Raw genomic sequence first — 49057 nt, forward strand, 5'->3', positions numbered from 1 at the left:
GATCAGTCCGATCAGTTTGTCCCCAGTTGCACGACCAAGGGCGCGGCGGGTTAAAAGGTGTTCGGCTCCATAGATTTCGGGCGTTTCCGCAAGGACACCTGTGCCGCCTTGGGCAATCAACAGGTCGCAGGCATGTCCGAGCGCAGGGTTCGCGGTCACACCTGACCAAGCGTCCGATCCACCGCATTGCAGCGCAACCATCAGTTCGGACGCCGGGGCTTCGCTGCGCCGCGCCTCATTGGCAAGGGGCAGCATCTGGTTGATCTTGCTGATGCCCATTTCCACGGTCCGGCGCAATCCGGCGACGTTCTGGATGTTCATCGTATGGAAGGTGGGGCTCTGCTTCAGCCCATACGCGTCCAACAGCCAGTCGATCTGGTTCATCTCGCAGCCCAGACCGACCATCAGAACAGCAGCGTGGTTGGGATGTTTCGCAAACCCCCACATGACCCGTTGAAGAGCTTCGAAACCGTCGCCAGAGTCGGCCATTCCGCAGCCCGTTCCGTGGACAAAGGCAACCACGCCGTCGACGTTCGGAAACTCTGCCAGCTTGTCCGGTGTGAAGTGGTTGGCAATCATGCGGGCCGCAGTCGCCGAACAGTTCACGGTGGTCAGAACCGCGATGTAATTGCGCGTACCGAACCGACCGTTGTCCCGGTGGTAGCCCATGAACGTATCGACCGAGGTGGCGGGTTTCATGGGCCGGTGGTCCGTCGCAAACTCGTAGTCCACGCTGGTATTACGGAACTCGATATTGTGGGTGTGCACATGGTCGCCAGGTTCGATCCGTTGGGTGGCGTAACCGATAATCTGGGCGTATTTTCTGACCGGATCACCGGGTGCAAGCATACGCGTGGCGACCTTGTGTCCCGAAGGGATGCGCGCATTGGTCGAGACATCTTCGACCATACTACCGGCCTCCAGCGGCCGAGTTGCAACCACCACGCTATCCGTTCGATCTAAACGTACAAAAGTCATAATCAGCTTTCTTGGCAGCAGCAGCTAGGCGCAGAACGGCGAGTCTGATGTCCACCGGTGAATATCTATATGCGGCTGTCCGGACAGCCTTGCTCGTGCCGCTTCCCAATTGGACTTACAGACGCGCCAATCTCGCAGCTCGGTTTCGGGGTGCGATCTGGACCTCGCGATGAAGCTGGGGAAATGATCTCGACCGGTGGGTTGGCCTGTCGCACTGAAGCGGATGTCGAACGACCAGCGGAACCGGTCCGTTTCATTGACCAGCGAAGCATGTGGCGTCAGAGGGTGAAACAGGATGATCCCGCCTGCCTTGACAGGAAGGGGCACGGCTCGGTCTTCGTCAATGAACCCGTCGGCAATGCCTGTCTGTGTCCGCGCGCAATGCGGCAGGATGGATTGGTCTTGTGCCTTTGGCAGCACTTGCAAGCAGCCGTTTTCAACCGTTGCATCGTTGACGGCAATCCAAACCGTGACCATGTCGGTCTGGTCCGCATCCTCCAACGCAACCGCCCGGTCCTGATGCCAGTCCGTTGCGGTGATATGCGCGCGCACCTCGTCCTTGCACAGCTTAAGGGCAGGGGGCTTCAGCCGAACGTGCTGGATCGGATTGCTGACCAACTCTGGCCCGATCAACTGCTCGACAACGTCAAGCATGGGCTGGGCCGTCAGCAAGTCGAACACTGCGGGCCCAATATGTAACGGTGTGTCCGCCATGATCCGATCACCGGGCAGCGAGATGTCCAGCGGCTGGAAATAGTCGCAACCGGCCTGATAGGCGGACAGAAGTTTGTCCCAGAAGGTCATTCTCGACGGCTCGTTCTTGACCAGCCCTTTGTTGTACCAACCGTCATAGAGCCGGTTCAGGACATCCGAGTATTCGGCCTGTACCCGATCCAGGACATCGCCGGGAATTACATCCTCGACCACGAGGTATCCGTCCGTCCGGAACTTGCCAATCTGATCTTGTGTCAGCATGGGTGCAACCTCACAACAGCAGCGCGATGATGCCCGGCCAGATCAGAAGAACGGAAAGCGCCAGCAACTGGATCCCGATGAATGGCAGGAAGCCGCGGAAGATATCCGTCAGGCTGATATGCGGCGGGGCTACCGACTTCAGGTAGAACGCGGCCGGTCCGAAAGGTGGCGAGAGGAAGCTGACCTGCATGTTCATACAGAACACGACGCCGAACCAGATGGCGACATGACTCGGCTCTAGCTGGCCAAAGACCCCGATTTCCTCAATGGGAAGGCGCAGGACGATCGGTAAAAAGACCGGAATGATCAACAGAACGATGCCGACCCAATCCATGAATGCGCCCATGAACAGCAAGATCAGCATCATCACCAGAATGACCAGCATGGTCGGCAGCTCCTGGCCGACGATCAGGTCGGCCACGTATTGGGGCCCGCCAGCAATGGTGTAGGCACCCGCCAGCGCGGCGGCCCCGATCGTAACCCAGATAATGGTACCTGTGGATTTTAACGTCCGCATCAAGCTGTCCCAAACCAGCTCAAACGATCCCTCGCCCCGCAGGATAGCGATGATCAGGACGGCGAAGGCGCCCATGCCTGCTGCCTCGGTGATGCCTGTGATCCCGCCATAGATCGAGCCGAGAACGACGCCGATGACGACCAGCGGTGCAACGAGGCCTTTGCCCATTTCCCACCCTATTTTGGCGCGCTCTCTGCCAAAGACGAAGAAGATCAGCAGTAGGGCGACGATCGTGATGCCGGCAAACCAGGGCAGGTAGTCAGCTGTCCCCAGCCGCGCTGGTTCACCCTGGCTGGCAGCGTTTGATCCGGAAAGCTCGAAGAACGCAGCCCGGATAAACAGAACGGTGGAAAATCCGGCGACGACGATGCTCATGAAAGCCCCAAACAGTTTGCGTTTTTCAGCCGGTTCGGGGTCGTTCGGGTCCGGCTCCGGCAGCGGAGCGTGATGAGGATTCAACTGCGTGCGGATGATGATGTACAGGATGATCATTGAGGCCAACATGAAGCCGGGAATGAAAGACGCGGTGAACAGCGACTTGATCGAGGTTTCGGTGATCAGCCCATAGATGATCAGAACGATCGAGGGAGGGATCATAGTGCCAAGCGACCCCGAGGCGCAGATGACGCCGATCGCGAGATTCTGATCGTAGCCGAGGCGCAGCATCTGGGGCAGGGCGATAAGGCCCAGCAGGACAACCTCACCGCCGATGATGCCGGACATGGCCGCCATGATCACCGCCATGATCGAGGTCACGATTGCGATGCCGCCGCGTGTTCTGGACAGCCAGACATTCAACGACGAATACATGTCCCGCGCGATCCCGGACCGCTCTAGCAGCGACGCCATGAAGATAAACAATGGAACTGATATGAGCACGTAGTCCGTTAAGAGCCCGTATATCTTCTGCGCCAGGATATAGAGCGGCCCAGTGCCTGGCCGACCGGTGAGAACCCCGTCGCCGAACGAAAACGGGTTCAAAAGCAGTGTCGGTTCAAACTTCAGGACCAGAACCAGAACAGCAAGAGAAGCCGAGGCCAGACCCAAGGGCATTCCGATCGCCAGAAGCACGATCAGGGCGACCATCAGGATGAGTGAGATTGTTCCAATATCCATCAGTCTTGTCCCACCGCTCGTTTGATCATTTCAATTTCGTCTTCGTCCGGTTCATCTGTGTGGATTTCCGGTTCTTTGTTCCAATCCGCGATCAAGTTCAAAATTGCTTGCATTGCGACGAGCGTAATCACGATCAGCACCATCGGCTGCAACGTCGCCGGGATCGGAGGATTGAAGGCGGAGCCATAAAGCTCCCATTTATAGAGCTTGTTGACGAACACCTGTTTGTAGCTGCCGTAGACCAGAAAGAAGGCAAACAGTACGATCAGGATTGTCGAAACCGTATCAAAAACACGCTGAAGCCAACGTGGAACTGCGTCGTACAGCAGGAATATTCGAATGTGACTGCGTTGTTGCATGGCGTAGTAGCCAGACATCAAAAACACAAAGCTGGCGAACCAGAGTGTCATTTCGTTGGCCCACTCGGTCGGCTTTTCCAGGATATAACGCATGAAGACTTCGTAGAGCATGACGACAGTCATGATTGCGATCATCATCATGGTAACTCGGCCTATGAACAGGGCGAAACGATCCATAACCGTCGAGCCTTCGAACTCCATTGTCGCTGGGCGCACGGTCTTGGTGCCAAACACTGCAAGAAACGGTAGAAGGACGAGCGCGGCCACGTCGATGATGTCGACATACCCCCCGAACACGCCAGGTAATTCGGGCGTGACGTCGCTGCGCAGATATATTTCCGTTACCTGGCTTTTGAGGGATTCAGAGGTGTAAGGCAGCCAATCCAATAGGAATGCCGGGAGATGCCAAACAAGCCAACTGGCAGTCGCGACGAAGGCCAACGGTATGAGCCATTCAATTGGTCCGCCTGAATTCTTGTGCATCGCGTAACCCTCGTCCCTATCCTTCGATCCTGTAGTGATCGATAAAGTCTCGATCCGGCTCGACCCCCAGTCCGGGGCCAGTCGGGATCATGACACGGCCGTTGTTGGCCTTGACCTGATTTTGAATTTCCAGTGGTACGGTCAGCAGATCGTCCCGAAACTTGTTGTCCGTCGTGTCGAACTCCAGCATAGGCTCCCAAGGATGCAAGCCGCCTGGAATTGGGGGCATGGCCGCCAGTAAATGCAGATTAGTTGCGACAGCGATGGCGCTACCCCAGACGTGATTTACGACCGGAGTGAAATGTGCGTGGCATAGTGCTAGAATCCGGAGATACTCTGAAACACCGCCCAAAGCGCATACTTCTGGCTGCGCTATATCGATGCCGCGATTTTCAAGAAGATTGCGCCAAGCCCAGCGATTGAAAACTGCCTCCCCGCCCGAGATGTTGACTTTCAGCGAAGTGCGCAATTCGCGGTACCCGTCAATGTCTTCTGGCGCGACAGGTTCTTCGAACCAATATACGTCCAGTTCTTCCAACGCCCGACCGACAAAAAATGCGTCCGAAGTCGTATAAGCATGGTTTGCATCGACCATATAAGGAAAGTCGTCACCAACTCCGCGTCGAACTGCTTCGCACAGCTTCACATCAGGCTTCGGGCCAAAGCCCGTTTTCATTTTGGTGGCGGTAAATCCCATTTCTTTGATCTTTGCGGCTTCCTCCTCAAAACGGCTGGCCAGACTAGAAATCGGTTCATCCCGAAGCATCATGCCGTAGCCGTAGCAAGGAACGCTTGTGCGATGCGCGCCGCCGACAAGCTTATGGAGGGGGAGGCCAGAGATTTTTCCGGTGATATCCCAAAGTGCGATGTCCACCCCGGACAAAGCCTGTATTGGCATTCCGCTTTGGCCATGGTCTCGCAGAAGGTTGTACACCTTGTGCCAGATCACGTCTTTGTCCAAAGGGTCCATGCCAAGGACCAATGGTTGGATTACCTTTTCTACGATAGACTTGTTGGCAATGGCTACGTTTCCGGGACCAAAACACTCCCCCCAACCGGTTACCCCTTCATCTGTCTGAATCTCGACCAGATGGGTTGTACGCTTGTCATAATACTGTTGCGAGTAGCCCAGAACTTCCGGCATGTCGTACTGCAGTATGTGACTTATTATTCTGTTGATTTTCATGAAGTTCTGGATCCCGGCGCCAATCCGGAGGGGCCGCTAGTGCGGCCCCTCCGTGCGTCGTAATTCGGTCGAAGCCTGACTACTGCATTGCTCCCAGGTCACGCAGGAAGTTGATGTGGCTTTCCAAAAGCGCCTGTGCCTCAGGGGTCGTCGCAAATTCAGTCCAACCGACCTGAACGGCCGCGCGATACGCTGCCAGGTCTTCAGGCGACCATTCGTACAACTGAACACCTTTTGCTTTCAGGTCTTTTGCAGTCTGAGCGTTCTGCACTTCATTGATTGTGGCATTGTGCAATGCCAAGCTATCCATTGCGACTTCCATGATCTTCTTGTGGTGCGCAGGCATAGCTTCCCAAACTTCTTTGCGACAGGCTAGGTGATCTGCCGGCATCGAGTGAAAACCGGGATAGTTTGTGTGACCTGCGATCTCGTACAGACCCAGTCCCACGTTGTTAGTCAGGTTCGCGGCATCCGCGCCATCAATGATACCGGTTTCCAAAGCCGTAAAGATTTCGTTGAAGTCCATAACGATCGGAGAAGCACCAAGTTCCGCGAACACTTTGGTCGCAAGGCCTGGAGGGGAGCGGAATTTCCAATCTTTGAAGTCGTCCACTTTTGCAATCGGCTTGGTCGAAGAAAGCGACTCCGGCCCGGGAATCCACCATCCGATGAACTCCATGTCGTAGCCGTTGTATAGATCATTCACAGCTTCTCTTCCGCCGCCATGAAGAAGCCAAGCCATTTGCTGATATGGGTTCTGATACCCGCCGAGCAGGTCGCCCGCAAACTGGAAGGCCGGATTTTTACCGGTCTGATAGCCGCCGCCCGTCATGTCGCAGTCCAAAATTCCCGTAGCAGCGGCATCGAAGGTTTCAACTGATTTGACCACCGAAGAGGAATAGAACATTTCAACTTCGATTTCGCCGTTCGACATCTCCTGAATGTCTTCAACAAATTTTGCAGCCATCTGACCAGAAAGAGTTTCGGGCGAAAAATGGGTTTGAATTCTAAGTTTCGTTGTTTCAGCCATCGCGAAACCGGCTGCCATTGTCGTGGCTACGGCCGCCACGGCCGCTGTCTTGACTATTTTCATGGTGTCCTCCCAGACGTTGAGCATTGCGCTTAGTGGGAGATCTTGTCGCCTCCGCTGCTGTCACGCAGATAGACGTTAAGCCGACGAATCGAATGCAACAAGAAAAATTTGAAATTTCTAAAAATTTCGAGATTATTGCATAAATTCGAAAAATTGCTTACGACGCTACTTGGACAAAAATTGAAGGCGCATACCTGGATGAAAGAAGAAATCGATATTTATCAAGACCTTAAAATGCGCCTAATCTCTAATGGATTTGAGCATGGAGCCAAGGTGAGAGCCGAAGAACTTCGTAATGAGTATGGCTGTTCTGCGAGTGCGGTTCGGGAAGTCCTTTTTCGTTTGGCCGCTGTTGGATTGGTGGACTTTCAGGAACAAAAAGGTTTCCGCGTGCCGATGCGTTCGCCGCAGAAGCTTATCGAATTGACACACGTCCGTGTTTTGTTGGAGGCCGAAGGCACTGCGATGTCGATCCGCAATGGCGGAGTGGATTGGGAAGCAAGATTGACGGCCGCTCATCACAAACTTAGCCATATCGAAAAACGCATACACTCCACAGACGACCCGAGCGGCCTTATCGAGATATGGTTTGCCTCGGAGAAGGAGTTTCACCAAACGCTTATTTCTGCCTGTGGCTCGGAAACCTTAAAACAAATGCATAGCCGAGTTTACGCGCAATTCAGACAGCAATTGATGGTGGCAGATCGGAACTTTGAGTTCATTTCTCAAAACATAAGACACCATGCCGATATACTTGAAGCAGCATTGTCAGGGGATGAGCAGTTAACACGAGAAAAGATTCACGATCATCTGAAACGCCACCTAACTGGAAAGACGATGGGCGACTAAAGCCGAAAATCGTCTTCCAAATACACCTGAATGATTTCGTCGAAGCTTGATTCCGCCTTGAACCCCAACTCCCGAGCGCGATCTGTTTGAAAGTCGCGCGGCCAATTCTTGACTATTCGTTCGATTGCCTCGTCGGGTTCTCGCCTGATGAGGCCAACTGCATCTTGACCGGCCACATCGCGCAGCGCTTCGATTTGTTCGGCGACGGTGCAACTTACGCCCGGCATGTTTAATGCGCGTCTGTCATTCAAAAGCTGCGTGTCCAGTGTTGCTGCATGGGTCAAAAAAGTCGCAGCGGCGCGGGGGCTGGCGTGCCAGTGGCGAACAGTTACGGCAACTGGTAAGACAGCCTCATCCCCATTCAGTGGCTCTCGGATTATACCTGAAAAGAAGGAAGAAGCGGCAGCGTTGGCCTTGCCCGGGCGTACACACAAAGTGGGCAAGCGCAAGGAAATACCGTCGATGTATCCTTTCCTGCTGAAATCCGTGATCATCAACTCAGACGCTGCTTTCTGCGCTCCGTAACTGGTCAAAGGTGCCGAGAGGAACTCATCGCCAATCTTTTCAGGGAACGGTGCTCCGAAAACTGCTATGGACGAGGCAAAAACCAGACGAGGCGTGTACTCGCCTCCTGATGCCGCGTGTTCATCTCTGAGTGCATTCAGCAGTGCCCAGGTCGCCATAAGGTTGACATCCCAGCCCAACGCAAAGTCTTTCTCAGCTTGGCCTGAAACGATAGCTGCAAGGTGGAATATGACGACCGGGCGCTGAGCTGCAACAGACTTGGCGATGCCTGGCGCAGTCAAGTTCCCCACAATTTGCTTACCTGGCGCACTGTCGAGCGGGAACGAGAGATCGAACAGTGAGATTTGGGCTTCTGGTCCAAAAGTTTCTTGGGTCGAAATTCTATGAGCCAGTTTCTGGCCCAGCATTCCTCCACCGCCTAACACAAGGATCCTCGTCACAGCATCCCGTTCCGTTTTTTAAGTTCCAAATACAAGGCCGAATGATCCAGCTCAGCCCCATCCATTTCGTCTATCAAATATTCGAAACGGTCGCGCACAGATTGGGTGCTGGGTAGCTCAACGCGAAGGCTGCGCGCTTCCTCTAGTATGTTGTCCAAATCCTTTATTTGAAACTTAGACAAACCTCCGGGTACAAAATTTCCGTCAGACATGCGTTCGCCATGTTGTTGCAAAATAATGCTATCCGCAAAGCCCCCCTTCAGCGCGGCCCTCAACGCGGTTGGGTCTGCACCGCCTTGCTGAGCCAGTAGTGTCGCTTCGGCGACAGCAGATATTGTCACAGCGACAATTGTTTGATTGGCCAATTTGCACAATTGACCGGAACCACTTGGGCCAACATGCACAGGCCGGCCTATTGCTGTCAGAACCGGTCGCACGCGCTCCATAACGTCCTTATCACCACCGACCATGATCGCAAGGGTGCCAGCTTCGGCACCTTTGGTGCCACCGGAAACCGGGGCGTCCAGATGCTGCACCCCCATCGAGGATAATTGCGCGGATTGCTCTCTGGCGTGTTCGGGTTTAGCGCTGGACATATCAATCCAGATCATCCCCGGTTTGAGTTGTTCGCGGAAAGCCTCGTCAGAAAGTAGCGCGCCGGTCGCGTACCCATCCGACAGCATGGTTACTATTACGTCTGCACCCGAAACCGCCAGCGGGGCAGTTTCCGCCAATGTCGCGCCTTCTGCCGTCAACGGTTTTGCCTTTTTCAAGCTGCGGTTCCATACGGTTAGCGGAAATTCGGCGCGCAAAATATTCCTCGCCATAGGAGCGCCCATCAGGCCGGTTCCCAATAGAGCTACTTTGAACTGCTTGCTCATAATCCTCTGTCCTTCCGAAGGTGCGCCACGCATGGTTATGGCCAAACCAAAATCTCTGTCATACGCTAACGGCTCTGGGCCCACATGCCAGAAGTCGTTGCAAATCCGCCAAGGTTTCTCTGCTTCTCGGTTGATCTGTGGGACGAAGTAACACTTGTCCAGTCGCCACTTTTAGGGTCGGAAAATATATATGTCAGAGAGACTTAAGGGAAAAAACGTCCTGGTCACAGCCGCCGCGCAAGGGATCGGACTTGCAAGCGTAATTGCGATGGCAAGAGAGGGTGCGAAAGTCTATGCGACGGATATTAACCCTGGAAATTTAAATTTGATTCGCGATCAGAATCACGAAAATCTCGAAATTTTCGAGATGGATGTGACGAATAATGACAGTATTCATCATGGGGTCGCGCGAGCGACGCCGGACGTTTTGTTCAACTGCGCCGGGTTCGTGCATCACGGAACGATTCTGGATGCGACCGATGAAGAATGGGACTTCGCCATGGACCTTAATGTGCGCTCAATGGTGCGCACGACAAAGGCTGTATTGCCGGGGATGCTAGAGCGCGGAGGAGGCTCGATAATCAATATGTCTTCCGCACTGGGTTCCATAATCGGTGCGCCAAATCGTTGTGTATATGGAACGACAAAGGCTGCTGTTGTTGGGCTGACTAAATCAGTAGCCGTGGACTTCATAACACAAGGAATTCGGTGCAATTGCATTTGTCCGGGAACAGTCGACAGTCCCAGCTGGCGTGACCGCGTAGATGCGTTGGGAGAGCAACTGGGCAGCAGAGAAGAAGCCCTTGCACAATTTGTGGCGCGTCAGCCTATGGGGCGTGTGGCGAAGGCAGAAGAGATTGCCGCATTGGTCGTCTATCTGGCAAGCGATGAAAGTGCATTCACCACGGGGCACACACACATAATTGACGGGGGATGGTCAGGCCAATGACTAAAATATCAAAAAATGATCTGCGATCTCGCAAGTGGTTCATGAACTCTGAGAACCTTGAGATGACGGCATTGTATTTAGAGAGATACCTGAACTACGGGTTGACCCGCGCAGAACTGCAATCAGGCAAGCCGATCATTGGGATTGCTCAGACCGGGAGTGATTTGAGCCCCTGCAACCGGCATCATATCGAGTTGTCCAAACGCGTTCGCGACGGAATCATCGCCGCCGGGGGAACGTGCATCGAAATACCAGTCCACCCGATACAAGAGACCGGTAAACGGCCAACGGCCTCTCTCGACCGCAATCTAGCTTATCTGTCCCTCGTTGAGAGTCTATTCGGGTACCCGATTGATGGCGTTGTTCTGAACATTGGTTGCGACAAGACAACGCCCGCTCTTCTTATGGCCGCTGCGACCGTCAACATCCCAGCGATTGCGCTGTCGGTCGGCCCAATGCTCAACGGCTGGTGGAAAGGTGAGCGCGCCGGATCAGGAACGGTTATTTGGAAAGCGCGCGAAGACCTTGCGGCTGATGAAATCGACACCGATGAGTTCATGGAGATCGCAGCCGCCGCGGCACCTTCGGTGGGTTATTGCAATACGATGGGAACAGCAACGACCATGAATTCGCTTGCTGAAGCCTTGGGAATGCAATTGCCGGGATCAGCAGCCATACCTGCCCCGTATCGAGAGCGCGGTCAAATCAGTTATGAAACGGGTAAACGCATTGTGGACATGGTCTGGGAGGATTTACGCCCCAGCGATGTGATGACACGTCAGGCTTTTGAGAATGCGATTGTCATAAACTCGGCGATTGGCGGATCGACGAACGCGCCGATTCACCTGAATGCAATCGCCCGGCATCTTGGTATTCCATTGAACAACGATGACTGGCAGAAACTTGGCCACGAAGTTCCTCTGTTGGTTAACATGCAGCCTGCGGGCAAATATCTGGGCGAAGATTACCAGCAGGCCGGGGGTGTTCCCGCCGTTGTCGGAGAGCTTCTTGATGCTGGATTGCTGCCGCATCCCGATGCGATAACGGTGAACGGTATGACGATGGGCAATAACTGCTCGACGCGCCGGTCTCAGAATAGCGACGTAATCAAGCCTGTCAGTAGCCCGGTTAAGCAACAGGCGGGGTTCATCAATCTCTCGGGCAACTTGTTCGAGAGTGCGATTATGAAGACATCTGTGATCTCACAGGCATTTCGAGAGACCTACCTGTCGAACCCGGATGATCCTAATGCATTCGAGGGCAGGGCGGTTGTGTTTGATGGGCCCGAGGATTTTCACCATCGGATCGATGATCCCGCAGAAAAAATAGACGCAAACTGTATTCTGATTATGCGCGGAACAGGACCAAGAGGGTACCCAGGTGCCGCAGAGGTCGTGAACATGCGACCACCTGCATATTTGTTGAAACAAGGCATCGAAGCCCTTCCTTGCATCGGTGATGGCCGGCAATCCGGCACATCAGGAAGCCCGTCTATCCTGAATGCTTCACCCGAAGCAGCAGAGGGCGGTGGGTTGGCCTTGGTGCGAACTGGCGACCGACTGCGCATCGATCTAGGTAAAGGCACAGCAGATATGCTGGTTTCGCTTGAAGAACTGCATGAACGCGCCCGCGATCTGGAGGCAAAAGGTGGGTATTCAATGCCGCCCAACCAATCCCCGTGGCAGGAAATATTTCGCGAAAAAGTAGATCGGTTGGATCGCGGTATGACGCTCAAAGGTGCAGAAAACTACCGCGATATTGCGCGAGGCTTCATGCCACGCGACAATCACTAAAAGGAAAAGAAATGAAACTAGTTCGTTACGGAGCCGAGGGCTCGGAAAAGCCTGCCCTGGTCGACTCTGAGGGGCATTTGCGGGATCTGTCCGCTCACATCAATGATATCACCGGCGAGATTTTAGATGACGGAACTCTTGATAGTCTGCGCTCATTAGATCCGAGTAACCTGCCAATTGTGGAGGGTGATCCTCGTATCGCACCGTGTGTCGGCGACATCGGTAAATTTCTTTGCATCGGTTTGAACTACTCGGACCATGCTGCAGAAACCGGCGCAGATATTCCCGAGCATCCGATCCTTTTTTTCAAGGCTAACTCAGCGGTCATTGGGGCATATGACGAGGTTGTCATGCCGCGGGGATCTACACACACCGACTGGGAATGCGAACTGGGCGTCGTCATAGGCAAAACAGCCAAATACGTTTCCAAGGCCGACGCACTCGAATATGTTGCGGGCTATTGCATCGTAAATGACGTGTCGGAAAGGCATTTTCAAACTCAACTGACCGGTCAATGGACCAAAGGAAAATCCTGCGACACATTTGGCCCTACCGGCCCGTGGCTAGTGACCCGGGATGAGGTGCCTGATCCTCAAAGCCTTGGAATGTCACTGGATGTAAACGGTCAGCGCATGCAAACCGGGAATACTGCTACGATGATCTTTTCCGTTACCGAGATCATAGAGCATCTTAGCCAACTATTCACACTGCACCCCGGTGACGTAATTTCAACTGGAACACCGCCCGGTGTTGGAATGGGGATCAAACCGGAGCCAATTTATCTGAAAAAAGGCGACGTCATGGAGCTTCGCATCGATGGGCTTGGTGTTCAGCGGCAAAAGGTTGGTCAAGATGACTGACTTGTTGCAAATCGGAGGGATCACTGAACGGATGCGAGAGCGCCTGTCCGCAGCGTTCGACATTCATCAATTGGACAATTTCAACGCGGAAAGTGTTACGCATATTGTAACGAACGGACATGATGGTGTTCCCCATGACCTGATGACATCACTCAGTAACCTGAAGATGATCAGTGTCTATGGGGTCGGTTACGACGCTGTCGACGCAAATGCTGCGGTTGAGCGTGGGATTGTTGTTACGCACACACCCAATGTTTTGAACAAAGAAGTCGCAACCACCGCCGTTCTGCTGTTTCTGTCATGTTATCGAGAGCTCATACGTGACGATGATTACGTTCGGTCCGGACGGTGGGAAGTTGAAGGTAATGCCCCTTTGACGCGATCAGCGGACAATCAAAAGATAGGCATTCTTGGTCTTGGTCGCATTGGTCAGGCGATCGTTGATAAGTTGGAGCCGTGGGCCCCTGAAATTTCTTATCACACCCGCAATCAAAAGGATGTCCCGTACCCGTATTTCGACAATTTGGTTGAAATGGCAGAACATGTGGACGTCCTCATATGCATCACGCCCGGCGGTCCTTCGACCAACAAGTTGGTCAACGCTGAGGTGCTGCACGCGTTGGGGGCAGGCGGCACTCTGATAAACGTTAGTCGAGGTTCGATCGTCGACGAAACTGCCCTCATTAATGCATTGCAAAACGGTGAGCTCGGGTGGGCAGGGCTTGATGTTTTCGAGGACGAACCGCGTGTTCCAAAAGCATTGCGCGAGCTGTCCAATGTCGTTCTGCTCCCTCACGCTGGTAGCGCGACTATTGAGACGCGTGCAGCTATGGGTGACCTAACTGTCGACAATCTCCTGCAACACCTTAAGGACGGATCGGTGATCACAGCTGTGCCGGAATGCAGAGATCTGTAAAAGGTCAATCTGAAAAGTGTTTGAGTTTGCTGTTGCGGTTTTCTTTCTGCTGATTACGCCGGGCCCAGGTGTCTTAACAACTGCGGGCATTGGATCAGCATTTGGTTTTCGAGCTGGACTCGCTTTTGTGGCTGGTTTGATGCTGGGCGGGTTCATCAACATGATGTTGGTTGTTTCTGGAGTCGCTGCAGTAGCTTTGGCTATACCGGTACTTAGAACTTTGCTGCTATTTGCCTCTGTCGGGTATTTGGGATTTCTCGCCTGGCGTATTGCAAGCGCTGGCTCAAAGGTCGGGTTTTCCCCCGCGGTCTCGCCACTTGGTTTTGCGAACGGGCTGACACTTCAGTTCATTAATCCCAAGGCTTACGTGGTCGGCACTGCATTGTTTTCAGGGTTTGCCTTTATGCCCGATGCGCCCGTTTGGGAGGTCGTCATAAAAATCGTAGTATTCAATATGATTTGGGTGCCAGTTCACATGATCTGGCTGGGTGCTGGCGCAAAGCTGGGCAGCCTTGATTTAAGTGAGAGTTCACATCAAAGGATCAACTTTGCGATGGCGGCTTCATTGATGGTTGTTGTGGTGATTGCTTTGGCGTCGGCGCTTTAAACGAAACCTGCGTCAGTCGTACCTAGCAGACGGTTGAAAGACACAAATCAAAGTGACGCCGTTATTCCGCCATCGACATAGAGCGTATGTCCATTGACGAAACTGGATGCAGGGGAGGCAAGGAATATGGCGGCGCCGACAAGTTCTTCTACATTGCCCCAGCGACCGGCTGGGGTGCGTTTCTCAAGCCATGCACTGAACTCTGGGTCAGCAACCAATGCGGCGTTCAAAGGTGTATCGAAATATCCAGGCGCAATGGCATTGCAGTTTAGACCATATTTAGCCCAATCAGTTGCCATTCCCTTTGTAAGGTTGGTCACGGCGCCTTTTGTCGCCGTGTAAGGCGCAATACCCGGTCTTGCTAATGCGGATTGAACCGAAGCAATGTTAATGATCTTGCCTGACTTTCTTTCAATCATGTGCCGTGCCACAGCCTGACCGACGTGAAAGACGGACGCAACATTTGTCTGTAGTAGGCGCTCGAACGCTTCAGCGGGGAAATCCTGTAACTCCGTCCTGTGTTGCAGTCCGGCGTTGTTTATCAGGATGTCTATGGGGCCGGCGTACTCTTCAAAGTTGTCCACGGCAGATCGGACACCTTCATGATCGGTTACATCGAACGAAAGTTCACGTACCGAGGCGCCTGTTTCCCTCAACTCGGATGCTGCTGCCGCTAGCTTCGCGGTGTCGCGCCCGTTCAAAACGACCTGAGCACCGGCGGCAGCCAAGCCACGGGCCAACGCAAATCCAATGCCTTGGCTAGAGCCTGTTACTAGTGCGCGTGTTCCCTTTAGGTTGAACATTTCAAGCGTCATGCAAAAACCCCTTGGTTGTCTGCACCGACTATCCGTATCTTTTGGCAATCTGTATAGGGAGTCTGTGCAATGTCTTCGGCCAGTGTTGCTGTTGTTATCCATGCCGCAAAAGATCTGAGGTTGGAAAACCGAGACGTACACGATGTGGGGCCAGACGAAGTCTTGATTGCCATGCGCGCGGGTGGGATTTGCGGATCTGACCTGCATTACTACAACCACGGTGGTTTCGGTGCGATAAAGTTGCGTCAACCGATGGTACTTGGACACGAAGTCGCCGGGGAAATCGTGAAAGTTGGGTCAAGTGTGCAGGGGGTGCACTCAGGTCAACTCGTTGCAGTTTCTCCATCCCGCCCTTGCCAAGCCTGCATTTATTGTCTGAACAGGCAGCAAAACCACTGTCTTGATATGAAGTTCTATGGCAGCGCGATGCCGTTCCCGCATATCCAAGGCGCTTTTCAAAGCAAACTCGTGGCAAAAGCAGGTCAATGTGTTCCGGCAGATGGGTTGAGCCCCGCGCAGGCCGCTATGGCCGAACCTCTGGCGGTCTGTTTGCACGCGATTAAACAAGCTGGGAGCCTCTTAGGTAAAACTGTACTTATCACGGGATGCGGTCCGATCGGCTGCCTCACGATCTTGGCAGCACGTCGTTCAGGGGCGGCCAGAATAGTGGCGACCGATATCTCGGACCAGACCCTCGCTTTGGCGCGTGAATGCGGGGCAGACGATGCCATCAACACTTACGCCGATCCGCAAAAACTGGAGACGTTTGAAAAGGACAAGGGCCAGATTGATGTCCAACTGGAGTGTTCCGGGGCTCAATCTGCTCTGGCTTCTGGAGTCGCATGCTTGCGACCGGGTGGAACATTGGTTCAGCTTGGTCTGGGCGGAGATATGACAGTGCCGATGCAAGCGTTGACTTCAAAAGAGATAGTGCTTCGCGGGTCTTTCCGTTTCCATTCCGAGTTCTCAGTCGCGGTCGAGATGATGAGAAGCGGACTAATAAACGTCGACCAGTTGGTGACGCATTCCTTCGAAGTTGGCGAGGTTGTCACTGCCTTTGAGGTCGCGTCTGATCGAAGCCAATCAATGAAGGTACAGTTAACGTTTCCGGAAAATGACGATGGATAGACGAATGCGTGATACTGCAAAGGCTTATGAAAGAGACGGTTTCGTAGCGCCGCTGGATATCCTGACAGCTTCCGAGGTCCAAACGCTGCGCGATGGTTTTGAGAAAGCAGGGCGCATTCTCAGAGACGACCCGGAGAAACTCAAGCTTCTATATTCTTATCCGGACAGGCTAATACCATCATTCGATGCACTTCTTCGCCATCCGAAGCTGATTGAGGCTGCTTCAACAGTGTTAGGGCCGGACCTCATGGTTTGGAGCGGAGCACTTTTCGTAAAAGAAGCGCGATCATCAAAGATAGTCTCGTGGCACCAAGACTTGACCTATTGGGGTTTGGATGATGCTGAAGAGGTAACCTGTTGGGTTGCGATTTCAGAAGCGTCTGAGCAAAGCGGGTGTATGAGGTTTGTTCCTGGCAGCCATAAAAGCCGTATCGTGCCTCACGTGGACACCTTCAGCGAAAACAACCTGTTGTCACGAGGGCAGGAAATCGCAGTCGATGTGAAGGAAAAAGATGCGGTCGCTGCCGAATTGCGTGCGGGGCAGGCATCCATGCATCACGGGCATCTCTTTCACGCATCAGGGCCCAATAACACAGACGATAGACGCATTGGTGCGGCGTTGCGTTTCATAAAGCCCTCAATGAAACAGCAAAACGGCGTGAAGACTTTGGTTGCGCTAGTCGCAGGCCGAGATGATTATGGGCATTTTTTAGTTGCGCCCTCCCCTCAGGGTTTTTTGCATGAGAACGATTTCGATTTGTGTCAAAGGGATGCAGATCGCAAGAAACAAATACTCTTCGCGGGAGTGAAGTGACACCCTTGGCAGGTCTTGTCAGAAGAACTTTGCTTGAGCGGGGCAGGGCGGTTGCGTAGTTTTTGCACATGACCAAACCTGCCTCTTTTAAAAACTTCAAGACCAGTCCCGATATCATCCGCCTTGCTGTGATGCTGTATATTCGATTTCCGCTCTCGCTTCGGAATGTCGAAGATCTGCTGCATGAACGAGGCATCGACGTGAGCCACGAAACTGTCCGGTATTGGTGGAGCAGGTTCGGCCCGATGTTTGCTGCTGAGATAAGGCGGAAGCGAGTCCAGAAACTGTGGGCATTTTCGAAATGGAAGTGGCACGTGGACGAAGTTTTTGTGAAGGTGAATGGCAAAAGGTACTACCTCTGGCGGGCCGTAGATCATGAAGGCGAGGTGCTGGAAGCCGTTGTCACCAAGCGCCGAAACAAAGCTGCAGCACTGAAATTCCTCAGGAAACTGATGAAGCGGCACGGTTGCGCCGAAGAGATCGTCACAGATCGCTTCGCTTCCTACAAGGCTGCGCTCAGAGAAATGGGCGCGCTCGAAAAACAACAGACGGGCAGGTGGCTCAACAACCGCGTCGAGAATTCGCATCTTCCGTTTCGACGACGCGAACGCGCGATGCAACGGTTCAGGCGCATGCGAAGTTTACAGAAATTCGCTGCCGTTCATTCTTCCGTCTAAAACCACTTCAACCAAGAAAGATCGCTCACCAGCCGAGACACCTTCAAGCTGACCCGCGCCGCCGCTCTTAGCGAGTGGCGTCAACTTTGTTCCGGATAAGAATTGCGGATCCCGCGGCACACTGAGACTGGTTCGAATTAGTCTGGCAGCACCGCCACTCATACCTGTCTCACTTCAGTTGTGTTTTCTGACCCGGAATTGAGTCGCAATTCCCGCGAGTTGGCGCATGCGCTTTCAATCAGAGACGGAGCAAACCGTACACTCAGAACGCAATTCAGGCCTCAGTCTCAGTGGCGCATTTTGGCGGGGTCGCTTTGGGTGGGATTTCCCTGATACCCAGCAATTTACAGGGAATTTTCGTGAGATGGGTCTGGAACCCAGAGTTTCTCCTCTCAGAAATGTATGTTTTTCAGAGGTCTATGCTGCAAATTCCCAAAAAGGTGGAGCAGGGAATTGTTCCCACGGATCAAGGAGGGCGAACCCTGTATCTGGGAGGCCGGTTCTTGAGGTGTCAAAAGTCGAACGACATTCCTGTTCGGCCCAATCAAGTGCGTGGGTAACGCTGACCAGACGCTTGAGTGTGAGTTCGGGCGGCCGGGTGCCGTCGAGAATCGCGGCCTGAATCTTCGGTGAGAGAAAGGCAGTCAGGTCGCAACTCCCGATGAAGCGAGAGAAATCCTGGGCTTGAAAGGAGGGGACCGCGTCGCGTTTTGAGGATAGGATGACTGACATCAACTCCCATCGAGCAACATTTTTTTGGATTTCTGAAAACCCTAAGGAGATCGAACCATGCGAGTGAGTGTTTTGACATTCAGCGCGCTTCTTACAGGATTTACTGCCGTTCAAACTCATGCTCAGAACGCGGCTCAGGACATCACCAATCTTCTGCTCAGCAACCGGTCTGGAGACTGCGCGGACTATGCTGGAGTATATTCTGCTTCAGTGGAAGACATCACGCGACAACAACAATTTAGGCCCATTGATCTCCGTTTGGCTGCGTGAATCATCGCGTTCAAAATGAGCGGTGTACATGTCTGATCGGGCGCACCAAGGGCGGCATGAACACAAAGTTGCATGCGGTTTGTGACAGAAGAGCCCTTTTGCGCTATTGGTTCAAGCACGATGGCGAATGAAGCCCCTGGGATCTGTCTGTCACTGCCGGATAGGTCAGCAACTACATTAGCGCGAGGGCATTGGTCAGCAGCCCGCCAAATGTCGAATGGTTGCTGGGTGAGCGCGGATATGATGCCGATTGGTTCAGAGAAGCGTTGAAAGACAAAGGGATACGCGCGTGCATCCCAGGCCGCAAACAGCGCAAGACAACTGTCCGATACGACAAGTGCCGCTACAAACGTCGCAATCGGATTGAGATCATGTTTGGCAGATTGAAGGACTGGCGACGCGGTTCGACAGGTGTCTCAAAGTCTTCCTCTCAGAAATCGCTCTCGCCGCTTTGGTCATCTATTCGCTATGTGTCCTGAGCCTAATGCTTCCTATCTCGACCTCCCTTTTGCGTTTAGACGAAGCAACCGCGGCGAGAACGATGGCCAATGATTTTAGGTTGGTTCTTGCAGATGTTGAGGGCTCTCGGTCGTCTTCAATTGAACAAAGAAGCTCCCCCATGGCGCCACGAAACCCGTCGTTGAACCATTGTCCTTCGAGTGCAGGCCGCGCAATGCCGTGCGCTGTCTCAAGTGTCACAGATTGCGTCGACAGATCCGGTCCAACTGATGTCAGGCTACCGGTTGTACCTGCAATGTATGTAGTATCGCGAGGCCCATAGGGAACGCCCCCGTCAAAAACCAGGCTTGCTTGGCCCTGGTCCAAACGAACCAGCGCCTGCGACATCAGAGGCACTTTGTTGGCCTGGCCGCGTGCAGATGTAGCGGTTGCAAAGACGCTTTCTGCTCTGTCTCCGACAAGAGACGCAAGAAAGTCGAACCAATGCACGCCGAAATCGTAAAGTATCAGATGGTCGACCTCGTCAAACGGGGTACCTGCAGTCCAGCTGTGATCCCAGTGAATTGAGATATGGACCGACAGAACATCACCGATCAATCCGGCTGAAACCGCCTCACGCATCCAGGACAGGTGCGGGGCCCAACGACCGTTCTGGTTTACCGCTAGTTTAACGCCTTGATCATCTGCCAGCTTCACAAGGTCATTACCCAGATCGAGGTCGGTAACAAAAGGCTTCTGGCTGAGCACGTGTTTGCCCGCTTGCAAGGCAGCTTTGATAATTGGCACACGATGTTCGGGGTGCAGCGTGACATCGACAACGTCGATCTCGCTATCGGCAAGAAGCGTCTCCCAGTCATCTTCGATGCGGGCAGACGGGCAGTATACAGAAGCTTTTTCTTCAGCCTTCGCGCGTGTACGGTTCCAGATTGCGGCGACGTCCCAGCCTGCTGTTCGGTAGGCATCAAGATGGCTTGCAGAAATCCCACCCGTACCAATTACCCCTATCCGGGGTCTATAGCGTCGAGGCATTGGTGGAAGATACTGCAGATCCGGCGCATCGATTTCGTGCAGATGCGCAGATTTTAGTGCGTATTGGTCCGTATTGGCACTGTCTGCGGTCATGCGAGTAACCCAAGTGTTCGTTTTTCATATGCCGAGCGGAGCGCCGTATCGACGATCCGTTGCGCTGTCAGGCAAAGTGCTGGATCCAGCGGCCCTTTGACCGGGATTTCTCTGGATATGCAGTCAAGGACGTACTCAATCGCATTTCGTTCACCTAACGGTAGCGGAGTCACTGGTATCTCGTGCCGGTCAGGTCGTGTGCGGGTTTGAACCGTTATGTGATCGGCATAATCGGGCGATGAAATGGTGCCGTCTGTGCCCACAAAGACGAATCCGCAAGTTGGTTGAGGTTGCGTTGTCCACGGGTCGGTGAAGGTGCCCCAGCGCGTTTCCATTTTTGAGAGCCCGGTTTCATAACGGCAAACGGCAATGGCGTGTTGATCGACCTCAATCCCCGGTGTCTCATCGACTGTGCATGTCACCTCGATCGGCTCCTTTCCCCCTAAATACCAGGTTCCAAGCGTCGCACCGTAGCCAAGGTAATCCAACAGCGACCCACCGCCCGATGCCCGCTTATACCACCATGAGTTCGGTTTCTGACGCTCAACCTCGTCCGGGGTGACTTCGACCTTGTCGGCCAGATGGTATAGGGGGCCGCGATTTCCGTCGTAGAAATGCACTTCGCGCAGGTTGCCGATCATCCCCTCATCAATCAACCGTTTGGCCGTGACGTGGCTTTCGACCCATCGTAATGGCCAGTTGATGATCAACTGTTTGTCGGTCCTATCCATTGCAGCCATCATACGGCGCGCATCATCAGAAGATGCGGCAAAGGGCTTTTCGACAAAAACATGCAGGTCGTAAGAGGCCAGACGTTCAGTATATTCCGTATGCTGAGCCGTTGCCACACAAAGAATTGCCATGTCGTAGGGTCCCGCAGCCATGCATGTGTCGAAGTCGGTAAAGATCCGATCTTCGGGAATGCTGAATGCGGTTGCCGCTGCCTTCATCTTGTCCCAATCAGGATCGAATATACCGGCGATTTCAGCGTCTGGATGATCGTGCACCATCCGAAGCAGGTCACCCATATGCATGTGATCGAAACTGATGCCGACGATCCGGAATTTGGCCATTGGAAACTCCCTTTAGCGCGTGCCGGTAATCCTGACGTAGAGTGCGGTAACTGCAAGAATGATCAGCCCAAACAGGGCCGTGCGCGCACCTTCCGGCATTTGCATCAATGTTAGCATAGTATCCAGCACACGCAGAATAAGTGCGCCCACAATCGCACCTGCGAAACTGCCACGACCTCCGAAGATTGATGTGCCGCCAATCACCGCCGCAGCGACAGAGGGTAACAACAAGGGGTTGGCAAGGCTCAGCGAAGTTTGACGGATCATGCCGAGATAGAGCAAGCCAGCCAGCGCAGCGATCAAACTTGAAAGCACGTAGAGCCCCAGATAGACCTGCCATGCTCGGACCCCGGACAGCTTAGCGGCCTGCTCATTGGAGCCTAGGGCGAACAGCAGCCGACCAAATCCTGTATAGCGCATCAGCCACAGGATAAAGAGCGCAAACGGGATGAATACAAAAAGGCCATTCGGCATTCCAGCGGTGCGGCCGGTTCCGAGCCAGGCAAGGAAGGCGGGGATTTCGGTGCCAGCATTGATAACGAGGCGTTGATAGACCTGCAGACATCCGGTGGCGATTAACCCTGTTCCTAGGGTCATGATCAATGGATGGACCCGGACCAATCCCACGCCGATGCCATTTACAACGCCCACAACTAGGCCAGCTGACAGCGCGATCAATACTGCAGGTGTCACGCCCCAAATCGCACTAAGTGTTGCGCAAACGAAGGCTGACACGGTGGCAACTACCCCGACCGAGAGATCAATTCCTGCGGTTAGCATTGTCAGCACCTGACAAGCCGCAAGCATCGCCAATGGAATTGCGAACTTGATCAGGTTGCCAACCCAAAAGGTTGAAATCAGCCCATCCCGACCTGCTCGGACCGGGGTAACGATACCTGGCCGCAATACTTCCAGCACAGCGATCATCAGGACAAGGAAGACCAATAGCGGAATAATTGGGTTGTCGCGCAGATAACGGCCAAAGCGGACCATCGGTGGATCTATGGTGTCCATGCTCATCGGCGGGCTCCCTTTAGTGAAGCCGCCGTGCCCAACATAACGACGAGAACCATAATTGTGCCTTCGATAATTGTGGTCACGTTTGGATCGACGGCCAGCAATGTCAGGATCGTTCGAATGATCCGCAAAATGAACACCGCGATGATCGGCCCAAGCAGACTGCCTTTGCCTCCGCCCAGTACGACGCCGCCAAGTACTACGGCCGCGACCGAGGCCATAAGATATGGCCCCGGTACCGGCTCTCCAATCCCGGTCAGCGCAGCGAGGCTTAAACCGCCCATGGCACAAAACAGCCCGCATAGCGCATAGGCTGCTATCTTTGTTCTTCCCACTGAAACACCAGAACGGAAGGCGGCAAGCTCGTCTGATCCGGTGGCGTAAATCGAGAGCCCGAGTTTGGAGCGCCGGATCGGCAACCAGACAACAGCGATGCCAAAGGCAACGATGAGCAATGCCTTAGGCAGCCCGTCGAATAGAAACTGACCGCGTATTGCCTGTTCCAGCCAATCTGCAGTCGCGCCGCCCGGTGTCTCAAGTATCAACAGCGCGACGCCTTCCCAGACAAACAGCATGGCGAGTGTCACAACGATGTCGGGCACGCGCGTTACAACGATCAAAAGACCATTGATCAACCCCATCAAAAACCCGACCCCCAACACGATAAACAAGGCCGGTACACCGGCCATGCGCTCCATCAGAACGGCTGCAGTCACAGCACAGACCGCCATCATAGACGCTACAGACAGGTCGATACCGCCGACAATTACGACGATGGCCATACCGGCGGTTGCGAAAGCAAAGGGCAGGGCGGCGCGGGCAATACTCTCCAGTCCTGACGCACCGAAAGTTGGCTGTATCAATTTTGTGATGGTCAAAAGGACCATGAGAAGAATCGCTAACCCCATGACCCATGCGTGTTTTCGGATGGCCACGCTCACGCCGCGCCCTCCGTCTCGGTCAGGCCATAGGCCGCACGCATCAGTGTTTGTTCATCCGCGTCAGCGGCATCAATCACATCAACCACACGACCGTTGAAGATTACGACCGCGCGGTCACAGGCAAGTGGGATTTCTTCCAACTCGGACGTGTAGAATAGAACCGCCGCTCCTTGATCTGCCAACTCACGGACAAGCGGGTAAATCTGGCGTTTTGTGCGCACATCGATGCCACGGGTCGGATCGAATAGAAGCAGGGTTTCGACACCTGTCGCGAGCCAACGACCAATGGTGACTTTCTGTTGGTTGCCACCTGAAAGCCTTTGCACCTCGCCCTGCGCGCGTGTGTCGATCTGCAGTTTCTCGACCGCATAAGCGACCCGATCGCGCTCATGCCGCAGTTTTATTGGTCCCCAGTTCTTGAGCCGGGCAGAAAATGGCAGAGCGATGTTTTCTTTAACTGACCTTTGCGCCAGCAGAGCGTCTGAACGATCGCCCGGAACGAAAGTTATCCCGACGGCAATGGCGTCGGCGGGGTGGGCGAAGTTTACGGGCTTTCCATCAACTTCCATCGATCCTGAAGACGGGCGATCAAAGCCCGCCAGAACCTCAAACAGCTCATCCTGCCCCTGACCCTCAAGCGCGATCACCCCTAGGACCTCGCCGGGGAATAAGTCGAACGAAACATCCGAGAAACTGGGCTCAAAAGCCAGTGACTTAATGCCTAGGCGCGGTGTCTTAGCCTGTGGTTCATTTGCTCGAAGGATCTGACGTGTTCCAATGTCAATCTTCTGACCCAGCATCAATTCGACCACGCGTTCTTCTACGCCGGCTTCAATGTCGAGATCTCCGACAGACATGCCATCCCGCAACACAGTGGCCCGATCGCAGAGTTCCGAAATCTCGGTGAAACGGTGAGAAACATAGATCACACCCATCCCGTCATTTGCTTTGCGCCTTACGGTCTTCAATACGCGTTCAACCAGATCCGTCGGCAGCGCCGCGGTCATTTCGTCCAGCAAGAGGACATCAGGTTCAACAGCCAAAGCGCGTGCCAGATCGAGGATGCGCAGCGTAGCAAGTGGCAGGTCGCCAATCATTGCCGATAGTTTCAGACCTTCGATGCCAAGTTCTGTAACCCAATTTTGAAACTGATCAACAGGTGTGTCTGTCAGCCGAAGATTGTCGGATACGTCGAGATCAGGTATGAGTGAGGGTTCTTGATAAACCGGCACCAAACCGGAACGGCGCGCCTCGGCGGGGCTTCCGACAAACGCATGTTTGCCTCTGATCAATACCTGTCCAGCGTCGGGTTTAAGGGCACCGGTAATGATCTTGACGAAAGTGGACTTGCCAGCACCATTTGCGCCCATCAAGGCGACGATCTCGCCTTCAGCAACCGTGAGGTGCGCATTGGTCAACGCCCGTACGGCGCCAAAACTTTTGGCCACGTCAGACGCGTCGAGAAGTGGTGTGCTGCTCATGGAAGTCCTTGAATGCCGAGTGGGTTGGTTTTGCCTTCCGCCCAGCTAAAGGCGGAAGGCCAGTCAATTCGGATCAACCTTCGCCGGGTCCCTTACAGTCGATGATTTGTTCCATCGTGTAGTCGGTCCAGCCGGGAACGGTCACTGATACGGGCCACTCTGGGTCAAGGTTAGGATTCTGAGCCGCTGTGATCGTTTCACGGCCTGCGTCCGTCGCATTCTCCCAAAGCACAGGATCTACAAGAACGGTTTTGTTCTCAGGTGCCTTGCCGTTAAGAATGTCGACAGCCAGAGCAATGCCTGCGCCGCCGACTGAGCCAGGATTTGTCACTGCCGCGCCGTTCAATCCCTCAACCTCGGTCAAGTATTGAACAAAGCCCGCGTTGTCTGCGCCGACGATCGGCACCAAAGGTGCCCCGGATTCGGTGAACGCATCGACGATTACGTTGTCGATGCCGCTGGTCCAGACACCGTCAAACGGGATGCCGGTGGCCAGGTAATCAAAGATCTGTTGCTTACCCTGGTCTTGCTGCCAGCCGGTGAAAACTTCATGCACCACATTGATATCGGGGTGTTCTGCCAACGCGCGTTTAAAGCCGTTGTCGCGGTCAGTATCGGCTGAGACGCCAGCAATGCCTCGCATATAGACAACGTCACCTTTGCCACCGAGCTGTTCAAATAACCACTTGGCGCCAAGATAGGCGTATTCTTCTTGATTGTTCGAAAGAATGTAGGCGCCTTCAGCCGAAACACCGGCATCCACGGCAACAATGACGATATCTTGCGCCATTGCTTTTTCCAGTGCCGAATTCAAAGCATCCGGGTTGGATGGGTTCAGCACAATGGCGTCTACACCCGCTTCGATGAGGTTGTTGATGTCTTCCAGTTGCCCGGCTGAATCAGTGTTGCGATGCGCGACGATCAGGTTTGTCACATCGGCTTCGACCAGAGCTTGGGCACGCATGGCGCAAATCATCTGTTCGCGCCAGCCATTGCCTTGAACGGTGTTGGACACTCCGATTGTGTATTGCTTGTGCCCGTCAGCCATCGCCGCAGTTGAAAGAGACGCTGAAACTGCAAGAGCAGCAACACCATAAAGTAGGTTCTTCATTTTAGTTTCCTCCCAGTTTTAGTCATTTCAAATTTGATAATTTCTTCACTTGATGAATGGTGACAGGACATCCCGGGCCAGCAGAAAACCCCGCTTGACCTTTTCGTCAGTCCCTTCGAACAATCTGTCTTCATGTTCGATAATGATCGGACCGTCGTATCCGGCGCGGTACAGGCCGGAAAAGAAACCGGACCAGTCCACATCGCCCAGCCCGCAAAGCCGTGGGATTTGCCATCCCATGCCGGTAGACATCACACCGTTCTCATAAAGCCCGTCCTCATCAACCATCACGTCTTTGGCATGGACATGAGCCATGTGAGGACCGAACTCCTTGATGAACCGTGTCTGATCGATGAACTGCCAGATCAGATGTGAAGGATCGAAGTTCATGCCAACCGCATCGCCCCATTCTTCAAAAATCCGCCGCCAGATTCTTGGCGAGTAAGCAATGTTGTGACCCCCGGGCCATTCGTCATAGCTGAAGATCATCGGGCAGTTCTCAAAGCACAGACGCACACCAGAGTTTTGTGCATGCTTCACGATCGGATCGAAAATTTCAGTGGCACGCTCCCAGTTTGCGTCTAGATGCAGAGTGCGATCTCCGCCGACGAATGTGTTGACAACTTTGATGCCCATAACACCGGCGGCGGAGATTACTTTGTTAAGATGTCCAATAACTTCAACCCGATGCTCTTCATCGGCGTGGAGCGGGTTGGGATAGTACCCCAGACCCGAAATCTCGACCCCCTGATCGCCGAGTTGCCCAACAATTTCAGTGCCCTGATCCGCAGAAAGGCCATCTACGTTGATGTGGCTGGTTCCCGCATAGCGCCGTTGTTCGCCACCTGACGATGGCCAGCAGGCGACCTCCATCGCCGAAAACCCATTGGAACCGGCCCAGGCCGCCACCTCAGTCAATTGAGAGTTTTCGAATGGTGCAGTCAGTAAGCCCAGTTTCATGTCATCGCCCTCAAATCTCGCTCAAATCGACCCAGCGGCTCTCACTCGCCGACTTCACGACTGCATCGCAGAACTGCATCTCGTAGTGGCCGTCCTCAAATGTGGCCCATGTGCTGCCTTGTTGCCGCCCGCCCGCGATGACGTCGGCATAGACCGCCCGGAAAAAGTTGAAGAATGAATCTGCGAACCCTTCGACATGCCCGGGCGGCAAGGTGGCGGCTGCGATCCCCGGACCGTTCATCAAGGTGAAGTCACGCATCAGGGTCTGGTTGGGCGCGTCACGATGCCCAATGAACAGTTGATCAGGAGTTTCACTGTCCCAAGCCGCACTGGCATTTGCTCCGGCGATGTCCCATTGCAATGAATTCTTTCGCCCCATATTCACCTGGGATGTGCTCATCACGGCCCGCGCTCCGTTCTCATATCGGATAAGGATCATGGCAGCATCGTCGGTATCGATGCGCACAGTCTCGGTTTCGCCGGTTCCGCTGGTAAATGTCTCAACTGGGCCAAGAGGTTTCTGGCGTTCCGGAAGGAAGGTTGTCAGTTCCGCCATGACCGATGCCGCTTTCAAGCCTGTGACAAAGCTCGTCAGGTCAACCCAGTGCGTTCCAATGTCACCGACCGAACGCAACACACCACCCATTTCGCTTTCCAGCCGCCAGTTCCAGTCGTTGGGCTTGGCAAGCCAGTCCTGATGGTAGTGCCCGGTAACAAAACGGATATCACCCAGATCCCCGGCCATTACCATGCCGTGGGCTTGTTGGTTCAGCGGATAAAAGCGAATGTTGTAACAAACCGCTGCAACCTTGCCAGAAGCCTTGGCTAGGTCGACCATCTCGGCGCTTTCTACGGACGTCATGGCAAGTGGTTTCTCGCAGATGACGTGTTTGCCCGCAGCTAGGATCGATTTCACTTGCGGATAGTGTGCGTGGTTAGGGGTCGTTACGTGCACTATATCGATGTTTTCATCCGCCAACAGATCCTCCAGAGAGTCATAAGCCCGGGCTACGCTCATTGCCCGCGCTCGTTCCCTTCCGCGCTCTGGCGATGACCCAAGAACACCTCTTACGTCCACGCCCAGACGCCGAAGCGCCTGAACGTGCACTGTTCCTATGAAGCCGGTCCCGATCACCGCAGCGCGGATTTTTGCGAAGTCACTCATCGTGCGCTCCTGTCAAACAACCGAATACCCTCCGTCCACGATCACGCAGGCACCGGTCACAAAGGCTGCCGCATCGGATGCGAGAAACAAGGCTGTTCCAGCGATATCTTCTGGGTGACCCCAGCGTGCCAAGGGTGTGCGTGCTTCTACAGCGGTTGAGAAACTGGCGTCTTTTCGGGCTTTCGCCGATTGCTCGGTCACGATGAACCCGGGCGCGATCGCGTTCACCCGAATACCGTCTTTGGCCCACGCAATCGCCAGTGATTTTGTTAGTTGTTCCACGCCGGCTTTTGACGCGCCATAGGCTGGGTTGAGAGGTGACCCAAAACGCGCATACATAGAGGCCACATTTATGACGCGCCCTTTCGCGACCGAAAGGGCAGGGTGCAGCGCTTCGGCGCAGCGAAAAGACCCGGTCAGATTTACGTCCAGCACGTGGGAAAAGAACTCAGGTGCCATTTCTTCACCGCGTCGAGTCACCGCCGCACAGTTTACCAAGACGTCAATATGGTCCCGCTCACCTGCAAAATTGTAGACTTCCTCGGTGTTGGTTACATCCAGTTGAATGTAGTCAAACCGGGCGGCGTCCTCTTCGACGCATTGCGGTTCCACACCGGTAATCTCCACTGTGGCACCCGAGTCCTGGAATTCTCTTGCAATAGCGGCACCAATGCCGGCTCGGCTGGCACCGATCACCAGGACCTTTGCCCCGGCAAAGTCGAATGCGACCTTCGAAACCATCAAAGAACCCGGCTTTTGTTGCGTTTGAATTCGGATGCCATCAGTTTCCCTCGTTTGGCGAAATCGTTACTGCAATCGATTACATTTTGGGAAAAACCTACTTTCCAAATTATGTAATCGATTACATAATCGGCATCACATGAGATTCGAGTCAAGCCAGAAATCGACTGCCAAGCAATGAGCAAGATACCCAAACCCGCCACAATACAGGACGTCGCACGTGTTTCGCAGGTGTCGACAGCCACTGTCAGTCGAGTTCTGTCCAATCCCGATCTGGTGTCAAAATCAACACGTGGTGCTGTTTTGGATGCTATTCGCGAGACGGGATATCGCGTTAATCAGGCGGCCCGAAACCTGCGGATGAAAAGGGCGGGGGCCGTACTGATCCTTGTTCCCAACCTCGGCAAACCTTTCTATTCGGGCATACTTGCCGGTATCAGTGAGGGGTTTGCGGGCTCGGACTATGCAGTTCTGATTGCCGATACCGAAAGTAATCCGCTGCAGGAAGAAACTCTTGCCGGGTACTTTCGAGACGGCCGGATAGATGGCGCAATTTCTTTGGATGGTGGCATTCCTTCGACCGCACTTCAGCAATGCGTCACATACGGCGCCGGCGACCGCATAGTATTTTTGTGTGAATGGGTGGAAGGCGAGGCCTTTCCGGTGATTTCCAGCGACAACGCCGAAGGTGCGCGATTGGCGATCAGGCACCTGCATGATTTGGGCCACAAAAAAATCGCGCATGTTACCGGTCCCGACGGGAATGTTCTGACGACCGCTCGGCGTAAGGGCGTGGTCGAAGAACGGACACGCTTGGGGCTTCCAGCGCGGCCCGAGTGGATTATCAGGGGAGACTTCTCGCTGGAATCCGGACATGAGGCCGCCAGACGAATACTTGCGATGGATGAGCGCCCAACAGCGGTGTTCTGCGCTGCGGATATGGTTGCCTTTGGGTTGATTTCTGGGCTGGTCGCGGGTGGGTTGAAGGTGCCCGGTGACATTTCGGTTGTTGGTTTCGACGATATCGAAATGTCAGGATCTTATGTTCCGGCTCTGACAACAATCCGACAGGACCGACACCAACTGGGACGCCGTGCGGCAGAGGTTTTGCTGGGCCAGTTGGCGAACACTGGCAAAGCGCTTCCAATGAAATCAGCGCTTCCCGTAGAGCTTGTAACACGGGCGAGCTCTGCGCCGCCCAATTAGCGAAGTCAAAATTCAGGCGCCTTTGCTATAGTCAACGAAGAAGCGGGTGGCGCTGTGAGCGATGGAGAAAGGGGAAATGAGTAAGTCGACCATACCCATTGGCTCTGAACTCACTGTTCGGGATTATTCCCTGACTGGTGCGAATACGCGTCAAGCGATAGAAAACGGTCTGTCGGCCGCAGAGTGGTACCACAGCGATGTTCCTCGTAAGAAGCTGAAATCGCTTATGAAGCGCAGGGATGCGCCGGCCATTCGTGACACAGTGATCTGGATCGCTTTGCACTTTGTATTTGCGGCTAGCGGGCTGTACTTCTGGGGTAGCTGGCTTTGCGTGCCTTTCTGGTTTGCATACGGTGTCGTGTATGGTTCGGCCTGCGACAGCCGTTGGCACGAATGCGGACACGGAACGGCGTTTCGAACCCGCTGGATGAACGACGTCGTGTACCACATCGCGTCCTTCCAGATTATGCGAAACCCGGTCAATTGGCGCTGGAGCCACGCTCGGCATCACACCGATACACTCATTGTTGGCCGCGATCCGGAAATAGCGTGGATGCACCCGATCAGCCTCGTCCTGAAAGCGCTTGCGTTTGTGGGGATTGTTGAAACGTGGACCTCGCTCAAAGTTCTGACGCGAAATGCGATGGGAAACTTGTCGCAAGAAGAGCGGGATTACATTCCGGAAAGCCAATGGCCCAAAGCGGTCCTTTGGGCGCGGATTCACATTGCAATCTACGTTGCCGTCTTGTTGATTTCATTTGTTTTGCTTGTCTCCGGGGCCGCATGGAAATCCCTGATCCCCATACTCTTAATCGGAGGTCCTCGGGTCTATGGGTGTTGGCATTTTGTAATGACGGGGTTGCTTCAGCATGGAGGGCTTGCGGAGAACGTTCTTGATCACCGTTTAAATTCACGTACACTTTATATGAACCCGATAAGCCGTTGGGTTTACTGGAACATGAATTACCATATTGAGCATCACATGTTTCCGATGGTTCCGTATTACTCTCTTCCAGCGCTTCATGATCTGATCAAGGATGATCTGCCGCCGCCGAATACTTCGATTTGGGACGGCTACAAAGAAATGATGGGTTCTGTCATGAAGCAGCGTGTTGACCCGAGTTACGCCATACGAAAGTCTCTCCCGCCGACGGCCCGCCCATATCGGGAACATTTTCACTTGGCAGTTCCGGAGAGAAACACGGGGTTAGAAATCGGTGATCGAGGAGGAACGTAATGCCTTGGGTTGACGCATGCGCCGTAGACGATGTTGAGGAAGAAGATCTCATTCGTTGGGACCACGACGGTAGAACCTACTTGATTGTTCGCAGTTTGGACAAAGAGTTCTATTGCACCGACGGCCTCTGTACACACGAACAAGTGCACTTATCGGACGGTCTGGTGATGGACAATGAGATAGAGTGCCCCAAGCATAATGGGCTATTCGACTATCGCACGGGCAAAGCTTTGAGGGCGCCCGTATGCGAAGATCTTCGCACCTACGAAACCAGAGTAGGAAATGGTCGCGTCATGGTATTGGTGGAATGATTTTTTGGGCTAGGAGTGGTTTGTGATCGAGCTGTCCGCAACAGGCATCCGGCTTTCATTCGATTTGCAGTTGGGGTTGATCGAGAGTTTCAGTGTGTACGACGGTAACGCTGAGATTTCACCACTACATCGCGCACCTTGGGTCGGCACAGACGAAGTTATGCCCGAAGGTATAGCTCCTCATTTGGAAAAACTCGGCGGTGATTTCTTCTGCGCCCCATTCGGGTCAACTGAGGGGACATCGCCGCTGCATGGGTGGCCAGCTAACTCTCGTTGGAGACTAGAAGAAAAGACCGACAGCTATTTGCGCGCTGAGCTCGACAGAACGGTCTATGGAGCTAGGCTGCAAAAAGAGATTACACTGCATCCTGAGCATCCATTCGTCTACCAGCGTCACACTTTCATTGGTGGCGACGGCACGATGCCGGTTGCAAATCACGCAAATGTATCCTTGCCCAATGGTGGGATCATCCATACCTCTCGAAAGCAGTGTTGGAGAACGCCTAAGGTTGAACAGGAAGTTGATCCGGCATTAGGCTATTCAGCGCTTAGATATCCGGCTGAAAGCCAAACGTTGGCGTCTTTTCCCGGGAAAGACCGCGAAGTGAATCTGTCAAACTACCCATGGTCTCCACAGAGTGAAGACTTTGTTGTTGGATTGGATTCGCCTGATGAGGAATTGGGTTGGACCGCGGTAACTCGCCCCGTGGAGGGCGACATGTTCCTGTCGCTTAAATCGGCTCAGGCTTTGCCGATGACGATGTTGTGGCATTCGAACGGTGGTCGATACTATGCTCCTTGGTCGAGCCGCCACTTCGCCTGCCTTGGGGTTGAGGAGGGGGCCGCGTCGCCCATCCTGGGAAATGTCGAAAACAGTTCCCCCAACGATCACGGCGTCATTCATCTAAACCCCGATCGCCAAGTTGAGGTTACACATGTCATCGGGGCGCTTCGTTGGTGTAGTGGAGCCAGGGTGATTGCAGTTGAAACTCTGGGAAACCAACTTTTGATCCGAGGTACAGAAAATCAGGAGATTCTTGTGCCATTCGATCCGCAAGCCCTGAACATTTGAACGGGTGGTGCTAAGGGAAATTGGCTTGAGACAGGCAGGGCAGTTTCGTAGCTTCGCTTGATGAAAAAAACGCTCACTTTTTCTCTGCTTCAAAACCAACCCTGAGATCATTCGTCTAGCAGTGATGGTGTACGTTCGATTCTGGTTGAATAGGTTTGGCCCTATCTGTGCCGCAGAAATTAGCCGAAAACGCATAAATCGGATGCGATGTTTCGCGAACTGGTAGCGGCATCTAAATAAGGTTATTGTTGAAGATCAACGGCAAGCAATATCACCTGTGGCGGGTAGCCGACCATGAAGGCGAGGTGCTGGAAATCTATTTCACGAAGCGCCGTGATCGTGTTGCGGCCCTTTTACACTTGAAGAAAGCGATGAAACGATGCGGCCAGTCAGGTTTCGTCGTCACTGACAAGTTGCACTCTTACGACGCGGCGATGAAAGTCATAGGAAATGCCTCAAGGCAAGAAACCGACCGTTGGAAGAACAATCTTGCTGAGTATTCACATCTTCCGTCGGCGAAAAGAACGTGCGATGCTCTGCTTCCGGCAAAGGCGGTGTTTGCAAAAGTTTGCCGCAGACGACACTTCCGTCCATAGTCATTTCAATCATGAACGGCAGCTTTACTCACGCGACAAGTTCAAACTCAGTTGAACCGCCGCTCTTTCGGCGTGGAGCCAATTTAGTTTCGCCTAATTTTCAGCTTTCTGAGGTAGACTGAGACTGGTTCGAATTTGCCTGACAGCACCGCCACTCAGCCTGTTTCACCAAGCAACCTGCGATTTCTTTCTTCTGCAAACGCGGATTGGCTTCGCTGCAAGAATGTGCGTCGCGCTGCAGATCCTTCGAAATTATTTCCCACGAATAAGGGTCAGTTGCCCTGATTGCGGGCTTCCAACCGTTCAAGGTTCACAACGGTCGACAGCATCAACCTGTCATGGCTCCAGTCGTCTACAGGCTGCAATGACGCAGCGCCTAACGCCAATATCACAGCAAAAGCCACGCTTAAGGCAAAGAACAGAGGGGGCATTGTGGGTTGGATTGCAGGGGCATCTGCCAGGGCAATCACACGTTGACGCAAGACGCGTTTGGCCTTGCCCCCTTTAACCAATGCTACGTTCAATACACGCGGGCTGCCGCGCATTACTGAATTGGAGCAATAGTTCAGCAGGCAGGACGTGTATTCGACCGCGTTGATTTCACGGCGCGAAACGACGGATTGATCACAGGCCAGCTCGCGCAGCCGATCGAATTGAAACTTGAGAATCAGATATGCCGGGTTCCAGAACAGGAACGGCCGCAAAAGCTCGAACCCCAGTTCCCATTCAACATCGGCAGCCCTTACATGTTGCAGCTCGTGTGCAAGGGCAAACCGCATATCGCTGGGGGTGTTGAGCAGATGGCTGGGCAATACCACATGCCTGCGCCACAAACCGCGAACGGCGAAGGGGACTGTGACCCGGTCGGACAGGCGGATATCGACCTTTTCCGAGCTTCGCCACAGATAGCTGGAGCGAACAATGCCTCGGATTGCCAAACCGTCACGGATAATGCGCAGGATGCAGACCGCAGAATAGAGCGCCATTACCACCAAGATTGCCGATATAATCGGGTTTTCTCCTGCAAGGGTCTGTTCGATCCACCTTTGCCGGGTATTGAGCAGGGCCTCGAACTGGGTGGCGGGCATGGCGATATCGCCACGCAGATAGGCGGCAACGGCAAGATCCCCAATGGCGACCCCGCCTTCAACGGAATACATCGCCATGACCAAACCAGCCCCGATTGCCAAAAGGGGGCTGAGCAGTACGCAAAGACACAGAATTTTCAATGCGCGCAGCTGTGCAACAAACCCGTGTCGCATCTGCGTCATTGAAACCACGTATCTTGCCGCGATCCATACAATAGCCGCTAAGGCAAGAACCAGATTCAGTTCGAGAAATGCGTCGAGAACCGGTTTAACCGCTGTCATTTTGCAGTCTCCTCTCTACCAGTGCCCGAATATCCTCAAGATCTGCCTCGCTCAGACCGGCGTCATCTACCAACCGTGCAACCAGCGTGGCTGGTGTGTCATCGAACAGGGTTCGTGACAGGTTCTGCAGTGAACGCGCCTGATACCTATCCTTTTCCAGAAGCGGCGTATAACTCAGGGTCTTGCCGTTTTTGCGACTTTCTACAAAGCCTTTTTCGTCAAGAATGCGAAGGATTGTTGCCCCTGACGTATAGGCCAGGTTCCGATCTGGTGGCAGCCGGTCCAGTACATCACGCACCGAGCCCTGACCCAGAGCCCAGAGTTCGTTCATGAACTCCAGTTCGACCTCGGTCAGCAGGTTTGTCGTCTTTTTCTTTCGCATTGATCCCAGTGCCGTCATTTTTCCTGTGCCTGACAGACAAGCATCCTTTGATGGTTTCGCAAAGCCTAAACTTTCCAGAACACGAAAACGCCCCAGCCGATGGACAGGAACAGCGGTGTCCAGACCGGTTGCCCGACTAGCCCTAACCAGGCCAGAAAAATGTAAGCTGCCCCAAGCAACGTGATGAACAGCCGGTCGCCCAATGTGGTAGTCAAGCCCAGAACGCCGCGCCGTTCAATCCCGTCGCGGTATTTGAACCCTTCCAGCAGACCGATCAGAGCGATGGCTGAAAAGATGCCGACAAATACGGCCAGGGTCGCCGGTGTCCACGCCATCCAGAAATCCGGCCACAAGGGCGCGGTCCAGGAAAACTCTTTTTCTTCGGGCTGACCCACACTTCCCCACCCGGCCTGTGCTTGCGCCAAGGCCGAACCGGGGATCAGAAAGGGGATCAAAAGCAGTTTACGCATATCGAACCTCATACACGCCCCATCGCGAAACCACGCGCGATGTAGTTGCGGACAAACCAGATGACGATGGCGCCGGGGATGATGGTCAGCGTCCCGGCGGCGGCCAGTAGGCCCAATTCGTACCCGGCGCTGGACGCGGTTCGGGTCATTACGGCAGCGATGGGTTTGGCCTCGACCGCTGTCAGAGTCTTTGCCAACAGCATTTCGACCCATGAGAACATGAAGCAGAAGAATGCCGCGACGCCTACGCCCGCTTTGATATTTGGCAGGAATATCGTGACGAAAAAGCGCGGAAAGGAATACCCGTCCACATAAGCGGTTTCGTCCAACTCCTTGGGGATGCCACGCATGAACCCTTCCAAAATCCACACCGCTAGCGGCACGTTGAACAGCGTATGCGCCAGCGCCACCGCCAGATAGGTGTCAAACAACTGGATTGACGAATAGAGCTGAAAGAACGGTAAGGCGAACACCGCAGCCGGTGCCATCCGGTTGGTCAGCAGCCAGAAGAACAACTGCTTGTCCCCTAGGAACCGATAGCGTGAGAACGCATAGGCCGCTGGCAGGGCGACACAGACGGAAAGTACCGTGTTCAGCGTCACATAGGTGATCGAGTTGATGTAGCCCCAATACCACGTCGGGTCTGTGAAGATCGTGATGTAATTTTCCAGCGTAAAGGTCTGCGGGAACAGAGAAAAGCCCGACAGGATCTCGTTCGTGGTCTTGAAGGACATCGCCACTAGCCAATAGATCGGCAACATCAGGAACGCGATATAGAGGATCGGGATGAGGGAGCGCTTTTTCATTCGGCGTCATCCTTTGTCATCAGAGTGTAGAAGACCCATGAGACCAGCAGTGTGATGGCGAAATAGATCAAGCTCATCGCAGCCGCAGGGCCAAGGTCGAACTGTCCCAGCGCGATCTTCACAAGGTCGATCGACAGTAGGGTGGTCGAGTTTCCGGGACCCCCGCCAGTCAAAACGAAGGGTTCGGTGTAGATGTTGAAACTGTCCATGAACCGCAGCAGGATGGCGATTGTCAGAACCGTCTTCATCTTGGGTAACTGGATATACCGGAACACTGACCACGGGCTTGCACCGTCGATCTTGGCCGCCTGATAATAGGCGTCCGGGATCGAAACCAGACCCGCATAGCACAGTAGAACCACCAGCGAAGTCCAGTGCCAGACATCCATGATGATGACAGTGATCCAGGCCGACAATGGCTGCTGTGTCATGTCATAATTGATGCCCAGCACGTCATTCAGAAAATACCCCAGCAGACCGATTTTGGGCAGGGTAAAGATGTTCCACATCGAGCCGACGACGTTCCAGGGGATGAGCATCGGCAGAGCCATCAGCACCAGACAGACCGGCACCCAAAAGCCTTTGCGCGGCATCGACAGGGCAACAATGATGCCCAGCGGCACCTCGATGATCAGGATCATGAAGGTAAACAGGAACTGTCGCCCCAAAGCGGCCTGAAAGCGGTCGGAGCGCAGGATTTGTTCGAACCATCCCAGCCCTTCCCAGAAGAACTGGTTATTGCCGAAGGTCTCCTGCACCGAGTAGTTGACCACCGTCATCATTGGCACCAGCGCGTTGAACGCGACCAGTGCCAGAACTGGCAGGACAAAGAACCATGCTCTTTGGTTTATTGTTCTCATTGGGCCCGCTCCTGCGTTGCGATCCAGCCGTCGCGATAGACGCGGGACTGCTCGGGTTTGAATTGCAGAAAGACCATCGAGCCTTGTTCGGGCGCATTGTGTTCGGTGACGGCCTTGATCGGCGTGTTCCCAACCATGGCACTGACCACGTAATGGCGCCCGATATCGGCCACTTTGGTGACATGTGCCGGTATGCCGGATTGGCCGAAGCCTACATATTCCGGGCGTATTCCTAGATCGGTGCGACCACCTTCACCATGGGTCGGACCTTCCAAGGCCACTTCATGCCCTTCGAAAATAGCGCGATCGCCCTTTGTCTCGCAGGGCAAGACATTCATGCCGGGCGAGCCGATAAAGTGACCAACGAATGTATGCTGAGGCCGCTCGAACAGTTCAACCGGCGTACCAATCTGAACCACTTCACCATCCTGCATGACCACGACTTCATCAGCAAAAGTCAACGCCTCGGTCTGGTCGTGGGTGACGTAGATCATTGTGGCTTTTACGCGCTGGTGCAGCTCTTTCAATTTGGACCGCAGTTTCCATTTCAGATGCGGGTCGATCACGGTCAGCGGCTCATCAAACATCACCGCATTCACGTCATCGCGCACCAGTCCGCGCCCCATCGAAATTTTTTGCTTGTTGTCCGGGCTCAGGCCAGAGGCTTTGGTGCCCAGCATATCCGCGACATCCAGCATTTCGGCAATCTCATCAACACGCCGCTTGATGGTTACCGCGTCAACGCCCCGGTTTTTCAGAGGAAAGGCTAGGTTCTCGCCTACGGTCATCGTGTCGTAGATCACTGGAAACTGAAAAACCTGCGCAATGTTGCGCTGATCAGGGGGCAGGGCGGTCACGTCGCGGTCATCAAACAGGATCTGCCCCTCGGAGGGTGTCAGCAGGCCCGAGATGATGTTCAGCAGCGTAGACTTGCCGCAGCCTGATGGCCCCAGCAGCGCATAGGCCCCACCATCGCGCCAAGTGACGTCGATTTCCTTCAGCGCATAATCCTCGGGGCCTTGCGGCGATGGCATATAGCTGTGTCGAAGGTTTGAAAGCTTGATCTGTGCCATGTCAGGCCACCCTTTTGCCGTCTTGGCCGAAATACCGGCAATGGGCCGGATTCATATAGAAACTATGGTCTTCGCCAACCTGATAGGGATGTACGCCCGCCGCCAATGAAACCCATGCGTCGTTCCCATGTTGGAAATGCGCACTGGAGTCAGATCCGGATAGCTCGGTCACGATCACACGCCCGGTCAGTTCTACATCTGCGTCCGATGTGCGGAATGGCGTCACGCGATGCGGGCGTACCGCAACTGTGTATTCACCGTCTGCGATGCCGGTGACGGCCCATCCACCGCCCCCTGCAAGTTGCGCCTGCGCACCCGAGACGATGATATGCGCGACGTTGATGGGCGGATCCGAGAACACACGTGCGGCTGCGATGTTTTCCGGATTGCGGTAGATATCAGCGGTTGGCCCAAATTGGGTGACCCGGCCGTCTGCCATCAGAGCGGTATGACCACCGAGCAGCAATGCTTCTTCCGGTTCTGAAGTCGCATAGACCACAACGGCCCCGCGTCCGGCAAAAAGATCAGGAAGTTGCTCGCGTAGCTCTTCGCGCAGTTTGTAGTCCAGATTGGCAAGGGGTTCATCAAGGAACACGGCCCGGCTTTCCTTGGCAATCGCGCGGGCCAAAGCGGTGCGTTGTTGTTGTCCACCCGACAGCTCGTGCGGGCGGCGCTGCAGCATCGGGCGCAGCTGCAGCAGATCAGCGGCCTCTTCCACGCGGCCTTCGATTTCGCTTTTCGCCATGCCTGCCACGCGCAGGGGCGAGGCAATGTTGTCGAAAACGCTCATATGGGGGTAATTGACGAAAAACTGGTGCACCAGACTGATCTTACGCTTCTGCGTATTCAGCCGAGTCACGTCCTGACCGTCCATCAGGACTTTGCCTGTGGCGATCGGATCCAGTCCAGCCATCATCTTGATCAGTGATGTTTTCCCGGAACCGGTGGCACCCAGTAACACATTGAAATGGCCTGTTTGCAGCGTCAGATTCGTGGGTTTGATATGGATGACGTTGCCGACTCGTTTGGTCGCGTCTTGAAGTTCGATCATCTGGTGTTCTCTGGGGGTATTTGGGGGTAGGCCGGGTCTGAGCCCGGCCTACGAGTTTACGCTTACTGGGACTGCCAGCGCTGAACCAGTTCGTCATAGTTGACGGTCTGGCCTTGCGGCTTTTCGTTCTCCAGCTTGGCTTTTGGCGAACCCGGCTTTTCCAGCCAGAAGGACGCATCCTGCGGCTCGTTCAAGCGCGGACCACAACCGCCGTAGACACCGGCGCTTTCATCCGCGGCCTGCATCCGGCCCATTGTGATGTCCATCTCTTCGGCCAGACGATCCATCGCTTCTTGCGGAGTGAAGGCACCCGAGTTCACGTCACCGATCTGCTGCCACCAGATCTGGGCCAGCTTTGGATAATCCGGCACGTTGATGCCGGTCGGCGACCATGCCACGCGGTCAGGTGAGCGATAGAACTCGACCAAACCACCCAGCTTGGGCGCGCGTTCGGTGAACGACTCGTGGTTGACCGAGCTGTCGCGAATGAAAGTCAGACCCACATGGGACTTCTTCACGTCGACCGTCTTGGATGTCACGAACTGGGCATACAGCCAAGCCGCCTGAGCACGATCCGCAGGGGTCGACTTCAGGAAGGTCCAGGATCCCACGTCCTGATACCCAACCTTCTGACCATCTTCCCAATAGGGGCCATGCGGGCTCGGCGCCATCCGCCAAAGCGGTGTGCCTTCGTCGTCGACGGTGTTGTTGCCTTCGGACTTCGGCTTCACCATGTCGGCGGTAAAGGCGGTGTACCAGAAGATTTGCTGGGCCACGTTGCCTTGACTAAGCGCCGGCAGCGACTGGTAGAAGTCATAAGACGCGGCACCTGGAGGTGCATAGTTGCGCAGCCATTCGTCCCATTTGCGGATCGCATAGACCGCAGCTGGACCGTTCGCAGCACCGCCGCGCGACACAGAAGCGCCAACAGGGTTACAGGTGCCCGCTTCCATACGGATGCCCCATTCGTCAACGGGGATACCGTTCGGCTCACCCTTGTCGCCAGCACCAGCCATCGACAGCCACGCGTCGGTCATACGCCAACCCAGGTCAGGTGCGCGCTTGCCGTAATCCATGTGGCCATAGATCGCGGTACCGTCGACTTCTTTCACATCGTTGGTAAAGAAATCGGCGATGTCTTCGTAAGCGGACCAGTTGACCGGAACGCCCAGATCATAGCCGTACTTCTCTTTGAACGCGGCTTTGTTTGCCTCATCGTCGAACCAGTCCTTGCGGAACCAGTAGAGGTTCGCAAACTGCTGATCAGGCAGCTGATACAGCTTGCCATCCGGACCGGTGGTGAACTGAATGCCCATGAAGTCATCCAGATCCAGCGTCGGAGAGGTCGTGCCCGCCCAGTCGCCACCCATCATGTCGGTCAGCGGATACGCCAACTGCAGACGCGAGTGGGTGCCGATCAGGTCACTGTCGTTCACGTAGCCGTCATACAGGTTCCGACCTGTTTGCAGCTGGGTTTGAACGGCTTGAACTACTTCGCCTTCACCCAGAATCTGGTGATTGACCTTGATGCCGGTAATTTCTTCGAACGCCTTGGTCAGAACCTCAGATTCGTAAGAGTGCGTAGGGATGCCTTCGGACAGGACGTTGATTTCCATGCCATTGTAAGGCTGTGCAGCTTCGATGAACCATTGCATCTCAGCCATCTGTTCGTCTTTCGACAGGGTTGATGGCTGGAATTCGTCGTCGATCCAGCGTTGTGCTGCGGCTTCGTCGGCCCAAACGGGACCGTGCCCCGCAATGACGGCAGCCGCCGCCACTGCGGAAAGTAGATGTCTCCGCATCTGTTTCCTCCCAAAGATAATGTGATCCGGCGCAGACCGGATGACGATCAGCATCAGCGATTTGCCTCCTGCGTGTCAAACTAAATTTTTAGTAATTGAGGTGATGGCAGGGATAAATTTCTGAAAATGAATTGATTTATATCATGTTTTAAAGCACCATTTGCCCATTAATTTCAGTTCGCAGACCCCTTGAATGCAGGGTCGCGCGCGTGGTTTTTCGGCAGACGCTGTGATGTGGGTCCATTTGAAAAGCAGACCTTTGTGACCGTTTGCTGCACGATTTGAGTTCAATCAAGTTTTCAGGCTAAGAGGATCAGCAATGTCCCGAAGTCTTCTGAAATTTACCCGCGTTCTCGAGATCGTGGGGGATACGCTAAAGATAAAAGTTCCGAGTGACGGGTCCGCTGACGCGACGGTGCGTTTCAACGATCTGGCCGTGATCGAAACGGTCGATGGGCACAGAACGCTGGCGCAAGTCATCTTCATCGACCGCGATGTGATAACCTTGCAAGTGTTCTCGGGTACCAAGGGGATTTCGACCGAGGCGACAGCAACGTTCCTTGGTCATCCGATGCAAACCCCGTATTCGGCCAATATTCTGGGCCGGGTGTTTGACGGCGCAGGCGAGGCGATTGACGGCGGTCCGGACTTGTCTGCCGAACCGCGCATCGACATTGGGGGACCGACGGTGAACCCGGTTGAGCGGTCGGTTCCCAACAAGATGATTCGCACGGATGTGCCGATGATCGACGTGTTCAATACACTGGTCGAAAGCCAGAAGATCCCAATTTTTTCGGTATCCGGCGAGCCGTTCAACGCGTTTCTCAGCCGCATCGGCATTCAGGCGGATGCGGATATTGTTGTGTTTGGCGGGCTAGGGCTGATTTTTGACGACTACCACACGTTCAGAACCTCGTTCGAGGATGCGGGCGTGTTCTCGCGGACCGTGATGTTCGTCAATCAGGCCATGGACCCGTTGGTCGAACGCCTGCTGGTGCCGGATATGGCGCTGGCCGTTGCCGAGAAATTCGCTGTGGAAGAGGGCAAACGTGTTCTGGTCCTGCTGACGGATATGACCGCCTATGCCGATGCGATGAAAGAGGTTGGGATCAGTCAGGAACGCGTCCCATCGCAGCGTGGATATATGGGCGATCTCTACTCGCAACTGGCACGACGGTATGAGAAAGCTTGCGACTATGCCAAGGGTGGATCGGTTACTGTGCTGACTGTCACAACCATGCCCGGGAATGACGTGACCCATCCGGTCCCGGACAACACCGGGTATATCACTGAAGGCCAGTTTTACCTGCATTCCGGCGTGATCGACCCGTTCGGCAGTTTGTCACGCCTCAAGCAGAATGTAATCGGCAAGACCACGCGCGAAGACCACGGCCAGATCATGAACACGATGATCCGGTTCTATTCCGAAAGCCGAGATGCCGCGCAGAAACAGGCCATGGCGTTTGACCTATCGGATTATGACAACCAGTTGCTGAAATTCGGCGCTTTGTTCCGCAAACGCTTTATGGACATCAACGTCTCGATCCCGCTGGAGGATGCGTTAGATCTGGCATGGAAGACACTAGCTGAATGCTTTGCCCCCGAGCAGTTGCTGATGAAGCAGGATCTGATCGACAAATACTTCCCAAAGGATGCACATGGCGCGGTTGCAGCTGAATAAATCGTCGCTTGCACGCGAGCAGACGCAGCTGAAAAGCTATGAGCGGTTCTTGCCGTCTCTGGACCTGAAGCGTCAGCAACTGATGGCTGAACGGGCCAAGGCACGTAAAAATGTGCAGCACCTGCAGGAGGAGGTGACGCGCTTGGCACAGCAGGTCGGGGAAAAGCTGCCCATGCTGGCGCAACAAGGTGTCGACCTGGAAGGGTTGGTCGAACTAAAGGATTACCGCCTGAAGAAGGTCAACGTGGTTGGCGTTACCATGCCCGATCTGGACCGAATCGAGGTCGCGGTACGTCCGTATTCCCTTTTGGCCAAGCCACATTGGGTGGATGCAGTGGCGCGTTTGTTGCATGACATGATCGAAGCCCGATTGCGCGTGAAAGTGGCCGAAGAAAGGGTCAGGATTTTTGACAAATCAGTCGCCACGATCACGCAGCGCGTCAATCTGTTCGAGAAGGTGTTGATCCCGCGCGCCAGGGCCAATATCAAGAAAATCCGCATCTATCTGAGCGATGAACAGATGCAATCCGTTGTGCGCTCGAAAATCTCCAAACGCAAACATGCGAAGGAGGTTGCGGCATGAGTGTTGTAAGGCTGAAAAAACTGTCTTTGGTCGGCCGTGCCGCGAACAAGGGGGACACTCTAGGCGCGCTGCAGACATTGGGATGCATGCATGTTTTGCCTTTGGCACCGCCGCCGGCAGAGCCAGAGCGGATCAATGAGCGTGGTGCCCGAGATGCGTATAAAGCATTGCGGTTTTTGAAAGAATCGTCGGAAACGCGCCGTCAGGTTCGGCGCGATTCTGGTTTTGATATGGACCAGTTCGTCGGTGAAGTTCTGGACTTGATGCAGCGCATAAGGGATATGACCGACCACCGGGATTTTCTATCCCACCGGATCGCTCAGGTGCGCCCGTGGGGAGATCTGGATTTTCCGCCGAGTGATGTGTTGGCAGGCAACCGGCTTTGGTTCTATCAACTGCCGCTAAAGCACCGTGAGGCACTGGCGGAGCTTCAGTTGCCCTGGGCCATCCTGCAAGAGGATCACCGGTTTCTCTACGCCGTTCTGATCGCCCCGGAAGATCCCGAAGACGACATCCTTCCAGTGCCGCGCACCCATACGGGTTCGTTGCCCATTCACGAGCTTGAAGCTCAGCTGGAAGAGGCCGAAATCGCCATTGAGGCGCTGGAAGCCGAGCGTATCGGGCAGACCCGTTTTCTGACGTTGATGCGGCGTAATCTTGCCGCCGCCGAAAGCGCAGCAGAACTGGCCCATGCCACGCAAAAGGTCCGCGACGAAGGCGAAGTGTTTGCCCTGCAGGGTTGGGTGCCCAGCGATCAGGTCGAGGCTGTCCTGGACATGGCCAATTCGCAGAACGCCGCTGTTTTGATCGAAGACCCGGGCCCGAACGAGATGCCTCCGACGCTGCTTGAGCAGCCGGAAAATCGCAGTGCAGCGGTAGACCTTGCCCTGTTCTATCAGGTTCCTGGGTACCGAGAATGGGACCCCAGCATAATCGTGTCCGTCTCGTTCGCGATCTTTTTTGCGATGATCGTTGCGGATGCCGGCTATGGCCTGGTTATCCTGCTAGGGCTGTTGGCCTTCTGGAAACGTCTCGACAGTACACCGGCGAAAAGATCGTGGCGGCTTTATGGTCTGATCATCTCGGGCGCGACGGTCCTGTACGGGATTTTGGTTGGAAGCTATTTTGGCGCTTCCCCGGCTTCGAGCACGATCTGGGGGAAACTCAAGCTGTTGAACCTGAACAATTTCGACTCGATGATGATGATTTCAATCGTGGTCGGCGTTCTGCACCTGATATTGGCGAATGCGCTTGCAGCACGCGCGTCTTGGGGGCGGCGCAGTTCCGTTGCCAATCTTGGCTGGATCGCGGTGTTGATCGGCGGGTTCATACTGTGGCTGAGCTATATGAAAGGCGGACCCACAGCACCGGGTGCTGCGATTATGATCGCAGGCGCTTTGGCGATCCTTCTGTTCACCAGCGAGCGCGAGATTGCCAAACCGTCAGACTGGCTTTGGCGCCTTATAGAAGGAGTGCAGGGGCTGGCCGGGGCGATGGGGGCCTTTGGCGATGTGCTTAGCTACATGCGCCTGTTTGCGCTGGGGCTGGCCTCGGCTTCGCTGGCGATCACGTTCAACGATCTGGCGGTCTCGGTGATGCAGTCCCTGAAAGGGCTGGGCCTTCTGTTCGGAGTGTTGATCCTGATCGCCGGGCATATCCTCAATTTCGCGCTCGCCATGATGAGCGGCGTCGTTCACGGATTACGTCTCAATTACATCGAATTCTTTAAATGGGGCCTGCCGGATGAAGGCATCGTCTTTCGCCCGTTCGCCCGCAAGGAGGTTCAGGAATGAATGAGCTTGTACTTACATTGGGCTGGTTGGGAATCTATGCCCCCATGGCGCTGGGCGCCGCAGCAAGCGCGATTGGCTGTTCCATTGCTGGACAGGCCAGTATCGGAGCGATGACGGAAACCGAAGGCGGGTATGGCCGGTTTATCGGCGTGTCGGCCTTTCCATCGACGATGGTGATCTACGGCATCGTCATCATGTTCACGCTGAACCGCGATGTGACGCCTGAAAATGCAGGCGGGCTGTTCGGGATCGGTATCCTGTCGGGCATCGCCCTGATGTATTGCGGCATCTGGCAGGGAAGGGCCTGTGCTGCAGCGATCAACGCAACCAAGGAAAAGCCCGAGATTTTTGGCCTGGCACTTGCGCCGGCTGCAATCATCGAGGGCTTTGGCGTATTTGCCTTTGTGTTTGCTTTGGTCATCAGCGCGGGGATTAGCTGATGGCACAGGACGGGATGATTTCGCATGGGGTGGATGCGCTGATCGACAAGCTGCGCAGCGATGGTGTGGCTGCCGGTCAGGCCGATGCAGACAAGCTGCGCGCTGATGCCAAAGCCGAGGCGGCCAAAATTCTTGCCGATGCCAAGCGCGACGTAGATGAGTATCGGAAAAAGGCCCGTGCCGAGGCGGATAATTATCGCACAGCCGGAGAAGAGGCGCTGAATACAGCGATGCGTGATGCGGTGCTTACAATGAAGGCCGGTCTGACAGATCGATTCCGCAAGGATGTTGAACGGCTGGTCACCCAAGAAATGACTGATCCTGAACTGCTGAAACAAATGATCCTTGAAGTCGTCGGTCGCGCCGCGTCAGACGCCAGACTGGAAGGGCCCGCGCAGGTCATACTGCCTCCCAGGGTCGCCACTCAGGATGACATCAAACAGAACGCCGATGATATTCAGTCGGGAAAGCTGACGCGTTACGTTCTGGGACTGACGGCTGAAATGCTGAAGGAACAGGTTGAGCTGCACAGCGCGGATGACACCCAGAATGGCATCCGCATCCGGGCTGATGAACAGGGGGTTGTTCTGGATCTGACCGATAAGGCCGTCGCCTCGTTGTTGATGGAACATTTGCAGCCGCGCTTTCGTGCCGTTTTGGAAGGTGTGATCCGGTAACATGTCGGACCCTGACGCCTATATCGCGCTGATCAGCAGCCTGCCGGGCTCGGAACGGTTGTTCATCGCCAAGCAACCTCCGCTGTCGCGGCTCAGGCTGGACCGGCGCTTGCGGGCGCTGACACCAGCGGATGCACGGGTTCTGGAGGTAATGGAACACGCTCTGAACTGGAACAACTATGATATGAACGTCACGGATGCACAGACCATTGAGCGATGCAAAGAAGCGCTCCGGCACATTCCACAACCGACCTTGCGCAAGCTGTTCATGGAACGGATGGATTTGAGGACGGCGGTTGCCGCGCTGCGCCTGCGCAAACAGGGGGGTGCTGCACCTAGTGGCGTCTATGGCATTGGACGCTGGAGCCGACACATTCCGGCCAACTGGGGCGACCCTGCCTTTCGGCTGGAAACCCCGATGCCCTGGATCAAAGAAGCCAAACACTTGCTGGATGTCGATGATCCCCTGGGGCTTGAACGGTTGCTTTTGTCGGTCAGCCATAAGCAACTGAAACGCTACGCCGCGCGCCATCTATTCGATTTCGAAGCCGTGGCGATTTATGTTCTGATCTGGAATATTTTTGATCGCTGGGCGCAAAGCAATGCGCGTGACGCGGCAACGCGCTTTGAGAAACTGGCGCAACACGCCATGGCAAGTGCGATCGACTTAGATTTCGAGGGAGTAAGCGCATGACAGCCCCAACCTCCGCCACGCAGACCTCTACTGCCCGCGTCGTCTCGGTACAGGAAGGGCTGGTACAAATTCAGGCGAACCCTGATGCCACAGGCCATCCCGGACAGCTGGTCAAGAATGAGGTCGTTTTCATTCTGCCCACACGGCCCGGCCCCGGTGGACGTCAGGAACGTCTGAAAGCCGAAGTGTTACGGGTGCGGGGCGACACAGCCGATGTGCAGGTTTACGAAAGCACTGATGGCGTCGCCGTGGGCGACCCGGTCGAACAATCCGGGCAGCTGCTCTCGGTCGAACTTGGTCCTGGGCTGTTGGGGCAGGTGTTTGACGGCTTGCAGTCGCCTTTGGCCAAAGTGGCGGCAGAATTCGGAACCTTTCTGCCGCGTGGGGCGGACGTGGCGCCGCTGGACACTCAGGCAAAGTGGTCGTTTACCCCATCGGTCAAGGTGGGCGACACGGTCACAGCAGGCGACAGCATCGGGGCGGTGCCCGAGGGGCATTTCACCCATAAGATCATGCTGCCCTTTAATTGGGTTGGGGACTACAAAGTCATTTGGGTTCAGAAGGGTGCGGCCATGATCCATGATATCGTGGCGCGGCTTGAAGATGCACAGGGGGGTGAGCACACGCTGACCCTGTCGCAGAAATGGCCGGTACGACGGGCTTTGCCGGAAAACGTTCTGAAACGCACCTTGTCCGAGCGGCTCTATCCGACCGAACCTGTCCTGACCTCTCAACGCCTGATCGACACGTTCTTTCCGATTGCCCGCGGTGGGACGGCCTGTATTCCTGGTCCGTTCGGCGCAGGCAAGACGGTGCTGCAGAACCTGATTGCACGCAACGCCAAGGTGGACATCGTGATCGTGGTGGCCTGTGGTGAACGCGCGGGCGAGGTTGTCGAGACGATTGCGGAATTCCCGAAGATGACCGACCCGACCACTGGCGGCAGTCTGATGGACCGGACGATCATCATCTGCAACACCTCCTCGATGCCCGTAGCCGCGCGCGAGGCGTCTATATTCACCGGGATCACCCTGGGCGAATATTACCGTCAGATGGGGTACGACGTGCTGCTGATTGCGGACAGTACCAGCCGCTGGGCACAAGCGATGCGCGAGACATCCGGCAAACTGGAAGAAATCCCCGGCGAGGAAGGCTTTCCCGCCTATCTGGAAAGCTCAATCAAAGGGCTGTACGAACGCGCCGGAGCGATGAAGACCAATGATGGGGACACCGGCAGCCTGACCCTGATCGGGACCGTGTCACCGGCAGGTGGGAACTTTGATGAACCGGTCACGCAATCGACGCTGTCCACGGTGAAGTGTTTCCTCGGCCTGTCGTCCGAACGCGCCTATAAGCGGTTCTATCCTGCGGTCGATCCGATGCTCAGCTGGTCGCGTTATCTGGAACAGCTCTCAGACTGGTACGACACCAACGCCGAGGCCGGATGGACGGGCAAAGTGCGCGACTTGCTGGCATTGATCGAAAGGGGCGAACAGGTTGACCAGATGATGCAGGTGACCGGCGAGGAAGGGGTCACGATCGAGGATTTTGTGACTCAGCAAAAGGCGCTGTTTGTCGACATGGTCTATCTGCAGCAGGATGCCTTTGACCCGGTGGATGCGTCGGTGCCGCTAGAGCGTCAGAAGATGACGTTCAAACTGGTCTATGGCGTCACTCAATCCACCGCGCAATACGCCGACAAGGCCGAGGTGCGCCAAGTCTTCACTCAGCTTACGGGGTTGATGAAGAACTTCCACTATGCCGCCGAAAACACGCCGGAATTCAAATCCGTCTGGGCGCAAGTACAGGCCCTGTGTCAGGAAAAGTTCGGAGTGTGATGAAGTGGTAGCCCGTAGGGGAATCGAACCCCTCTTTCCAGGTTGAAAACCTGGCGTCCTAACCGATAGACGAACGGGCCAC

At 54.7% G+C, this 49057-nt stretch carries 46 protein-coding genes, 1 tRNA gene and 3 pseudogenes (1 of these 50 running past the window's edge); 22 read left to right on the top strand and 28 right to left on the bottom strand.

Annotation, left to right across the window (positions count from 1 at the left end; all coding sequences use genetic code 11):
* From AC2FH2_RS10215 to AC2FH2_RS10240, 6 genes are all read right to left on the bottom strand, one after another.
* Positions 1 to 978: the 5' portion of a UxaA family hydrolase gene (locus AC2FH2_RS10215; RefSeq protein ID WP_142634774.1), read on the bottom strand. The gene continues 525 nt to the left of window position 1, outside the view; only the first 978 of its 1503 coding nucleotides appear in the window; the start codon lies at positions 976 to 978; the stop codon falls past the left edge of the window.
* A gap of 24 nt (positions 979 to 1002) precedes the next feature.
* A complete protein-coding gene (locus tag AC2FH2_RS10220; RefSeq protein WP_142634772.1) occupies positions 1003 to 1953 on the bottom strand; it encodes a phytanoyl-CoA dioxygenase family protein in 951 nt (316 codons plus the stop codon).
* A gap of 10 nt (positions 1954 to 1963) precedes the next feature.
* Positions 1964 to 3586 (bottom strand): TRAP transporter large permease, encoded by a 1623-nt coding sequence (locus tag AC2FH2_RS10225; protein WP_142634770.1) that lies wholly within the window; start codon positions 3584 to 3586, stop codon positions 1964 to 1966.
* Positions 3586 to 4428, bottom strand: a complete 843-nt coding sequence (locus AC2FH2_RS10230) for a TRAP transporter small permease subunit (protein WP_246097147.1) — start codon at positions 4426 to 4428, stop codon at positions 3586 to 3588. Before AC2FH2_RS10230 ends, AC2FH2_RS10225 begins: the two co-directional genes overlap by 1 nt.
* Before the next feature lie 16 nt (positions 4429 to 4444).
* Positions 4445 to 5614, bottom strand: a complete 1170-nt coding sequence (locus tag AC2FH2_RS10235) for a mandelate racemase/muconate lactonizing enzyme family protein (protein ID WP_142634768.1) — start codon at positions 5612 to 5614, stop codon at positions 4445 to 4447.
* 79 nt (positions 5615 to 5693) lie between these two features.
* Positions 5694 to 6707, bottom strand: a complete 1014-nt coding sequence (locus AC2FH2_RS10240) for a TRAP transporter substrate-binding protein (RefSeq protein WP_142635164.1) — start codon at positions 6705 to 6707, stop codon at positions 5694 to 5696.
* 198 nt (positions 6708 to 6905) lie between these two features.
* Here AC2FH2_RS10240 and AC2FH2_RS10245 point away from each other — a divergent pair, with 198 nt between their 5' ends.
* Entirely contained in the window at positions 6906 to 7556 is a 651-nt protein-coding gene (locus tag AC2FH2_RS10245; RefSeq protein WP_142634766.1) for a GntR family transcriptional regulator, read from the top strand.
* Here the strand turns inward: AC2FH2_RS10245 and denD are convergent.
* Positions 7553 to 8488: a D-erythronate dehydrogenase gene (denD, locus tag AC2FH2_RS10250; protein ID WP_496689784.1), complete on the bottom strand. Its 936-nt coding sequence runs from the start codon at positions 8486 to 8488 to the stop codon at positions 7553 to 7555. The two genes, AC2FH2_RS10245 and denD, sit on opposite strands and share 4 nt — an antisense overlap.
* 29 nt (positions 8489 to 8517) lie before the next feature.
* Positions 8518 to 9402, bottom strand: a complete 885-nt coding sequence (locus tag AC2FH2_RS10255; RefSeq protein ID WP_496823432.1) for an NAD(P)-dependent oxidoreductase — start codon at positions 9400 to 9402, stop codon at positions 8518 to 8520.
* A 190-nt stretch (positions 9403 to 9592) separates the two neighbouring features.
* On the opposite strand from AC2FH2_RS10255, the gene AC2FH2_RS10260 reads away from it, so the two are divergent.
* Genes AC2FH2_RS10260 through AC2FH2_RS10280 form a run of 5 tightly spaced genes read left to right on the top strand, consistent with a single transcriptional unit; the run spans position 9593 to position 14527 of the window.
* Positions 9593 to 10351, top strand: coding sequence for an SDR family oxidoreductase (locus AC2FH2_RS10260; RefSeq protein WP_496823434.1), 759 nt, complete (start codon positions 9593 to 9595; stop codon positions 10349 to 10351).
* Positions 10348 to 12144 carry an IlvD/Edd family dehydratase gene (locus AC2FH2_RS10265; protein ID WP_496713129.1) on the top strand — a complete coding sequence of 599 codons (1797 nt, stop codon included), beginning with the start codon at positions 10348 to 10350 and terminating at the stop codon, positions 12142 to 12144. The genes AC2FH2_RS10260 and AC2FH2_RS10265 overlap by 4 nt, the downstream gene beginning before the upstream one ends.
* Before the next feature lie 11 nt (positions 12145 to 12155).
* Positions 12156 to 13004, top strand: a complete 849-nt coding sequence (locus AC2FH2_RS10270; RefSeq protein WP_496693907.1) for a fumarylacetoacetate hydrolase family protein — start codon at positions 12156 to 12158, stop codon at positions 13002 to 13004.
* Complete coding sequence (locus tag AC2FH2_RS10275; RefSeq protein ID WP_281994834.1) at positions 12997 to 13920, top strand: 2-hydroxyacid dehydrogenase; 924 nt, start codon at positions 12997 to 12999, stop codon at positions 13918 to 13920. The genes AC2FH2_RS10270 and AC2FH2_RS10275 overlap by 8 nt, the downstream gene beginning before the upstream one ends.
* Before the next feature lie 16 nt (positions 13921 to 13936).
* Positions 13937 to 14527, top strand: coding sequence for a LysE family translocator (locus tag AC2FH2_RS10280; RefSeq protein WP_271946164.1), 591 nt, complete (start codon positions 13937 to 13939; stop codon positions 14525 to 14527).
* 47 nt (positions 14528 to 14574) lie between these two features.
* On the opposite strand, the gene AC2FH2_RS10285 is transcribed toward AC2FH2_RS10280, so the two are convergent.
* The gene (locus AC2FH2_RS10285) at positions 14575 to 15342 is read right to left on the bottom strand and encodes an SDR family oxidoreductase (protein ID WP_496823437.1); all 768 of its coding nucleotides are present in this window, start codon (positions 15340 to 15342) and stop codon (positions 14575 to 14577) included.
* Between the two features lie 69 nt (positions 15343 to 15411).
* Here AC2FH2_RS10285 and AC2FH2_RS10290 point away from each other — a divergent pair, with 69 nt between their 5' ends.
* From AC2FH2_RS10290 to AC2FH2_RS10300, 3 genes and pseudogenes are all read left to right on the top strand, one after another.
* Complete coding sequence (locus AC2FH2_RS10290; RefSeq protein WP_142634748.1) at positions 15412 to 16470, top strand: L-idonate 5-dehydrogenase; 1059 nt, start codon at positions 15412 to 15414, stop codon at positions 16468 to 16470.
* Between the two features lie 4 nt (positions 16471 to 16474).
* The gene (locus tag AC2FH2_RS10295) at positions 16475 to 17284 is read left to right on the top strand and encodes a phytanoyl-CoA dioxygenase family protein (RefSeq protein ID WP_496823439.1); all 810 of its coding nucleotides are present in this window, start codon (positions 16475 to 16477) and stop codon (positions 17282 to 17284) included.
* Positions 17285 to 17352: 68 nt separating this feature from the next.
* A pseudogene (locus AC2FH2_RS10300) lies at positions 17353 to 18060 on the top strand (IS6 family transposase).
* 318 nt (positions 18061 to 18378) lie between these two features.
* Here AC2FH2_RS10300 and AC2FH2_RS10305 read toward each other — a convergent pair.
* The gene (locus tag AC2FH2_RS10305) at positions 18379 to 18813 is read right to left on the bottom strand and encodes a hypothetical protein (RefSeq protein WP_496823441.1); all 435 of its coding nucleotides are present in this window, start codon (positions 18811 to 18813) and stop codon (positions 18379 to 18381) included.
* Positions 18814 to 18995: 182 nt separating this feature from the next.
* Here AC2FH2_RS10305 and AC2FH2_RS10310 point away from each other — a divergent pair.
* A pseudogene (locus AC2FH2_RS10310) lies at positions 18996 to 19432 on the top strand (transposase); the annotation flags it as partial.
* Here the strand turns inward: AC2FH2_RS10310 and AC2FH2_RS10315 are convergent.
* The 9 genes from AC2FH2_RS10315 to AC2FH2_RS10355 form a co-directional block, all read right to left on the bottom strand.
* Positions 19423 to 20544: a Gfo/Idh/MocA family protein gene (locus tag AC2FH2_RS10315; RefSeq protein WP_496823443.1), complete on the bottom strand. Its 1122-nt coding sequence runs from the start codon at positions 20542 to 20544 to the stop codon at positions 19423 to 19425. The pseudogene AC2FH2_RS10310 and the gene AC2FH2_RS10315 sit on opposite strands and share 10 nt — an antisense overlap.
* A complete protein-coding gene (locus AC2FH2_RS10320) occupies positions 20541 to 21617 on the bottom strand; it encodes a Gfo/Idh/MocA family protein (protein WP_496823445.1) in 1077 nt (358 codons plus the stop codon). The genes AC2FH2_RS10315 and AC2FH2_RS10320 overlap by 4 nt, the downstream gene beginning before the upstream one ends.
* Before the next feature lie 12 nt (positions 21618 to 21629).
* Positions 21630 to 22637, bottom strand: coding sequence for an ABC transporter permease (locus AC2FH2_RS10325; protein WP_281972359.1), 1008 nt, complete (start codon positions 22635 to 22637; stop codon positions 21630 to 21632).
* Positions 22634 to 23497, bottom strand: a complete 864-nt coding sequence (locus AC2FH2_RS10330; protein ID WP_496823447.1) for an ABC transporter permease — start codon at positions 23495 to 23497, stop codon at positions 22634 to 22636. The genes AC2FH2_RS10325 and AC2FH2_RS10330 overlap by 4 nt, the downstream gene beginning before the upstream one ends.
* A 74-nt stretch (positions 23498 to 23571) precedes the next feature.
* On the bottom strand, positions 23572 to 25056 hold the full coding sequence (locus tag AC2FH2_RS10335; protein WP_496823449.1) for a sugar ABC transporter ATP-binding protein: 1485 nt from the start codon (positions 25054 to 25056) through the stop codon (positions 23572 to 23574).
* 73 nt (positions 25057 to 25129) lie between these two features.
* Entirely contained in the window at positions 25130 to 26167 is a 1038-nt protein-coding gene (locus tag AC2FH2_RS10340; RefSeq protein WP_496823451.1) for an ABC transporter substrate-binding protein, read from the bottom strand.
* A 45-nt stretch (positions 26168 to 26212) separates the two neighbouring features.
* The gene (locus AC2FH2_RS10345; RefSeq protein ID WP_496823453.1) at positions 26213 to 27127 is read right to left on the bottom strand and encodes a sugar phosphate isomerase/epimerase family protein; all 915 of its coding nucleotides are present in this window, start codon (positions 27125 to 27127) and stop codon (positions 26213 to 26215) included.
* A 10-nt stretch (positions 27128 to 27137) separates the two neighbouring features.
* Entirely contained in the window at positions 27138 to 28292 is a 1155-nt protein-coding gene (locus AC2FH2_RS10350; RefSeq protein ID WP_496823455.1) for a Gfo/Idh/MocA family protein, read from the bottom strand.
* 12 nt (positions 28293 to 28304) lie between these two features.
* On the bottom strand, positions 28305 to 29033 hold the full coding sequence (locus tag AC2FH2_RS10355; protein ID WP_496823457.1) for an SDR family NAD(P)-dependent oxidoreductase: 729 nt from the start codon (positions 29031 to 29033) through the stop codon (positions 28305 to 28307).
* A gap of 177 nt (positions 29034 to 29210) precedes the next feature.
* Between AC2FH2_RS10355 and AC2FH2_RS10360 the strand changes: the two genes are divergently transcribed.
* The 5 genes and pseudogenes from AC2FH2_RS10360 to AC2FH2_RS10380 all read left to right on the top strand — a co-directional run bounded on the left by AC2FH2_RS10360 (position 29211) and on the right by AC2FH2_RS10380 (position 33510).
* Positions 29211 to 30239: a LacI family DNA-binding transcriptional regulator gene (locus AC2FH2_RS10360; protein ID WP_496823459.1), complete on the top strand. Its 1029-nt coding sequence runs from the start codon at positions 29211 to 29213 to the stop codon at positions 30237 to 30239.
* A 76-nt stretch (positions 30240 to 30315) separates the two neighbouring features.
* On the top strand, positions 30316 to 31476 hold the full coding sequence (locus AC2FH2_RS10365) for a fatty acid desaturase family protein (RefSeq protein ID WP_281994830.1): 1161 nt from the start codon (positions 30316 to 30318) through the stop codon (positions 31474 to 31476).
* Positions 31476 to 31787: a MocE family 2Fe-2S type ferredoxin gene (locus tag AC2FH2_RS10370; protein WP_496823461.1), complete on the top strand. Its 312-nt coding sequence runs from the start codon at positions 31476 to 31478 to the stop codon at positions 31785 to 31787. The genes AC2FH2_RS10365 and AC2FH2_RS10370 overlap by 1 nt, the downstream gene beginning before the upstream one ends.
* Before the next feature lie 22 nt (positions 31788 to 31809).
* Positions 31810 to 32859: a hypothetical protein gene (locus AC2FH2_RS10375; protein ID WP_496823463.1), complete on the top strand. Its 1050-nt coding sequence runs from the start codon at positions 31810 to 31812 to the stop codon at positions 32857 to 32859.
* Between the two features lie 106 nt (positions 32860 to 32965).
* Positions 32966 to 33510: pseudogene (locus AC2FH2_RS10380) on the top strand (DDE-type integrase/transposase/recombinase).
* A gap of 217 nt (positions 33511 to 33727) precedes the next feature.
* Here AC2FH2_RS10380 and AC2FH2_RS10385 read toward each other — a convergent pair.
* The 8 genes from AC2FH2_RS10385 to AC2FH2_RS10420 all read right to left on the bottom strand — a co-directional run bounded on the left by AC2FH2_RS10385 (position 33728) and on the right by AC2FH2_RS10420 (position 41269).
* The gene (locus AC2FH2_RS10385; protein ID WP_281994828.1) at positions 33728 to 34825 is read right to left on the bottom strand and encodes a M56 family metallopeptidase; all 1098 of its coding nucleotides are present in this window, start codon (positions 34823 to 34825) and stop codon (positions 33728 to 33730) included.
* Positions 34812 to 35207: a BlaI/MecI/CopY family transcriptional regulator gene (locus tag AC2FH2_RS10390; protein ID WP_142634715.1), complete on the bottom strand. Its 396-nt coding sequence runs from the start codon at positions 35205 to 35207 to the stop codon at positions 34812 to 34814. Before AC2FH2_RS10390 ends, AC2FH2_RS10385 begins: the two co-directional genes overlap by 14 nt.
* 65 nt (positions 35208 to 35272) lie before the next feature.
* Positions 35273 to 35677: a DUF2160 domain-containing protein gene (locus AC2FH2_RS10395; protein WP_142634713.1), complete on the bottom strand. Its 405-nt coding sequence runs from the start codon at positions 35675 to 35677 to the stop codon at positions 35273 to 35275.
* Between the two features lie 8 nt (positions 35678 to 35685).
* The gene (locus AC2FH2_RS10400) at positions 35686 to 36483 is read right to left on the bottom strand and encodes a carbohydrate ABC transporter permease (RefSeq protein WP_142634711.1); all 798 of its coding nucleotides are present in this window, start codon (positions 36481 to 36483) and stop codon (positions 35686 to 35688) included.
* A complete protein-coding gene (locus AC2FH2_RS10405; protein ID WP_142634709.1) occupies positions 36480 to 37343 on the bottom strand; it encodes a carbohydrate ABC transporter permease in 864 nt (287 codons plus the stop codon). The genes AC2FH2_RS10400 and AC2FH2_RS10405 overlap by 4 nt, the downstream gene beginning before the upstream one ends.
* Positions 37340 to 38416 (bottom strand): ABC transporter ATP-binding protein, encoded by a 1077-nt coding sequence (locus tag AC2FH2_RS10410; RefSeq protein WP_496823465.1) that lies wholly within the window; start codon positions 38414 to 38416, stop codon positions 37340 to 37342. Before AC2FH2_RS10410 ends, AC2FH2_RS10405 begins: the two co-directional genes overlap by 4 nt.
* Position 38417: 1 nt before the next feature.
* Positions 38418 to 39467 carry an ABC transporter ATP-binding protein gene (locus AC2FH2_RS10415; protein WP_496823467.1) on the bottom strand — a complete coding sequence of 350 codons (1050 nt, stop codon included), beginning with the start codon at positions 39465 to 39467 and terminating at the stop codon, positions 38418 to 38420.
* A gap of 62 nt (positions 39468 to 39529) precedes the next feature.
* Positions 39530 to 41269 carry an ABC transporter substrate-binding protein gene (locus AC2FH2_RS10420; RefSeq protein WP_271946219.1) on the bottom strand — a complete coding sequence of 580 codons (1740 nt, stop codon included), beginning with the start codon at positions 41267 to 41269 and terminating at the stop codon, positions 39530 to 39532.
* Between the two features lie 319 nt (positions 41270 to 41588).
* Between AC2FH2_RS10420 and AC2FH2_RS10425 the strand changes: the two genes are divergently transcribed.
* Genes AC2FH2_RS10425 through AC2FH2_RS10455 form a run of 7 tightly spaced genes read left to right on the top strand, consistent with a single transcriptional unit; the run spans position 41589 to position 48975 of the window.
* Positions 41589 to 42950, top strand: a complete 1362-nt coding sequence (locus tag AC2FH2_RS10425; protein WP_496823469.1) for a V-type ATP synthase subunit B — start codon at positions 41589 to 41591, stop codon at positions 42948 to 42950.
* Entirely contained in the window at positions 42928 to 43533 is a 606-nt protein-coding gene (locus tag AC2FH2_RS10430) for a V-type ATP synthase subunit D (RefSeq protein WP_496689803.1), read from the top strand. The genes AC2FH2_RS10425 and AC2FH2_RS10430 overlap by 23 nt, the downstream gene beginning before the upstream one ends.
* Positions 43530 to 45326: a V-type ATP synthase subunit I gene (locus AC2FH2_RS10435; RefSeq protein ID WP_496823471.1), complete on the top strand. Its 1797-nt coding sequence runs from the start codon at positions 43530 to 43532 to the stop codon at positions 45324 to 45326. Before AC2FH2_RS10430 ends, AC2FH2_RS10435 begins: the two co-directional genes overlap by 4 nt.
* A complete protein-coding gene (locus tag AC2FH2_RS10440; RefSeq protein ID WP_281972343.1) occupies positions 45323 to 45766 on the top strand; it encodes an ATP synthase subunit C in 444 nt (147 codons plus the stop codon). Before AC2FH2_RS10435 ends, AC2FH2_RS10440 begins: the two co-directional genes overlap by 4 nt.
* On the top strand, positions 45766 to 46443 hold the full coding sequence (locus tag AC2FH2_RS10445) for a hypothetical protein (RefSeq protein ID WP_142634693.1): 678 nt from the start codon (positions 45766 to 45768) through the stop codon (positions 46441 to 46443). The genes AC2FH2_RS10440 and AC2FH2_RS10445 overlap by 1 nt, the downstream gene beginning before the upstream one ends.
* Position 46444: 1 nt before the next feature.
* Entirely contained in the window at positions 46445 to 47137 is a 693-nt protein-coding gene (locus AC2FH2_RS10450; protein ID WP_281994823.1) for a hypothetical protein, read from the top strand.
* Entirely contained in the window at positions 47134 to 48975 is a 1842-nt protein-coding gene (locus AC2FH2_RS10455) for a V-type ATP synthase subunit A (RefSeq protein ID WP_496823473.1), read from the top strand. The genes AC2FH2_RS10450 and AC2FH2_RS10455 overlap by 4 nt, the downstream gene beginning before the upstream one ends.
* Before the next feature lie 5 nt (positions 48976 to 48980).
* Here the strand turns inward: AC2FH2_RS10455 and AC2FH2_RS10460 are convergent.
* Positions 48981 to 49055 (bottom strand) — tRNA-Glu (locus AC2FH2_RS10460).
* Between the last annotated feature and the right edge of the window lie 2 nt (positions 49056 to 49057).

It is taken from the genome of Ruegeria sp. YTSA105, from assembly GCF_059610225.1.

Coding starts and splice junctions, on each gene's coding strand:
- AC2FH2_RS10220 (WP_142634772.1), bottom strand. CDS start 1,953: ATGCTGACACAAGATCAGATTGGCAAGTTCCGGACGGACGGATACCTC.
- AC2FH2_RS10225 (WP_142634770.1), bottom strand. CDS start 3,586: ATGGATATTGGAACAATCTCACTCATCCTGATGGTCGCCCTGATCGTG.
- AC2FH2_RS10230 (WP_246097147.1), bottom strand. CDS start 4,428: ATGCACAAGAATTCAGGCGGACCAATTGAATGGCTCATACCGTTGGCC.
- AC2FH2_RS10235 (WP_142634768.1), bottom strand. CDS start 5,614: ATGAAAATCAACAGAATAATAAGTCACATACTGCAGTACGACATGCCG.
- AC2FH2_RS10240 (WP_142635164.1), bottom strand. CDS start 6,707: ATGAAAATAGTCAAGACAGCGGCCGTGGCGGCCGTAGCCACGACAATG.
- AC2FH2_RS10245 (WP_142634766.1), top strand. CDS start 6,906: ATGAAAGAAGAAATCGATATTTATCAAGACCTTAAAATGCGCCTAATC.
- denD (WP_496689784.1), bottom strand. CDS start 8,488: ATGCTGGGCCAGAAACTGGCTCATAGAATTTCGACCCAAGAAACTTTT.
- AC2FH2_RS10255 (WP_496823432.1), bottom strand. CDS start 9,402: ATGAGCAAGCAGTTCAAAGTAGCTCTATTGGGAACCGGCCTGATGGGC.
- AC2FH2_RS10260 (WP_496823434.1), top strand. CDS start 9,593: ATGTCAGAGAGACTTAAGGGAAAAAACGTCCTGGTCACAGCCGCCGCG.
- AC2FH2_RS10265 (WP_496713129.1), top strand. CDS start 10,348: ATGACTAAAATATCAAAAAATGATCTGCGATCTCGCAAGTGGTTCATG.
- AC2FH2_RS10270 (WP_496693907.1), top strand. CDS start 12,156: ATGAAACTAGTTCGTTACGGAGCCGAGGGCTCGGAAAAGCCTGCCCTG.
- AC2FH2_RS10275 (WP_281994834.1), top strand. CDS start 12,997: ATGACTGACTTGTTGCAAATCGGAGGGATCACTGAACGGATGCGAGAG.
- AC2FH2_RS10285 (WP_496823437.1), bottom strand. CDS start 15,342: ATGACGCTTGAAATGTTCAACCTAAAGGGAACACGCGCACTAGTAACA.
- AC2FH2_RS10290 (WP_142634748.1), top strand. CDS start 15,412: ATGTCTTCGGCCAGTGTTGCTGTTGTTATCCATGCCGCAAAAGATCTG.
- AC2FH2_RS10295 (WP_496823439.1), top strand. CDS start 16,475: ATGCGTGATACTGCAAAGGCTTATGAAAGAGACGGTTTCGTAGCGCCG.
- AC2FH2_RS10305 (WP_496823441.1), bottom strand. CDS start 18,813: ATGAGTTTGAACGGCAGTAAATCCTGTAAGAAGCGCGCTGAATGTCAA.
- AC2FH2_RS10315 (WP_496823443.1), bottom strand. CDS start 20,544: ATGACCGCAGACAGTGCCAATACGGACCAATACGCACTAAAATCTGCG.
- AC2FH2_RS10320 (WP_496823445.1), bottom strand. CDS start 21,617: ATGGCCAAATTCCGGATCGTCGGCATCAGTTTCGATCACATGCATATG.
- AC2FH2_RS10325 (WP_281972359.1), bottom strand. CDS start 22,637: ATGAGCATGGACACCATAGATCCACCGATGGTCCGCTTTGGCCGTTAT.
- AC2FH2_RS10335 (WP_496823449.1), bottom strand. CDS start 25,056: ATGAGCAGCACACCACTTCTCGACGCGTCTGACGTGGCCAAAAGTTTT.
- AC2FH2_RS10340 (WP_496823451.1), bottom strand. CDS start 26,167: ATGAAGAACCTACTTTATGGTGTTGCTGCTCTTGCAGTTTCAGCGTCT.
- AC2FH2_RS10345 (WP_496823453.1), bottom strand. CDS start 27,127: ATGAAACTGGGCTTACTGACTGCACCATTCGAAAACTCTCAATTGACT.
- AC2FH2_RS10350 (WP_496823455.1), bottom strand. CDS start 28,292: ATGAGTGACTTCGCAAAAATCCGCGCTGCGGTGATCGGGACCGGCTTC.
- AC2FH2_RS10355 (WP_496823457.1), bottom strand. CDS start 29,033: ATGGTTTCGAAGGTCGCATTCGACTTTGCCGGGGCAAAGGTCCTGGTG.
- AC2FH2_RS10360 (WP_496823459.1), top strand. CDS start 29,211: ATGAGCAAGATACCCAAACCCGCCACAATACAGGACGTCGCACGTGTT.
- AC2FH2_RS10365 (WP_281994830.1), top strand. CDS start 30,316: ATGAGTAAGTCGACCATACCCATTGGCTCTGAACTCACTGTTCGGGAT.
- AC2FH2_RS10370 (WP_496823461.1), top strand. CDS start 31,476: ATGCCTTGGGTTGACGCATGCGCCGTAGACGATGTTGAGGAAGAAGAT.
- AC2FH2_RS10385 (WP_281994828.1), bottom strand. CDS start 34,825: ATGACAGCGGTTAAACCGGTTCTCGACGCATTTCTCGAACTGAATCTG.
- AC2FH2_RS10390 (WP_142634715.1), bottom strand. CDS start 35,207: ATGCGAAAGAAAAAGACGACAAACCTGCTGACCGAGGTCGAACTGGAG.
- AC2FH2_RS10395 (WP_142634713.1), bottom strand. CDS start 35,677: ATGCGTAAACTGCTTTTGATCCCCTTTCTGATCCCCGGTTCGGCCTTG.
- AC2FH2_RS10400 (WP_142634711.1), bottom strand. CDS start 36,483: ATGAAAAAGCGCTCCCTCATCCCGATCCTCTATATCGCGTTCCTGATG.
- AC2FH2_RS10405 (WP_142634709.1), bottom strand. CDS start 37,343: ATGAGAACAATAAACCAAAGAGCATGGTTCTTTGTCCTGCCAGTTCTG.
- AC2FH2_RS10410 (WP_496823465.1), bottom strand. CDS start 38,416: ATGGCACAGATCAAGCTTTCAAACCTTCGACACAGCTATATGCCATCG.
- AC2FH2_RS10415 (WP_496823467.1), bottom strand. CDS start 39,467: ATGATCGAACTTCAAGACGCGACCAAACGAGTCGGCAACGTCATCCAT.
- AC2FH2_RS10420 (WP_271946219.1), bottom strand. CDS start 41,269: ATGCGGAGACATCTACTTTCCGCAGTGGCGGCGGCTGCCGTCATTGCG.
- AC2FH2_RS10425 (WP_496823469.1), top strand. CDS start 41,589: ATGTCCCGAAGTCTTCTGAAATTTACCCGCGTTCTCGAGATCGTGGGG.
- AC2FH2_RS10430 (WP_496689803.1), top strand. CDS start 42,928: ATGGCGCGGTTGCAGCTGAATAAATCGTCGCTTGCACGCGAGCAGACG.
- AC2FH2_RS10435 (WP_496823471.1), top strand. CDS start 43,530: ATGAGTGTTGTAAGGCTGAAAAAACTGTCTTTGGTCGGCCGTGCCGCG.
- AC2FH2_RS10440 (WP_281972343.1), top strand. CDS start 45,323: ATGAATGAGCTTGTACTTACATTGGGCTGGTTGGGAATCTATGCCCCC.
- AC2FH2_RS10445 (WP_142634693.1), top strand. CDS start 45,766: ATGGCACAGGACGGGATGATTTCGCATGGGGTGGATGCGCTGATCGAC.
- AC2FH2_RS10450 (WP_281994823.1), top strand. CDS start 46,445: ATGTCGGACCCTGACGCCTATATCGCGCTGATCAGCAGCCTGCCGGGC.
- AC2FH2_RS10455 (WP_496823473.1), top strand. CDS start 47,134: ATGACAGCCCCAACCTCCGCCACGCAGACCTCTACTGCCCGCGTCGTC.